A 57671-nucleotide genomic window follows, 5' to 3' on the forward strand; every position below is an offset into this window, starting at 1 on the left:
TAAGGGAAATCCAACTTAAAAACAACGATTTTTTTGTCTTAATTTATGGGTTCATTATACTTCATTGTACTGACGCTAATTTACTTAATGATTATTTCATTAGATTAGATCAACTTTATCTGTTTTTATACCAAACAAAATGGTCAAACTTTCTCTTTCTATGGTTCACGGTTATACCACACTCATCGAGCTTTTTCGTAATATAATCATTATATGCTTTGTAATTGAAACTATCCTGCCATTTCTGAATTTGCCCTTTTGTAATGTCATCAAAATAGCGTGGCAGATATTCTTTAAGAACTGTATCTAAAATCGAATAATCGTCTCTTCCATAAAGATTTCTATTATGATAACAGCAATACTTTGAGGCAAATGAAAAAAGATTTATTTTTCCATTACTTCTTGCAATTTCATTTACAACCTCAGGATCTCCATCAGCTATCCTCTCATCAATATACGGAATTGCAGCTATAATATTCGAAAGCTCCACCATGCTGATTTTACTCTTATGCTGTGACAAATGAGTTGAATTTGTGATATCTATCAGCCCCACTTTCATGGCTACAATATCAGGATCCGTATTCTTAGGAAACTTCCGGAGACATCTGGTGATTAGTTCATTCTCCGGACCATAATTATCTGTACCTTGAACCAACGTTTCAGCTTCTTCCATTGCCTCGTTTGTAATAATATCACCAGAAACATCTCGATACCCCTTTGTGCTTTTTTGAGATTTTTCAGGAATTATTATTTCGGTTCCAGATAAAGAATAATATGATGGATTACTTCCTGTTCTTAGCACAGCCCCATTTTTCACAAGACCTATCAACGTAGCATATATATTCGGTCCATGATTTTTGTCTCCATATATAGCTTCCGCTAAAGCACCTTGAGTCATTGTCCCATTTGTTTTCAGCATATTTACAATCGTTTCTTTTTGACTCATACCCTATTTCCTTTTTCTATCCCACTTTTCATTATACACCCAGTATCTCATTCGTATATTTGAACAGCGTCACATTCAGCTGCATGATATCATACTGCTTATCAATAATTGCTTTCTGCACAATCAGATCCCCCTTGCTGCTCGGACTGAAAGCCCAGTCTGCTCTTGCAAGCAGGTCCTTTGACTGCTCCAGGTCAAGTTCCAGTGCAATGCAGAGAGCCATTACTGTCTTCTTTTTGGGGTGATAATTCATGTCGCACTGAATCTTTGAAAAATGCTTTCTGTCAAGATTTGCTCTCTTCCAGACATCCTTATTATCCAAATGTGAAGCATCTATCAGCTCAAATAATTTGTCATGAAAAGAAGCTCCCATATTCGCAAGCTGATCTTCCAGAGACATATCAGCAGACAGCATACATGGTTCTGCCACCGCTTGGCTTTCATCATCAAAAGGATACGTGTCTTCTATCTGGTTCTTTTGGAGCATTTCTTCATAGAAATCTTCTTCTGACAGTTCCCTGACTTGGGCACTTCTTATACTTCGTACCGGATACTCCCTTTTATGACTATCTCTAACATAATTTGCATCTATGTACGAATCAATTTCTCCTACGATCTGACCGGAAAGTTGAAAAGATTTTTTGTCAAACACCACAAGAATAATCTGCATATCATTTTCCAAAAGAAACTCGCTGAAAACAGATACAGCTACCTGCAATGCCTTGTCTTTTGGAAAACCATATACTCCGGTTGATATCAAAGGAAATGCAATGCTCTCACATTTTAACTCCAATGCTTTCTGTAAGGATTTCTTGTAGCAGCTCTCCAGAATATCAAATTCGTGATGATCACCGTCCTCCCATACCGGACCAACTGTATGTATAATGTACTTCGCATTCAGGTTATAAGCTCCGGTAACAGCAACATCTCCCCTTGCAATTTTTCCAATCCTGATTCTCTCCGCAAGAAGCTGCTCCTTCCCGGCCGCTTCATAGATAGCCAGATCTGTGCCACTGGCACATATTGGATTTGGATTTGCTGTATTTACAATGGCATCCGCTTTTACCTTTGTTATGTCATTACGGACAATCTTAAATGGCATCGTGGCACCTCCCTCTCTGTCTATGCATTCCTTGTACTATTACTTTCTTATTCGCATCCAATCTTTTTCAACATTGCTACTGCCGCGGTTTCGGGTGCCCCAATAACCCGGGTGCGCCACCGGGTATATATACGTATCACCATATTGATAAGGAGATCCATCTCCTATCAGCTCAGAAAAATTATTACAGCTAAATTTGGCATCCATCAATGTTCGTATCATTACAACAGACGTATCCAGGCCTAAGCATATGATATTCTCCGGTTGAAGGATATCTACCAGTTCCTTCATTTCCTGAGAGTCATTTTCCAAAACTCTCCTTGTCATATTTCCCGAATAATTGCCTTTCCGATAACCCAAGTTACAATTACAGAAAAATAAACCTGAATAACGATTTTTATGGATATCCGGCTTTCCAATTAGTGAAAAGTACTTTATTAGGTTGAAATCTGTTTGCGAATCCTTTGCTGAAAGATCCACATGCTTATGAAACATCACATCATTACCCTTGTTCATTTCACGTACATTGGCAATCGTTCCCTTAGCCTCCTCTTTCTCTGGCGGCCCAAAATCCTGTCCTATCAACATATATTTAATATGTGGAGTATGCTTTGCATATCCCCAACCCTGCCAATATGTCCATAAATTGATTTCTTGGCATAAATCTTCTCCGGGAAGTAAATCACACCATCCCAGTTCCAACTTATCTGTGCATACCGGATGATTGCGATATTTCTGTTTTACCCTTTCCACCAATTCCGCATATTTTCTTGATTTGTATTCATCCATCACCAATACCTTTATTTCGTAATTCCCTTATAAAATTCAACTGCTGCCGTCAAATCCTTTTCATCCGGGTGTCCCTTTGCAATTCCTCCAACAAGCTTAAAAGGACCGTATGTATCATATCCTTTACAAGAAAACTTTCCAATGAGATCAGCATGTTTACCCTCAAGAATCGTCTCTATAGACTGAAATGCTGCACTTCCACCATGTGTGCAAATTAAGAATACCTTCTTTTCCTGTGGCAGATTAACAGCTGCGAAATTAAGCACTGCCTGATGAAATTTGCCATAATAAATTCCTGATGCAAATCCTATCGCATCGTATTCGGTAAGATCCTTTTCTTTCACCTGCGTGGCATCAACCAGATCAACGTTTTGGTCTTTGGCTATCTCATCCACAATTTTCTTCGTATTTCCATGATGCACAGATGCATACACTATAGCTGTTTTCAAATAATTTGTCCTCCGATTTCTACCTCGTGTGTGTTAATCTAAGTATTCTTCGTATGGTTCTAATGCTCTGGACGCATATTCCAGAGTTCGCGGAATACTGTCTGCTTTCTTCAGGACTTCAAAGTCTTATAACAGTTTCTGAAGTTCACGCCGAATATTCTCCACCTGCTTAATCGCTCTTGCAATTCTTTTTTGTGCTTTATCAATCTGTAAATGCGTTAGTGCATCAAACATTCCGTCATCTACCCACATATCAATCGCAGTCGCCAAACGGCCGTATTTTAATTGCACGCTTCTTTTCTTCTGCAATACTCGTAGCTCCGTATTCAAACTATCCAATGCATTCTGCGCTTGCTGCATATCCACATCCGATTCAGAAAGTGCGGAATACTTCATTAAGGATGTGAAAAATCCCTTGGTCATCATATCCAAAACACTGGCAGTACTGCTGTCATTCATTGATCTTTGTGCCTGCACTAAGCAATCCAAAGCGTAGTCTGCAGCATCTATCGCACTTTGTATTTCATATTCCAAGTCTTGTTGTTCTGTCGCTTCTTCGTCTTCATCCTCTTCTTCCCGCAAATCCTCCGGAAGTCTCAGATTCTGCTCTTTTGCAACCTGTATAATAATATCGTCGCTGACATTGCCATACAGTTCTTCCAGCGATTCCTCCGTCAGCAATAATTTGGATAAAAGCACAGCCTGTTTGACCGTATCTTCATTACAAATCCCGGCCAGTTCCACCAAATTCTCATCTCTAAACCGCACACCTGCATCCAATACCCTTGTAACAAATCGGCTTGCCTCATATTCGTCATCCCAGAATAATTCCTGCACAACTTCCAAGACTTCATCATCACTTCCAAAATCCGTAACTGCTTGCAAACGTGCCTTTGCATATTCCGGTTTCCAATCATAAAAAGCATCGTAAAATCTGCTCCATGAAATCGGCGTACCGGCATCAGGACATAGCTCCTCTTCATACTCATCAGCTATATCCGCCGGAGCAGATATCTTATATCGCTTCGCCAATTCAATAATGAGTTCATCATCAATACTACCGTACAGGTCCTCTAAATCCTGCGCAGTAAACGCATCCGCAGATTGATACAATGCTTTCTTAAAACTATCCACTGCACACAGTCCGTCGATATCTGCGAGATTCTCTCCGGAAAACTTCACACCATGCTGCAAGGCTCTGTTTAAGAGTCTGGTAGCCCCTTTCTCGTCCTCAAAGGCGATGATATTAAGTGCGTCGACAATCTCATCCGGGTCCCCCATATCCTCCAAAGATGATATCTTGCTTACGGCAGTGCTTACAGACCAGTCATTTATTTTTTCATAATAGTCGGACCAACGCAAGTAAACACCTGCCTTTCAGAAGCCCCTGGTACATCTATTAGCCCCTTCTATTTAAGTCTCTGCATAATCTGACTACCTTCTTCTTTTAACCACTTAACCATATCTCTATAATCTGGAAGCACCTTCTCAACCTCAATCCAAAATGCTTTAGAATGATTCATTTCTTTTCTATGGCACAATTCATGCACTACAACATAATCCAGTACTTCCGAAGGCACCAACATTAAAAGACAATTAAAGTTCAAATTACCTTTACTACTACAACTGCCCCACCTGGTCTTCTGATTCCGGATTGTTATTCGTCCATACGTGACTCCGATTCGTTTTGCAAAGTATTCTACTCTCCTCGGTATAATGTCAAGTGCCTTGTCTGCAAGTGTCGTAAGTTCCTCATGCGTCAATTTTTCCGAGGTTTCCGCTTCGTACTTTTCCTTTTTCTTCTTTATTTCTTCAACATGCTTACATATCCAAGCTTCCTTCTCTTCGATAAATCGATCAATGTCTTTCTTTGAAGCAAGTCGAGGAGCTCTTACTGTAACACTCAGATCCGAATTCACCTGGATAGCCACAGTTTTTCTATTTGACCTAATTACCGTAACCTCCATGAGAAACCTCCCTATAATTTCATTCTTATTTTTTCAATCAAGGCCACATCTGCTGGTAGCCATTCCACGCTATAAAGTGATTCTTTATCAAGCCACCTTGCAGACTCATGTTCTTTTAGCACAAGATCACCCCTAACAACATCACACCAAAAGCAATCCATGGAAAGATGAAACGCAGGATAGTCATACTCTATTGTGTCAATCAATTCTCCCACAGCTATTTCTGTTTCCAATTCTTCTAATATCTCTCTTTTCAAAGCGTTCTCTGGTGTCTCTCCCTCTTCTATCTTTCCTCCAGGGAATTCCCAGCCACCTTTGAAGTCACCATATCCACGCTGCGTAGCAAATACTTTGCCATCTGCATATATTACCGCAGCCACCACTCTGATTGTTTTCATGTTCTATTCCTTTGTTAATCTAAAATCGTATTGCAGATACTCCGGTAATGCGTTTTCCATATAAATATCAAACAGGTAAGTTCCGTTTCCACTATTTGTCTTGCGTGGATTGGTTAACTTTCCCTTACCAACATAAGTAAATGGTAGAACAAGTCCATTCTCCGTGGTAACCTTTCGGATGAATACATGTGTAAAACTACTTTCATTAAGTTTCTTCAAATCTGCTTCTGGCAAATCTACCATAGATTCCCATTGGAAAATATTTTCTTCCAAGAACTTGTTCTTATAATTTAACCTATCTTCCTCATCAAGATCTTTTTTTAGAGACGCAAATATCACAACATAATTATCATAATAGTAAGTACCTTTCTGATTATTTCCTGGATTCTTTAATAACTTTAGCTGCACCTGATCCATTCGGTAGTTCTGCCAAAGCTTAAAGCCTGTCTCGTCCCCGTTATCTATCACATAGCGAACCAAACCGTACTCGATCAAATCCAAAATATATTCTACGAACTGATCGTCCGGTTCCACATCAAGGCGTAGCATCTCCCCATCCTGCTTCACAATCTTAAGATAAGTAAGTACATGCTCCAACTCTTCCTGCTTAAAAGCAGCTATTACCTCTTCCAGATGATCTCTTACTTCACTATAGGTCCTCGCTCCATCAAGTAAGAACTTCACAATATGATACTCATGCGTCCTGACAAGAGGCAAAAATCCGGACAAATAATTTGCAAACTCTACCTGTCTCTCAGTGAAAATCGGAAGGTTCTCCTCCCCGATACTTTTTAGGAAATTGTAATAACTGCAATTCTTCTTGCCCTGAGTCTTAACGCTCATAAATCGGATCAGATCCGGAGCACAATCATTATTGATATAATCTACGTGTCGTGGATAGAATTCTGCTCCAATATATTTCTTAAAGTTAAAATAATCCTGTTTCAAATACTTAATCGCATTGAAGTTCTCTTTATCGATATATTCCAGAATCTCTTCTTTACTGAGATCATCTATATGTATTTCTATACCATATTCAGCAAGGCCAAGTGCAGTAAAATCATCCTTCACCAAAGATGCCATCAATCGCTTTTCCATAACAAAGTTTTCTGACAAAGAACCAAGCGCAAAGGCAATCTGCACACTTCTTTTGTAACTGTTTCCAATGAAATCAAGTACAGTAACATAGTCCTTATTTGTATATTTACGCAGACCACGCCCTAACTGCTGGATAAAAATAGTTGTGGATTCAGTAGGTCTTAAAAACAAAACCATATTTACACCGGGAATATCCACACCTTCATTCAGAATATCAACCGTAAATAAAATCTCTAATGAGTGTGAGTCATTTTGCAAATCATTATAAGCACGCACGCGCTCTCCAATATCATTACGCCCGGTGAGATAAGCGGTCTTGTATCTCTCGCCAAGTGCTTCACACATCATTCGTGCGTGTGTAACATTCCGGCAAAATGCAAGTGCTTTTAGTTTCCCTTGCGGACGATGTTTTTCTATCTGTTCTGCTATAAAATCGCAATGGTCTTCCTTTGCCATCTGCGCAATCATTCTGCGTTCTTCATTACCAGACAATCCATAATCAACAAGTTGATCTCTAATGCCATAGTATTTAAATGGGACAACCAAATCATTCGCAATTGCATCACGAAGTCGAAGCTCATAAGGAACGTTATGGTCAAACAGTTCAAATACGTCCTGGTTGTCAAGACGCTCCGGTGTTGCCGTCAGTCCGAGCAGAAACTCCGGCTCAAAATATCCAATAATCTTTTTATAGGTTTCGGCTGTAGCATGATGGCATTCATCAATAATAATGTAGTCGAACTCACTCTTGGAGAACAACTCCAACGTATTGCTCATAGTAATATTGGTCGCAAACACAAAATCAGCATCAGATTCTTTACTGGTACCACTATAGATTCCATATGTCACATTTTTGCCGAATATCTCCTGAAAAGTCTCCAGGGATTTTTTCAAAATAGATCCTTCATGAACAATATATAGCAATCTTTTTGGATTAAAATTCAGTGCATCGAATGCAGCGAGATAGGTTTTTCCACTACCTGCTGAAGCAATTGTAAGCGCCCGGTTTACACCGATTGCACGATATCTGTTAAGTTCCTTAAGAGCCTTTTTTTGCATGTAATTAGGTTTGATTTTAGAAGCAGATAAGTCATAATCCATATCCCAACGCTCTATAGCAAAATTAAGCTTTGTTGAATACTTATTAATTAATTCAGCATCCAGACGTTCCGTTGCATCCCACTTTTCTTCAAATTCTCTCTTTGCGTCATCATACACTCCCGGTTCAAAACTATCTGACACAGATACATCCCATTCGATATTTTTTAAAAGCGCATACCTCGTAATGTTTGACGAACCAACTACCAGTTCCCTATGATCTTCAAATTCAAATAGGTAACCCTTTGAATGATAGCCAAGAGTAGCATAACCTGTATCATGAAAATTTTCATAATCAAGATGACACTGAAAGTTAGGGCAACGTCCCATTAATGCAGAAAAACTTTTAAGTGATTCAATATCTGTAAAATTTTGATATGTAGAGGTAATAATTCTGCCTTTGCATCCTCGCTCCACTGCTGCCTCAATATCTTTGAATAGCAAAACTAAGCCTGCCTTCTTGATAAAGCTAACCGAAAAATCGAAGGACTTGCAATGTCTCAAATCATCTTTTATTTTTTCAAGAAACGTGGTTTCTGTATAATTTGTCAAAAACTGATTTGGCATGGATTATCCCTCCTTAAATTCCACCCATTTCAGAATAGTAATTCTTCAGATCTTCTTGAAGCTGGGTTCTTACTCTGTTCCAATCTTCTGCCTCCATCTGACTATACAAAGCATGATTCATTGAAATCACACTTAAATCCTTTGAATAATAGAGGAATCTTTTTCGTTCGAACTTCTCAAATGGATTTGTAAGCATATTTCTACAAATGGCTTTACGATCCTTAAGCATCTCTTCATTATATGGGCAGGAACTTCGATCCACCTGAAGTCCTCGTCTTAATCTGTCCTGATAAAATGCAATATAATCATCTAAGACATCATCTATTTTTGCATCACCAATAGAATCAATATATTTAACAACGGCGAGCATAAAGGGCATTTTATAAGAAAGAGAATAGTCTCTCTCCTCCAAGAAATCAAAGAAATCTTGTTTAATGGTATTATCATTGTGTTCTTTAATATCAAGGTCTTTCCGATATTTCTCTACATCATCCGGACTAAAAAGATACAACGACTTACTCCCAAATTTGTATTCTACACTTGGTGTAATCTTTCCCTTCTTAATCCAGCTTGTTACAGTTCCTGTGCTGACAAAATATTCTCGGGCAACCTGTTCCTGACTTAAGTAATTGCCATACTTGTCCTCAAAAGAATTGATATCAACCTCTGTAATACGCTCGATTCTCTCTTCTATTCCATCAATGATTACCATATCTCCTGGCTCATAATCCGTCTTTGTAATGTCACCAAATGGCACATAATATGGATTAGCAAATATGGAATGCATATTACATGCCTTAACCATGGCACCATATTCATCCACTACATCAATTACAATGACATTTTTCTTAACGTCAGTTTTCCGTAGTCCTCTTCCTATCTGTTGCAAATATAGAACCTTTGACAGCGTAGGTCTGGCCATAACTAAAATGCCAAGTTCAGGATAATCCCATCCTTCGGAGATCATGTTGCACGCACACAAGAAGCGAATTCTTTTTTGCTTAAAATCCTCCATCAACTCCGTCGAATTCTTTGTCTGCCCTGTGTAACTTGCTGCTGTCATCCCGGCATTGTTAAGCAATTTAGCCATCTCATTAGCATGATTCACATTTACACAAAATATAACGCCTTGACGCAAACCAGCTTCTCCTGATGTAAAATATTCTTCAAGGACATTGACTATTAATTCATTTCTTGAAGTAACTCTTACTCTCTTTTCAAGATCAGCATTTACATAATCCTTACCATTAAAACGCACTTGCGAAAGATCTATATTGGTTTCTATTCTATATACGTTAGCCTTTGCAACCACTTCCTTCTCCATTGCCTCTTTTAAAGACAACGAAGTAGAATATGTTCCAAATACAGTTTCCAGTTTTTTCTTGTCCGGTCTTTGATCTGTAGCTGTAAGCCCAATCGTAAACTCGGTATTAAAATATTGAATAACTCTTTTTAGTACTGGAGCTACTGCGTGATGCGCTTCGTCAACTACAAGGTAATTATAATAATCAGGCTGAACATCGGCGTAATGTCTCGCCATATATGCGTAAGTCTTTATCTCTATTTTATCTTTTAGCTCTGGTAAAGACGTTCTTATTCTATCCTCCCAATCCGCAAGAATGTTTACCCCCGGAACCAAAATTAATACCTTAATATCTTGTCTACTCTTAGCAAATTCTCGTAAATCTTCCTCAACTATTTTTGATTTACCGGCTGCAGTAGGCAACACAATCAAAAAGGCTTTTATTCCGGCTTCTCTTCGTTTCTGTATTTCCTGCAAACTTACTGTCTGGTGTTCATACAGTTCGACCTTTCTATCTATTTTTAACCCATCATCTACAAATTCAGAGGTATCTTTTCCAAAATACTGCTTAATGTCATCTTCAATACGATTCTCAAATGCACAATCCTCTGTAGAAAATCGAAATAGCTTTATCCCCCACAACGCACAGGTGTTTTGCTTTCTTAGCTGATGCTTATATTTTTCTTCTCCAATGATTTGTGGGTGATGATAAGTAACGCCATTTTCTTCGACTGCATATTTCCCATTTCGTGTTCTTACTAAATAGTCAAGGAAATAATTCTTCCCATTTTCATCACAGATGCCATATTCTCGTGATAAAAATTTTAGCGCATTAATTCCATATGCATTTGTAAAACTTTGCTCAAAATGAAGTTCTAACGGAGAAGCATCCGCCAGTTCACCTCTGTCACCGACTGTTATCATATAATCCATCGGCATTGTAATTTCATCTTTTGAAAGATATTTTTCAACTTCTGCTTGGACATACCCCAAAAACCGAAAAACTCTTTTAAATCGATGCATATAGTTATTTTGCTTGTCCGTGATTAACATATATGAAAAAACTGGTTCCTCTGGATCATGAACACAAATATCTTCATCAATAATGACCATGTCTGTACCATTATCATAGAAACTTGACACTCCTCCATTAGGATATTTCACCTGTTCTCTTAGAGAAAAATCTGTGTGTTGAACTAAGAAGCTATCTTTCGAAGTATTAGATTCAACCACTTTTCATCCTCCCTTCCAGGTCTAACATCTCCAGTAATCCAATATTCCTCAATTACAATATCCTTCACATCACTAATAAAATCTTTGAATAATTCTAAAGTGAAATCGGTAAAAAATCTTCCATTTCTCTCTCCTTCAAAGTTTCCATATTTGAATGAGGTATATATGATCCCATTTGAACTTAATGCATTACTCATCTTAGAAAAAACAATTCTTAATTCATCCTTAGGCAAATGAAGAATGGATGAACATGCCCAAACACCGTCATACCGTTCCATTTCATCCAGGTCTTGAAACAGCATATGCTTTACTTGAATTCCCGTGTATGCACTGGCGCTTTTACAGAGTTCTTCAGACCCGTCAATTGCAACAACCTCAAAACCAGCATTAATAAAATATTTAGTATCCCTTCCAGATCCACATCCAAAATCCAATACTCTCTTTCCAGGCAATACTTTCAGAAATTTATCTTGTGTTTTCTTAAAATCTACGAAAATAGTTCCTTTAACAAAGGAATCTGCATTCTGATTATAATAATCTATTGTCTTATTATCCATATCATCCTCTACAACTGATCGTATTTCGCAGCACTAGCCAGTTTTGTCATCTTACCATTCCAGCTAATTCTCTATGTTCTTTTTCTTTATATCCCGATCAAATAATAACTCAAACTCCCCAGTTTATGGTGTCAGGCACCAACGGTTTTGTATTCCCATCAAGTTCAGGCTCCACCAATGCCGGGCTTTCCTTCGGCGGTGTTGAAACCTCTTCTCTTGACTTAAACTCTGCACGTGTATCCTCGCGTTCATCATCGCGACCAAAATCCAACACACTATAGTTCTTACCAGCAAGAAAAACGCGGAAACCGACATCTTGTCCCATCATTTTTTCTTCAATCCCATACCATGCTCTGGAATGATCATCCTTTAGTGGGATGTGATAAATGATTTCCCTGTTATTCTTCTCTTCAATGACCCTAACCCAGCAGCCATAAGTTATGTAATCAGGCCCGGGAAGTTGATCTTCCTCTGCTTCTTCCTCGAACCAGTTAAGTGGTCCTGACATTACAGGCTCCTCTTTTCGGATTGCCAACCTAACCGGGGCGACACTTTCTTTTGGCTGTTCTACTCTATTCGTTGCCTCTGGACGAACTGGATTATTTATGCGTCCTACTGGTTCCTCATCATCGTCTATATAATCCTCATATTTAGACTCATCAATTTTCTCTGATTCATCAGTCGTTTCATCGGCTTCTTCGTAATAATCCTCTTCTTCTAAAACTTCCTCTAAAAGTTGATCTTCGTCTTCTTCATCAAAAGATATATCTGCAGACTGTCCCTTAAGAATTGCTATAATCCTCGACGTCATTATCTTGCATATCTCTTCGCGAGATAATACGTCAAGAAGCGTAGCTCCTCCTACAGCATTTAAATACTGCATAGCTACTCGTACATGTTTCTTTTCATCTAAAGCCTGACCATGATCGCTAAAATATTTCAATGCGTCACAAATACCAGCAAGAATTGTAGGATTAGACGCAAATGTATTGCTATAAAAGATGTCACTGACCTTTGTCGTCAAATCGTTCGGACCGATTACATCAAGCCTTGCAAAATGATTTTCATTATCCTTGTCAAAAGTCGCACGCCCTACCCACCAGCATTTTGCTAAACCGTTACGGAAGAAACCAGAACGTGTACCACCACTAAAGAAGAATCTACTGATTACTGCACTGGCATCTGTTTCTTTCTTTTTTAATTGCTTTGACGGATACTGGTATCTATGTCTCATATAGCCGTAAAACGTGCTATTACAGAGCCCTGCCCACAGCCTCTCATCAGAACACTGAGATTCACTCAATGATCTAAGATTGTTATATAGAATCTTACAGTTTTCAAAATCGACTTCACCAATGGACATCGCATCTATTTCAGCAAGTTCAAAATCCGGCACTTCCATAAATTCGGAAAACGGATCACTTCCGTATTCTCTTGCCATCCACTCATTCGTTTCATCCTGAAAATAATGGGTATAGAGCCTTTCCATATTATGTTTCATGAAGTCCACAGCATCCTGCTTCATAAAATACAACTTCATCGCTATTCTCCTAACATTTCCTGCATATTCAAGAAGGTCTTGCCAATCGGAAGTTGCAATAATTCCTGTACAATCTCCGTTATCGTCATATCACCTTCAATAACGTCATCAACAAAATCCTTCCCCTGTTGCTGATAGAACTTAGAAAACTTCAAAAACCATCGGCAACTTTCGTATGTTTCATATCCTTCTCTAAGTGCCTCCATCATATAGGTAAGCGCAGGCATAACAAGAACTGATAAAATCAATGGACGCATCGTTAGATTGTTCTGATACTGGATGTATGCGCTATATACATCTTCATCAACAAATATCTTGATTCGTTCCGAGTCTAGTGCGAAGTGAACAGGACGTTCTTCGTTTTGATCCAATCTCATCTCTCGAACAACACTAAATAGCGATTCTTCCTGCGCTAATTCTTCATAGTTTTTGAGCACATTGATTTTGGGCATATTGTAATATGCCATAATAGCAGCTCGCGGTATCATAAGATCAATGTCATCATAATCCGGATTCAACGTATTATTCCTGTAAAATGGTATATCTGTCTTAGATACCACCATTCCAAGAAATGCCATTTCTCCATTAACCTTACTATTATTGATTCTATAGACTTCTTCATCCGAAAAGGTACGAATAACTGTTCTGAACGCAGTATTTGAGCATTCCATATGAATGATATATTCTGCACGTCCTTGAGAAATCTGGGTCTTTAATCCAGGATTATCAAGGTTCATGTGAAATTTCAGCACAAGGCTATGCATGTCCTGGCTTACTATTTCCGTATCTACAGTAAAGCCTCCGGATGTGTAATCATCGGTATCCTCACACAATACTGGGTAAGGAAATAATCTATTCCTGATTTCCACTTACTTCCACCCCCATTGCGTAGTTTTGTCTTCCGGACACCTGAAAATCGACCACAACTTTCTCGCCCTGGCTAATGCCTTTTAGAACAATCTTTCCATCTTTTATCGACGCCTGATTTGTTCCATTAACGATGTTGTTAATCCTGATAGGCATAGACTTTCCATTTTCGCCCGTTGCCAAAACCTGTACTTCTCCATAGGAAAGATTCTTCTCAGGAATACAGATAAGTCGGTTTACGCCACCACCCACACTTATAACGCGCGCCGAAACATTGATGTATGTCATTCCAGAAAATACTGAGTCCTGACCGCCTTGATCTTCTCTTCCTTTTCTTCCTGTAGGTTTTTGAGGACATTCTCCATCGCGATGCCTATGGCCTGAAAGATTTCCAACATCATCAATTGTTCCTGATACTTTCCTGCTTCCAGTTCCGCCTGCACCACGTACTGAAGTAGTCTTCTTTGGATTGATTACAACCTCAACATTCTTTGTTGTGTCAATGACATTCTCTTTCTTTGGTGCATCACTATCATCACTTCTTGGCGGTTCATTCTTACCAGCGGTATTAAAAAGATTTCCTGTATCAATCAATACTTCCGCACCGGACATTTCCTCGACTTTCTGCCGGATAACTGACTTAACCCAATCTTCCACTTCGGTCTTATACATCTTTGCAAGAGAGGGATTTGAATGTCTGTTAGGCTCCCACTTATCATGAGTAGGATTCTCCATCTCTCTGAAGAACGCATTCAGCCGCTCTCCTTGCAGTTCAAGAATTCCTGTATAAGATATTCCTTTCGGCAAGCCTTTAATTTCGGATATTTTCATTCCCGATTTTCGAACAACCAGGATTTTTTTGTTCAGATCATTTGCATACAGCAATCTAAGACGGAGCTGACCCATCCCATGGAAATTATAGTCTTCATCCACAATCTTATCCGGTTCAGCCATAAGGATTTTATTGAAGTAATATGCATCTTTTGCATATTTCTGATTACGCGCGATAGCATAGCGAACGGTATCTCTGGTAATTTCCTGACCTTCGATGGAAACAACAAGATTCTTGTATTCGATCGCCATCAGAAAGTTTTCCAGAATTTCGCCTATCATCTGGTTTACCCAGTCATTTTTACCATCGACAACAAAGTTAAAGCCAGGGACAAATAGATCTGTTCCAACCTCGCTTCTGGCATATAGTCTGTCCAACTCAGCCATATGAGGTACGGCAATATTTCCATTTGTTTCGCCAAAATAACCGACGGAGCGTCTGATCGGATCCACATCACCATAGCTTTCATCAGAAAAGGACATAAGATGTGCAATGCCCTGCACCGCTGTTTCTCCTGCAATATTCTTTGTTCGATAAAACACCGTCTGATACTTTGAGTTAATGAATGGAGCTGCTTTACCTATACCATAACTGCCCGCCGCAGTCTTGCCGGATGACTTAACAGAGAAAGCCGTTCCTTTTACAAGGCTCACCCACGGAGTTATTCCATGAGAACTGTAAGGGCCTTCCAGCCCCTTTGTATTAAAGTCACTAACTCTTAATAAACAGATTTTTCCCTCTCGAAGGTCACGCAATGCTGTGTTTATAAATGTATGAGTCTTCTCATTACCTTCTTCCGGCCAAAAACTCTTACATTTCAAAAGAATATTCTGTAACCCAGTCATACCCGGAAATGAGCTTATACTTACGAATTCCTTCTTAAATTCAATTCGTACTGGTTCATCCTCCTCATATTGCGCATCAAGAGAGTTCTGGCAGACTTCACGTGCCAGAGCTCTGAGAGGACTTCCTTTGAACCATTCCAATGCAGGATTCGAAAAACCCTCAATATCTCCGTTGTTTCTCGATGGAAAACTCCAACCAATCATTGCTGTTTCTTCCCTTCAAATACCTTATAAGATCTAAATGGCCTACTTCATTACCTTTTCCATAAGAGAGGTATAACTATCTACCACATCATAAACAACATTATCCCCACTGATTGCTCTAAAGTGTTCTCTAGCACAATGAATCTTGGCATCCTCTATAAGCCTTAGCTGCATGGATGACATAGGTCCCTTCAATTCGCTTTTAAGATCTTCTCGCAAGATCTCACTTACATTGTCAATAAGCTTCATAATTCACTCTTTAATGAAATGCTGTAATAATAGTATCCTCACCTTTACGTCCATCACCCTTACAGTTAACAGCTCTACGAACTTGAACGACTCTAATATCAAACCTGCTATAAAGGTCATATATTCTAGGATGGTTCGAATTCGTCATCATCACTTCGCATCCCATGTCATATAAATCATTAACAATCTCTGCCAGTTCTTCCTGATCCGGTTCGTAAAACCGATCACTTGTATATCGTAGAAATATCTCTCGCTCCGTCACCTGAAAATATGGAGGATCCAAGAAAATAAAATCTCCTGGTTCTGCATACTTCTTTAGAATTTTCTTGTAATCACCACAAAGAAGCTTTTTCTTTTTTAGCACCTTAGCTGCCTTAAGGATCTGCTCTTCGTTACAGAACTGCGTCCTCTTGTTTTTCCCATACGGCACATTAAATCCACCTTGTCTATTTACTCTGTATAAACCATTAAATCCGGTCTTGTTAAGAAAAATCATTCTTGCAGCAGCTTCTACTTCACTAAGACTTTTCCAATCCAAAGCTCTGATTCTGTAATACTCTTTCTCCGTATTCTTATACTTTTTTAATTCTTCTATGACTTGATCCGGATGTTTAGAAACTGTCTTATATAACGCAATCAGTTCCTCATTACAGTCAGATAAAACCGCAGTCTCCGGAGAAAGAGCGAAAAACATTGCCCCTCCTCCCATAAATGGCTCTATGTATTTTCCTTTGTATTCCGGAACCAAAGGCAGCAATTCGCCCAATAATTGCCTCTTACCTCCGGCCCATTTTAAAATAGGCTCTACATTTTCATTCACTAGCTGTTACCACTTCCGTTTTACTGCACCACAAGTTCAATTAAATAGTACTTTGCCCTTGTATATGCGATATAGTTTATATTCTGCGATACGTCATTCTTGTGAATATAAATGATCATATCCGATTCCAATCCCTTAAATGCCTCAACGGTAGAAACCCTAATCTCCTCTTCAGTCTTACAAGGGTGGTCTACAAAATTCCACTTAGCGATTCCATCCGGGAAAAGACCGTTAAACTCATCCAAATCATCCACCAAGATAACCATGGAAGATGTTTGCAATTTTTCATCCACCAAATACTCTTTCAAAAGATTATTCAGTCGCTGTGCAAGTTTCTTATTTCCAGCTATGTTCTCACTCTTAGGAGTCGGACCTTCTACCGGATTAGTAATCACATCCTGCCCTAATTCGGTTTCACTGGTTGCATATTTATATATATTGGCAGTGTTTCTAATGTTCTCGTGAAGCAAGAAAGGCGGGATCTCAATCATAAAGGCATCCCCAAAGGTTTCTGCCCTCACCTTTTGAACATCATCATAAAAGACTCCTAAACGGGATTGCTTTTCATCTTTAAGGAAGAGTTTTAGATTAAAAGCATCTTCCTCAGAAAAATCCTGTGCTTCATCCACGAATATGGCATCATACTGCCCTTTTACACCTTTGCTCTTCAGCGCATCCAAATCCACCACATCTACGCCCTCTCCCGCCATACCTTTTAAAGTACTGGCAAGAGCTACCGATTTACAGGTAAGAAGCACCTTCCCGCCGTTCTCAGCCTCACTATTGGCCAATTTAAGAGCAATCCATGTCTTTCCGGTTCCTGCGCCTCCGCGGACGTAAAACTGCCGAATATTCGACAAAAAATAAATGTAATTATCCTGTACGCGATTTACTTCATCTAGCTGCTTCTCCTTAAACTTGACTAAAGCTCCAGCTGCAGCTGCCATAGCAGTTCTTTTACGAACCATATCCAAAAAGAATTCATGTTCCTGCTGGCTATATCTGTTCCTGCCAAATCGCGCTCCGCCCCAGGCTTTGAACATTCCTTTAAGCTTCTCCGCCAGATTATTCATCTCTGGAGATTCTATGGTACATATACTATCTCTGTTACTTATGCTTTCAGAGTGCGGGAGTACATAAAACGGAAATACAGCACCTGCGCCAAATAATCCGGAATAATCTATGTTGTATTCCTTCTTGTATTTATCCTTAAAAAAATACATGCTATCTTCGGCCTGCTTATACGGGCTTCTGTCCAGATCTCGCGGCCCATACTTGATCGTATAAAGTGTCCAGACTCCTTCCGGCGATATTTCCATATGACTACCGCCTTTTACTTCCAGGCATAAGAATCCATACTTTGGATTCTCAATAATGAAATCGGCTTCTGATTTCTCCAACGATCCGTCTTTTCTTTTGCGATTCCACTCCACCGAATAAAAAACCGTATAGGAATCATCAAGTTGATCTCTTAGCTGGTTATATACTTCCAGTTCTGAGTCTTCTGGATCCAGCACATGAATATTCTTTGGATACATTACTGCCATAGCTACATCTCCCAAAATCCAACAAATGGTTTCTTTGGGTCAGGGTTTTCCTTTAATGTATACATGTACTTTCTGCCCAGATCATGATTGAAAAATTCACAGCAAATCTCAGGCAATACCATACAAGCACTACAGGATGTGTCATCGCGTTCTTCGCAAATAGGATCAAAAATACAATTCTTCGTCTCCGTAATTGCCTTTTGCAGGAAGTTATAGTAGTTAGTCTCTATCATTCCTGATAACGCACCTAGAGGCGTTCCTTGGGAAGTCTGCGCATAGATAAAGATGCTTGTAGTTTCTAGAATGATAACTTCTGTGAGGGATGTATCCTCCAACCCGCTTATTTCTCCAGCTGTCTTCATAAACGCGTGAGAAATCGAATGAAGTAGTCCAAATACATTCTTCGTAATCTTTTCACCTTCATCTACGCCACTGAAGATATTTACCAATTCGCTGTGTACATTCTCTGCAAACCATTCTTTTACAGCGACCTCATCTTCAACATCTGGCATCTCCGCTTCCGTAATCACTTCGTTGATAAGAAGCCAATTAAGGATCTTCACCCTGTCGATTTCAAAGAGAATTCCTTCCGTCTCCAGTTTTGCCCCATAAACCAAAGATGAATTGTCTTTGTATTTGTCGAAAGCTACAAGTTTAAGATTCTTCTTAGCCTGAGCCGGATCCGAAACTCTTCTCGTATATCCATAAGTGCAGTTTATAATTTCAATATCACAGGAAACCTGCATTGAAGAGATTCCCATCTTACGATTCAGATCAAGGATATCATCCTCAGAATCGATGAAATCCATTGATAACTGCTTGCTGATAGAATCCTCAAGTGTAAGAACCTTGGGAGCATACTTCAACGTGTTATACTGCATTAACTTAAATGCAAAGCTTTCTATCAATCTTCCATAGGATGTCTCGTCCTGCTTTTTAAGTTTTGCAAAAAGCTGAGCGCAGGCATTTACAAAAGGTTCTACGGAAAGAGCACTCTCAGTTGTTACAGATACCATGCTGTTAATCATTGCTTCACGCATGGATTCCGGTAGTGCTCCGCTATCAATCATCTTCTGAATGGTTAACTCTGCTTCTTTTCTCTTGGCATCATTAGTATTATGATCGCTGAAAGCAAGTGCCAAATTATCAAGTATTTCTACGAACTTGTCTTGCGTAAGTTTATTAAACCACTTAGCAACCAATACCTTTTGCGCTGTCAGGCCCTTTTCAAAGAACTCACCATTCCGCTTATCAGCTATATTAATAATCTTCAGCGAAAAAGGCTTATAATTTCTTGTAGATTCCGCGTTGTCGGGAACAAGTCTCGCTTTGCAGTTTGGACATGATATGGCAAGTTCTGCTTTTCGCTCTCCAGAATCTGTGACAGCAATCATCCTGTATGGGTTTTCATTCGGAAGATATTTCATCTTCTTATAACCACCGGCCACATATGGAATCTTTACCGCTTCAGCATGCCCGCACTCACAGGCATATACCATTTGCAGCTGCTTAAGAATAGAACCGCAAGTAGGGCATTTCCATTTCATGTGATCAATGTCATCGGCATTTCTTTTCTGAATAACCTCGTGACAAGAGTTGCAGTAAAACACCAAAGGTGATTTCACTCCTACGATGTCCTCTGCAGTTTCATTCATCGCAGGCTCCACAATTGTATAGCTATGTACATGATCATCTGTGCTAAAAGAAGAAATATCCCCGCCTCGATTACCAAACAATCGAATCTGACGTTTGATCTCACCCTCTATAAAATTCTGGTAAACATCATCCATCCTGCGATAGTTCCAACCGCTAATCTCAGCAGTAATACTTGAGCCATCTCCTCGGCTTGCTACCCACATATGCGGGAGGAAGCTGTATACAGCCTGGCTTTTACTTCTTGACATATTTGTACTCATAAAAGTTTTCCTCTCTTAATCGATTCGTATAGTAACCTGTTCCTCGGTATCTCTCAGGCTTCGCATAGGTTTCTTGTTTCCGCGCGAGTATCTGGAAATACCATCAGATAAAAATTCATTCGGCCCCGGTGTATATGTCTTTAATCCATTACAAATCCTTAGAACTTCATCTATTATTGCTTCACGATATGCATCGGACATCTTCTCCCCATCATTGCATCCGTATGCTCCAATAAGTATCTGCGCAACTTCCTTTGGATCTATGTCCTCATTTTCAAACGCTTTCTTCCATGTGCTCGCAGAATAAACATTCTCTATATTCAATGCCGGCGCATAGTACTGATATAACGTAGCCACCAACAAGCCTGGCAATGTACAGTAGACTGCATTCTTGGCCCAGCGGTTGATCGGCACCGGTTCTACCAGATCATCTTTGTTCTGATGGAAGATAACAAAGTTCTTCAAATACGATCTGTCTCTTACTCGCGTCAATCGAATCAGGTCCATTACGATACCAGTGTACCTACGACCTGTTCTTGAATATGCCTGAATGTACTCCGCATTGTTATTTGGAATACCAAAGAAATACATAACGTTAAATGAATCTTCATCCACGCCGTGAGAAATTGTACTTGTTGCAAGCAATAAGTTTTTGCTTTCCAGATTCTTACGATTCTCTTGGATCTCAAAGAGCGTCTTTCTTACACTCTGGAAATCCGTATCGCTCGTCATGGATTCCGGATAGTACTTTGGAATGCCTTTATCCTCTAAATAGTTGTTAGCCTGGTTCTGGAATGCGTTGTAAAGATTATTTACATCATTCTTGACCTTGTTATATACAAGCTCTATCCAGTAGTCATAGAGTTTCTCTTTAAGTTCCTCTACAGTTCCCTGATATCCATATTCATTCTTAAGAAGATCATGGTAATCTTCAGCATGTGTCATCATGTCATATACAATCACTCTCATGGCAAGAACCGACTGCCATACGCTATCCGTAATTGATCTTCCATACGGCACATAGCCAAGAATAATACGAGTAATATCATTCTCATCCGTCTTGGAATAGAAGTTCCGATTGTTCTGCATCAACGGGTATTCGCAAGGAAATCTTCTGCCGTTCATATGATACAGATTATTAAGATGCTCCTCATACATGGAAATCGTTGCAGTCGCACCTACATATCTAATCTTTTTACGTTGAGGTTCCGGAACTAATTTTTCAGCATAATACTTCAGGAACGATTCATAATGAGAGTCAAATGTTCCCAGGCTTTCCTTGACCAAATGAAGCTCATCCTGAATAAACAGTGTCGGAATCGGATCCTTGAGTAGCTTGACCGTCTCAAGTGGGTTCTTACATCCTGCTTTGGCACATAAGCATTTCGAACCACTGGTAAATCCATGTATCTTACATCTGTTCTTTACCTGACCAAAGAGCATCTTAAACTCATCGGTAGTTCCTACCATAGCCATCTTATCGATCGTACTTACAATTACAGACGGCAAGTATCTATAGATTTCACTATCGACAATGTACAGCGGAAGCGCGTGAATCTCGCAGTCAGGATTATCACAAACATGCTCTAATCTCCATCCCTCCTGATTGAATTTCACGTTAATCATCTTCTTACCACATACAGGACAGGTATCAATAAAACGATAGTATTCATTTAATGTTTCTTGATCACTTTCAAGTATCAGCTGCTTACTTGCATTCTGATTTCCTCGATTACTCAACTGTTCATACGGATCAATTCTGTTCGGCGTATTAGCCTGCCCCACAAAGAAGCCTAAAAAAAACGCATTTGTATCCCGAAGTTGTGCCTCCTGTTTTCTTACGATATTAGCTTTCATGACAACAGTAAGAACACGTTCCAACTGCTGAACGGCAAGTAACCTAAGTGGATACTTCAGAATTGCGGTTACGCCTTCATCCTTCCCTCGAACTCGATCAAAGAACATCGAGAAAACAGTTATTCCAAGGAATGCTTCTGTCTTACCACCACCGGTAGGGAAGTAAAGCAAATTCGCTATATCGTTATCTGCTTTCTTTAACGCAGGATCTGGATCATCCTTGTATTCGCCTCGGATTACTTCGCAGATCATAGACACAATAAACACAATCTGGAACAGTCTCCATCCCTCAATAGGATGCGTATTGGAATCCAGCTTTGTTTGGAACGTTTTGTTCATAAGAACAAAAGCACGTTTCACCCAATCCGTGTATTCAATCTGTTGAATGCCATCTTCAAATCGAGCTATCTCTGTTTCATAATCAGATAATGCATCGCGATAGTTTTCTCTAGCTACATCGGATAAACCTTCGGCATTGTTAAACTCCTCATGACAGTTCTGATAATCCTTCTTTAATTCCGACAGAATGAATTTCAGATTTTTTACCGGATCTTCAATTAGAACATTGAACTTGGTATACGCACTATACTTATCAATGGTGATGGTACGCATCTGGTAGTATCTCGGAATATTTACAGTTCTAAGTGCGTTCTTGTCCACATCAAACTCAACAGAGGCATTTTCTGCTACCGCGTAAACTGGGTCTTTTTTCTTAAATCCGGTCTTGAAATACCTCATCGGTATTTCCTTGAACTTGATGCCTTCATCAGCAACAACTGTCATTCCGGCATCATAAATCTTCGGAAGATATCCGAGATTCTGTCTATCCGGCTTTGCAGTCTTATTAACCATCTGGAATGTGAAATAATAGTCTCCGTCTTCCTCGGAAATGATCTGATAGATATCAACGCTCCAATGAGCATTGACTCTATCCGGTTTGGCAACACACTTTAGTTCAAATCGATCCTTGTCGATCAAATCACTAAAGAATAAGTCCGCATCAGGAACGATTCGTATCTCGTCCACAATCTGATCCGCAATAAGGTTTAATTGATCATTGATTACTGATTCCAGATGTGTTTTTCCGCAAGTAATATCCGCAAGAGAAACCTCTATTCCATCTTTAAGGACTTCTTCAATGGCAACCTTCTTATACACCTGTGGAAGCTGATAATGGGCGTCTGGATACTTTTCCTTTAGTTCTTCAATAGATTCATAAATACAATGATCTCTTTCTGATTGAATACGAATAATATAATCTTTGACCTCTTCATACGTAGGCAGCACGGTATAGAAAAGTAATCCTCGGGGAATGATACGTAAGCTTCCCGCGGAATTCTTGTCTATATGAAACGACAGACTGATGGACGGGATGCTTTCAAATTGTTTAGAAAGCTCTTCCCTATAACCGCCTTCAAAAGTTTCTTCATTTCGATCCTCCGCCATGGTACCCGCCATGACAACCTTCTCAGGATCTTCTCCAACAATCCTTTCCGGAAAATCTCTTCCCGAAACACGATCTATGTACTTGTCTGTAAGAAACTTTGCCACTACATTGTAATCGTTCATTTCTTTTCCCCGTTTCTGATAATGTCGTCTATTACCGTACCTGTTTCTGCATCACTCAACACATATAAAACTTCTCTTGCTCTCGAACACGCTGTGTACAGCTTTCTCATCTGAACCTGAGCGGCCTCTTTTGCGTCATCCTCAAGATCCTTAATAGATTCCCACTTGCTCAATCTGTGTCGATGACCACTTTCGTCGAATACATAGGTGTACGGATATAACCCTGTTAAAACTACCGCTCTAAAATCCAGCCCCAATGACGAATCAATTGATGAGACAACAACGCCGTTTGAGTTACTATATGTAGCACGCTGCCCATCATCCGTAGTCGAAATAAACGAGTACGGAATGCTATTATCTTCAAACGCTTTTCGTATCCAATATTGGATATGATAGTTAAGCGCCTTATTATCTTTCACCGGATACAGAACCGCTATTTCAGAGTAACCGATGTGATACTTCTCAACGATTTCCTTTATAGCGTTTACTGTCTCCGTTTGAATATTGACTCTGCTTATACCTGTTTTGACTTTGAGAGCAACGTTCTCACTCACACCTTTTTCAAAGAGGTCATATTCAAACTCATCTATATTGATCATCTTAAATCTGCTCAAAAAGCCATTCATGTAGACCAGCATACGATTTAAGAATCCACTTATCTCAGGACTATTTCTGTAATTCTTTTCGATGTATTTTACGCGTCCTGTAAAATCCAATCTACCGTCATTTATCTTTTTCCACGGTGCATCACCTCTTCGGCTTTGATTTCTAACCGTTTGATTTAGATCTCCAGCCATCAAGAATAATGCATCATCCGTTTTTTCGAGAAGCAAGTAACAGAGTTCCAAGTACAAAGGTGTAAAGATCTGCACCTCATCTATAAAGATTGCCTTGAATCGGATTTTAATCTGATTGCTTTTTACCAGTTCAATGCATTCCTGAATCTGTTCATCGGTTGCAAAGCCTTCTATTGTTTTTCCCAAGCATTCCTTAAAAAGCTTGGCCACAAGTTTATGCAAAGTCAGAATATATAACTTTCTATGTTTATCACTGTTAAGGCCCGCACAGTTTTTTTTAAACCGATACGAATCAGCCAGGTTATTGTTATAGCAAGTCAGCAGTATGTTCTTATCCTTGTACATACTGGCATACTTAAATGCCTTCGAGAGCAGCAAGACACTTTTACCGGCGCCTGCATTGGCAAGCATCACTCTGTGACCTCGGCCCATATCATTTATCTGGGCCACCTGATAATCATCCAAGTAAAATGTCCTATATTCTACTTCATTACCGTTTATCTCTTCACTCTCAGCTGGAAGCTCATCGGATGTTTCCACGACTTCAACTTCATCTTTTTCTTTGAGCACCACCGTGTACTCCGGTGCTAATCTTTCAAAAATCGCCAAGCACTCTTCATCAGATAACCTGGCAAAGTTGGAGTCATACGGCATTCGTATATCATCAAACATCCTAAGATCCTTTAAGAATTTAGGACGATTCTTTGCAGTTGTCGGAATAAAAAACCTAACCGCGGAATATGGTGCAAATGACAGCAACGTGTCAGCATCGCATGAAGCAACTGGTATTTCTACATCTGGGAAGATAAAAATATGTTTATATGGGAACTTTAAAATCTTTTTATCCCCACTTCTCGCAATCAAGAGTCTGGAATTCAAAAGTCTCTCATATATAGCAGGTTCAATCACTTTTTCCATTGCAAGGTATCCTGCCACAGAAGCCGGATCCAAGTTGCCCTGGACAATTGAAAAAGTAATCAATCCTTCGTTCGGGCTTATATACATTCCCATGTGTACTTTGTCTGTAGCGAATCCTACCGGGTCGATTCCAATCGCAAAGCATCCTTCTTTTAAATTTCGTATTGCATTGCGAAGCAAGAATCTTTCCGCAGCATTGATGTGCTCTTTTTTCTCAAATTCGCGTGGCCAAATCTTGACTGGCATCGTGTGTCACCTCATCCCAATAGTTTGCTATACCTACTGATCCTTTTCTCCATCCTCAGGAATCATTTCCATAATATCCCCGACATCGCATTGCAAATGAGCGCAAATCCTTTTAGGCACATCCATTGAGACATCTTCATTTCTGCCTAGCTTAGCTAGTGTATTCGGACTCATCTCGATAGCTTCCAGTAAGTCCATCTTCTTCATGCCTTTGTCTATCAACAATTTCCACAGCTTGTTATAACTTACTCTCATTCTCTATTTTCCTTATGTGCAAATCGCATAAACTGGCCATTTGACCATACAATAGTACAGGGTAAATTATAACATAACAGCCTTCAGTTCTCAATAATATAGTTATAGAAATCTATAATTGTCTGAAATCTCTTTTCTGAGAACCTCCAATATTGAAAGGTACTCCTTATCAAAAACACATTAAAACATGCCTAACATGCAACTTTATATGCACCTGCTTTTGACCCACAAGAAACAAACACGACAGGAAGGCAGGAAAATCAAATCCCCTGCCCCTCATCAAAATTCATCATAATCATCCGGATCAACCCCTGCATCTTCCAGAGCTTCTCGTCGTTCATCCTCATCCATATCAGCTAACTCTTCTATATCAATTCCAGCCATTTCAAGTTCATCTATCAACTCGTCATCCTCTTCTAAATCATCACTTCCGGTATAGAAAGCATCATCTCCCGTCAAAGCAATCGCTTCCTGTCGACTACCTGCCATCATCTGCAATCCTACATATGTTTCAAATCCATCTGTTTTTCCATCTCCATTAAAATCAAATAAAGGTCTATCAAAGAATCCCATAATATCCGCCTCCGTTTCTTTTTCCTTTTTGCTTGATATATAAACCCATTTACCAATCCTCATCTTCCATGGCGTCATCCACACCGGAAGCATAATCATCATCGCTCCAGTAGCGATCCCAGTCATAATCATCATCCTCATAAATCGCATTGTAGCCATCATCATAAGAATCCATAGAACTCTGATTCTTCTTTGAAGAACTACTGCCGGATGAATAAGTTTTCTTGCTGTTTGAAGTCGTGCTACTGCTCTTTTCGCCGGAAGAAGTATTGCTACTCTTAGTGGTTGAGGAACTACCGGAGCTTTTAGAGCTTCCGCTATACGAGGTGCTGCTCTTATACCTGTAAGTGCTGTTATCATGTAAGTAGCAGTAACTGCATCCATCCTTAGCATCATTATCACACCCGCTCTTAATACATTTCGGTGTACCCAGATCTATCATCCAACCAATAAAAAGTAAAATTCCAAGTGTGCACAGAATTGCCATTCCTGTACTCATTCCATTTGCATTGCTATTCATAATCGTTTCCTCCTTCGATACCATCTTGTCCTTATTTACATATGATAAGCCAGAATATCATTCCGATTAACAAGATTGCTCCTAGTAGCTCATTGATACCATAACCAATAATGAGAGCAATGATATAGAAGAGCCAGACCTTTCCGCCTGAACCACTTGAACCGCCTCTTGAACCGGAGTAATAACCTCTTGGTCCATCAGTTCCATCGTAAATACAATCGCTATAATGAAACCCATCACTTCCGCCACAATCCGGACAATGTCCTCTGTCTTCGCTCATATTTTTTCCCTCCCTTAATGGTTATTCCTTTATTAGTGATGCCTATAATTCTCCATCTTCCCGGCACTCCCGATAGAACGGGCACATCAGGCAACACCTGCCACATTTTCTCATTTTCATTCTTTTCTTTAGCCAGAAAATGATTCGTTCCATTGTATTCTCCCTTGTTCTTTATTTCCCCTTTATTGCACTTACCACGCCGCCAATGACCGAGGTAATGACAATGATTAGAATCACCAATACAAACGCCGGGACATCATCAACCTCAATATTCAGAATCATAAGAAGAAAGGCAACTCCGACAAAGCCTCCAATGACACATAGGATTGCTCCGAATGTTGACATTCCATTCCCTGAACCCGATGAATATCTATAATTTCCTTCCGTTCCCTCATACGTACATCCCGGATAGTGGTGACCTCCTGTTGCATCACATTCATGGCATCGATTTTCATGATTATATTCACTCATACGAACTCCTTCCTGCTCAAACAGAGCTCCTGCAAAAATCATTTCCTCTTTGATAATGTTTTGCTTTGGTTTGTTGTTGACTTTATCTTATTCCAAGAGCTGTCCGTTACAAAGGCCAGCTTACTTTCGCTACAAAGCTATTTTTCTTTAAAGATCTTTAAAGATATGAAAAATAGAATGAAAAATAGAAAAAGGACAACCGCCACAGCATAACACCGAAGCAATTGCCCGTTTTCCTTTATTCATGATTCAGATTTTCTAAAAACTCTTCCGTCTTTGCGCGCAGCTCCTCCACAACTTCCTCCGGTCCTACTACCTTCACATCCTTGCCAAGACTGAATATCCAGCCAAAGAACTGTGGTCTGACATTCACATCCACATGCAGTTCGCTGTGTTCGTCATCAATTGGTCGAAAGGAAATGTCCTTGCCGAATCTGTCAATGAAGACGCCGCACATATAATTGGCAAATTGTATTTTAACCCTTGCTTTCTGTCCCTGATACATTCCGAAGGTTGCTTTGGAATATTCGGCCATATCAAAATTTTGGAACACTTCCTTACCGGCACGTTTATCTTCTTCGATGGAGATATGCATCATCTTATCTACACGATAGTGCTTAATCTTATGATCCAAATTGTCGAATGCCACCATGTAATAGTTCTCGTCATCCCAGGTAAGAGCCCAGGGGCTGACAACGAACCAGTCTCCGTTATGTCTTGGAACAAGTTTTTTATTAATGTCCCATTTATAATATTTGAACCGGATTTTCTTGTTCTGATTGATTGCGGTATGAATATCATCGACATTGTAATACACAGACTCATTCATTGTCTTTACCCGATCATTGATATACACCTGACGCTGCAACTGCTTCGCCTGATGCTCACTGACAAAACTCTTAATTTTTGTAATCAGCTCACGGGATTTTGTCTGCGTGATAAACTTCGACGACTGAATTGCATCGATGAGAAGTTTCACTTCTGCAAGCTCAAATTCTCTGGCTCCCACATGGTAATAGGTTTCTCTGCCAATCTGTTCCTTGATAATCTCCACGCCAAACTTATCCGTCATATCTTGAAAGTCAGCATAGATACTTTTTCTTTCTGCTGTCACATCATATTTTTCTAATTCTTTCATGATCTGCGGCATAGTAAGACTATGCTCGTCATCTGTCTTTTCCTGCATGATTTTCATGAGATATGTAAATTTGAACTTCTGATTGGTTCCTCTTGACATGGGGGCTACCTCCGAATAAACTTCATCATCTTAATTATCGTCTTCCCACGTCATTAAGTTCACCATTTTGGATTAAATTATGGAAATTTATCGGACATCATCTTTCTTCTCGTCCTTAAATAGCGGCGCATTAAGGCCGCAATCGTTGTTGCTTCGCAAGTTAGCAAGCAGTGCCTTCGTGATCACACGAATGCTGTTTGCTTGTTGGAGGCACATCCCCAATCCCCTTAGAATGACATCCCTGATGTCAAGCTGCGCCCTCACTTTGTGAGTGCTGATTGATTCCCGCAATGCCGGAATTGCAAAAAAGAGGGCAACCACCAAATCACTTTTTGATAATTGCCCCCATAGCTATCTTTGCTGCTGCCTTTTCTTTTTCAAATCTTCCTCCTGGTCCCAGGTCTTCTGAGCCGCATAGAAGGATTCCACATTTTGCTTCGCTATCTGATAATCCCGCATCTCTTTTTTTATTTTTTTGTATTCGCTGTAAGCAGCTTTTTTCTCCGAAAGCAGTCTGGCAAACTCTTCATTCAGATCCTTTACTTTCGGAATCTTGCCATCCGGCAGATTGGAAAATGCTTCCTTTGCCGCTTTGTGAAGTGTGATTTCTTCTCGATGTGCTTCAAAGAATTTTTTGCTGTATCCGGATTTGCGATATGCCACATAAGTATCCCTGGTCTTGGAATAGTTGATGATGTGCGTTTTCAAAACTTTGTTCTCTGCCATTTTGGTTTCTGCATCCTTGATGATTTTCATCAGCTCATGATATCTGGCAGCGCTTCCTTCTACCAAAGCATCCAGCGTTTCCTTATCGTGAATATCGTGCTGCTGTAAAAACAAAATGGACTCCGCAAACTGTTTCACATTATATTTCTTCGCCCATCGAATGTACCCGCCGTTCTTTCCCTGCGCCATCTTTTCCTGAATATCAACCACAAGATCAAACTTCCGTTTTTCTCTTGGAGGCTGTTTTGGTTCCCTGCTCTCCGTCTTATTCTCAGGCAGCTCCGCTTCACCAGCGATCACCTTTTTCAGATGCTCCTCAGAAAAATCCTCTCCCAAAGAGCGGAACCGGATAAACCGCTTTTGCTCTTTTCCACAGATTGCAGTGTGTTTCCCTCGCTTAATCTCATATCCTTCTGCCTGTAATAATTTGAGAAGTTCTTCAAAATCTGCGGGCTTCTGATCCAGGCATTTCAGGATATCTTCCCGGATAATATCCCTCATGCTTACTCGTTCCGGGTACTTGGTACGTCTCTGTCTCTCACTCGGTTTTGTCTTTGGAATGATGGATAAACCATGCTCCAGGCAGATAATATCGCTGAGTCTCTGCAGGGCAATTCCTGAAAACCAAAAGTCCCTGAACTTCCGGTCACAATCCAGATTGGTGGAATTGAAAATGATATGATTGTGGATATGAGCCCGGTCCACATGTGTTGCCACAATAAACGCATGCTTCCCTTTGGTGAATCTCATACCGGTTTCATATCCAACTTCATTTGCTTCCTCCGGCGTAATCTCTCCGGGCTTAAAGGACTGGCGGATCTGATAGGCAATGACATCACCCTTGGGCTGTCTCCACGTTTTTTTCAGATAATCTATTTTTGACTGTGCAAATTCCCAATCAACAAAATCCGGTTGGCACTTATAAGAAGAGATATATTTTCCGTCTTCTGTTTTCTCTCCATTCTTTGCATAATCGGTTCTGTCTTTCAGACACTGCATTACGGAACGTCCCTTGTTCTGATGCATTGCTATCAGTTTTGTCGCCGCCATTTTCTCACCTGCCTTACATAATTGCAGTCAGCTTATCAAGCATCTTTCGCATTTCCTGCAAAATCTCTTTCTGGTTGTTTTTCAGTTCCTCGATGTCTTCCCGGTAGATGCTTCTGGTTTCATTCGCTCTCTTTGCGTACTGATTCAGATTATTCCCGGATATCTGCAACAGTCTGAGAATCTCCTTCAGGTCAGAAAGATCCATCACGATCACAAAACCATTGAGTGCCATCCGTAACAGATATGCGGTCATGCTCCTGATACCGGCTTCCTCCATCCGCTCCTTAATCCGGTCAACTTCCTCCGGTGTGACACGGATATGAATGTACTTAGATCTCTCTACCATCCGGTGATCTCCCTTTCAAAGCAGCAGACCGGTACCGGCTTTCTTTCCGGAACAGGTATCAGAGGCGTTACCTGTTTGCTCTGTTCCTTCAATTTTTCCAAAACCGATTTCTTATCATCCGGGATGATTTCAAGAGTGCCGACTGCCGGCTCTGCCTTCATATTGTTGATCACGCCGTCAAGATTGTTATCATTCTGTTCCACCATATCCTCAATGCCCTTCATCGGATTTCTGCTGATGGACGGTCCTGCCCCGGCGGCTTCCTCCGGACTGCCGCCGTCCATATCCTCTGATACTTCCACCTCATACTCTCCATGGATCTCATCCCATTTCTTAATCTTTCTTGTTTTTGCTTTTTCCATTCTTGCCTTCTCCCTTCTCAAAACTTAGCTGGAACACTGCTCTTTTGTTCTCATCAACCGACATCACAACCGTGGTATCATAAGTCTTTCCTGTCTTCTGTGACTTGCATCCTTTCAGCTCCGCCTTTCCATCATGCAAAAGCTTTGATGCTGTCTGCTTTGTCATTTTCTTTCCAAGTGCTTCAAAGAAACGGTTCTGTTTCCAGAGAACAAAACTGCATGGTAATCATAGATACAGACTTCACAGTCCTCATTGATGCGATCCTCCGTACATTTTTCCTCACAGATACACTCCGCTTCTTTTCCCTGTGCAAACACAGTAAGTGGTGTAAATCCCACTAATGCGGCCATTCCAACAAGCACTCCTGATACGAATTTCTTCATCATCTTAGTTATCTTCATCCTGATCATCCTCCTCATTCTCATCAAACAGATTTTCCTCATCCTCCGCCGGCTTATCCCCGGCATGATTCATGGTTACAGGTTCAGGCATTTTTACCTGACCGTTTAACAATTCCTGCAATTTTCCGCTGCCTGCCAGCTGTAAAAACTGTGCCAGCTGTTCAGGAGATAAATTGTAGGATGCAACATCACTCACAATCTGCTGGTTTTCCTCTTCTTTGAGCTTCGCCTGCAGCTGCTTCACCTTTTTCTCCGCTTCATCTCTCTTTGCGATTGCCTTTTGCAGATCTTCGCGGAGCTTGTCTAATCTTGCGTACATTTCCTTTCCTCCATTCAAAAAGCGCCCCCGGAAGGAGCGCTGAAATTATTGTTACTGAATCCTGCCATAGCAGTACGCGTGTGCCCTCCAGTATGCCGTGTCATAGGATGCATACTGAATAGGGTTTCCACAATATCCGTCTCAATATGAATGAGCCTCGGCTTTGCAGTTTTCATGGATTCAGCATGAATTCCGAAGGTTAAGTATTTTGTCTTGGTAAGACCGTTATTTCCTGCCTCCATCTGATGCAGGAGCACTTCTGAATACTCATCCCGGACATCATCAAATCCATCTTTCTTATGTGCAATGGCAATGCTCTTCTCAAAATCAGAAACATCCGTTGCCATGTTATTGAAGGATAACTGAAAGTTGATGGAACTGTCGAAAAAGTTTAAGAAAGAACACCATTCCTCAAAGATCTCCGTCTTGTCCTCCTGCTGTGCCAGCTGATAGTTGATATCCTGGAACTGTATTGTCTTTGTATAATAATCAAGCCCTTCTCTGCAAATGCCATCTGGAAACATCCGGTCAAAAGGGATACTCTGTTGGGCAGTTCTTGGAATACCATCATTTTTCTGGGCATTTCTTACGATTTCCTTTACAGCTCTCTGCTCGTCCCTTGTTAATCCCTCCGGCATGGTGAACTTTCTTTTTTCCTGATTCTTCTTTTTGCGAATGTCGAACAATGTTTTCTACCTCCTTCTCTGCTTTTGCCTGCCTCATTAGTGCGGCATAATAGTTGTCCGTCATATATGGACGTATCTTCGGCCTCTTGAAGATTGCCTGTATCATGTGACTCAATATGACCTCTAAGTGCTGACCATTTTTCTCATACATAGCCAGAAAGAAGAATGGCATCATGATTGCCATCATCCCCATGACCGCTGTATTGACTTTTACTACGGTTTTGAGCAAAAAGAATGATGGTACTCCTATGAGTGCCGCCATACCAAAACAGATCAGCTGTCTTTTTGTCAGATTGAACATCACCTTGCTTTTTACTTTTGTCAGGTCCCTCGGGACACTGATATAAGATGCTGCCATAATCTTCCTCCTTAATGAGCATGAAGTATGCTCTTTGCTACTGCTCCCGTCTTAAACAGGGTAAAGGCTAACAAAACGGTGAAGCCCATAACCCTCCATAGCGAGCCAATGATATCTGCGTTAAATGCTACCGACTGAATCAGAACTGCGTAGATTCCCACACATACCATGATCAGAAATCCCTGGAATCCAAGTGCAAACAGGCTTCTTACATAATTCTGTCCCATCATGCTCTGCTCCCTGTTTCCAAAGGTCGCAAACGGAATCGGTGCAAGGCTGACCATAAGATAGATCTCCACCATTCGTCCGTTGATGATGACGAAAATGATTGCTGCCAGTATATACATAAGGAACTGCACAACAAACGACTGTAAGAATATCCCAAGCAGTGGTCCCAAATCCATTGCTTCCAGTGTGGTCTGCATTGTCGCAAGGGTGCTTGCATCAATTGCCGTGCTACCCTGAATAATACCTCCGGCCCGGCTTACCACGCTCTGCGATACATCAAATACCGCCATCGTGATATCAAAGGTGTGTGTGATCAGCTCTACTGCCACAAAAGTCTTAAAGATCCACTTAAAGATAAACCATGTCTCAAAGCTTGCCAGATTGTTATAACTGATTATCAGCTGTATCAGCTCATAGCAGGCTATGAAGGTCAAAAGAATACCCGCGATCGGCATGATTACCGTTTCTGACAGGTTCCTGACCATATTGAATACCGCCGGCAGAAAACTGCTGGGAGTCTGTCCTACCTCTGTTGCAATCTGCCCCACCTGGTTATTCACAGAGGAAAATGTGTTGGTGAGATTATTCATGATACCTGATACAAGCAGTCCTTTCAGCCAGTCAGTAATCTGCTGAATTATGCTGTTCAATTATTTCCTCCTTTCCTCCGGGACAGGGTTTCTCCCTGCCCCAAAACCAGAATCTGATTTAGAACAAACCGGAAAGCAAAGGTACAAGAGTGGTACCGATAAGGGCAACACCGCCACCGGCCATAAGCTGCTTCATTCCCTGGGACTTTGCACCCGGGTTATCGTTACCGTATCCTTCCATAAGATTGATTGCACCCCAGATTCCAAGACCTGCTCCAAGTGCGATTACAAGTGTCTGCAATGTTCCTACTGCGCTCTGAAAAAATGCCATAATATAAATCCTCCATATTCTCTACAAATTTGGGCATAAGAAAAGACCGAGCACAGATTATCTTCCATGTTCGGCCTTATGCCAGTTACACTATTTAGTTTTGATGATCCAGAACCCATTGCAATAGGCCTTCATATTCTATGTTTCCCGCTGCAACATCAAGAATTGTTTCGTATAATTCTTTTTGCGTATACTTAAGTTCTATTCCGTTCAAAGCAAGAAAAACCAACATTGCATGAGTTCCAATCCTTTTATTACCATCTATCATACAATGGTTTTTAATAAGCCCATATCCTAGTCTCGCGGCTTTCGCCTGTATTGTAGGATACAATTCGTCTCCTCCAAAGGACTGAAAAGGAGTTTCTAAAGCTGAATCCAATAAATTATAATCTCTGACTCCATCGCTTCCACCAGTCTGCTGAATCAATTGAGTATGAAGCATAAGAATCTGCTCTTTGCTCAATTTTTTCATTTAGCCAGTACCTCATACGCTTCCTTATTCTGTTCCATAAGTTGCTTTGAAATACTTAACACATCTTCATCAGATGCTGTAAAATCCTTATCTGCTTTGCTAAAGTCTATAACAAGATATCTTGGTACATTATTCTTCAAAATTACTGCTGAACCGCATTCGTCTACCAGTCTTGCTACTTTAGAAAAATTCTGGTTAGCTTCTGAAATCGAAACCATTGTTTTTGTATCTATAGTCATATGAGCACCTCCGTGATCTATTTACTATAGTATACACAAATTTTAGGATAAATACAACCTAATTAGAACAAACCGGAAAGTAAAGGCACAAGAGTAGTACCGATAAGAGCCTCACCGCCGCCGGCCATGAGCTGCTTCATTCCCTGGGACTTTGCACCCGGGTTATCGTTACCGTATCCTTCCATAAGGTTGATTGCACCCCAGATTCCAAGACCTGCTCCAAGTGCGATTACGAGTGTCTGTAATGTTCCTACTGCGCTCTGAAAAAATGCCATGTTTCAATTCCTCCAAAATATTTTTTCGTGATATATTCATTCCTTTGCCCCGACCAGGGAGGCAGTTTACAGTTACGTGCCGGATCCCCTGCAGTGGCATCCGGCTATGCGCGCATAATAAAAAGCCCCTATCTTCCGGCCTTTATCGCCGGATGGTAAGAGCTGATTACTCTGTTAAGTCGATGACTTCATATTCATCATCTGCTTTCAGTTTCAGTGTGTGGCTCAAGAATTTCACCACATCAAAATAGTTTTTCTTGTCATAATCTGCCGTCAGCCGGTAATTCGGGTGCTGCGTCAGATCATACTTGTCGGACAGAAATGGTCTTATACCTCGGACCTGCACAATACATTTCGAGCCGTCCATGACCGCCAGTTCATCCATTGTCATCAAATCTTTGCCACAATGTCAAGTGATGAATTGGTGTCAAATTATCTATCTTGAAGCTATAAGGGCAATTCAATATAATAAATAGGGATAAGCAATCTATCTGGAAAAAATTTTTATAAAAAATGAAGCCACACTATCTTTTTACAGTGTTCATTCGTTATACATGGTAGAAAGAGAAATGCGCATTGACTTTCAATAACGGGAAAGGAGGATTTCGTGGATATAGATTTTTTGTTGCTACAAAGAATGAAGCGTGGAGACGAAAATGCTTTTGATGTATTTGTTCGCAAATACTATAAGGAAATATTGAACTATTGTAACTATCATTGCCCTGATACATCAACCGCAGAAGATTTAACACAGGAAACTTTTTTGCGCTTCTTCGAGAAATTGTCTGACTACCGTTATATGGGAAAAACCAAAAATTATTTGTATACGATTGCTGGAAATCTTTGCAGGGATTCCTATAAAAAAATCCGAGAAAGTTTGTTAGAGGAACAGTCTTTAGAAATTCAAGATTGTTTACATCCCCCTGAAACAGACGAGCTTCTTAACAGGCTGACGATTAAGGCAGCTCTGGATAGATTACCCGCTGAATTAAGGGAAGTTATTATCTTGTATTACTTTCAGGAACTGAAACTTACAGAAATATCCAGCACCTTACAAATAGGTTTGCCATTAGTAAAATACCGGGTAAAACAGGCAAAAACACATTTAGAAAGACTGCTAAGGGAGGAGTGATTTTGTGAATATTGAAGAACAACTCAAAAGGTATCGGGAAAATCAGAATATTATTCCTGATGAACAGCACATAAAAGAAACCGTAAGAAAATCAATAGAAAGTTATTGCTCCGTTGAGCAGGAAAAGCAACTAACGTATTGGGAATTTTTATGGACAGAGTTACATCTTATACGCAAGCGGTGGTGGCTGCTGCAAATGCTTTTGTTATGGACTGCTGCAACCCTTTTGCCAGATCTTTTAGACAATAGGTATGTGATAAGAATGTTAGGTATGATAGGGGTACTCTTTATTGTTCTGATGATACCGGAATTTTGGAAAAACAAATCTTGTGACTGTATGCAGATAGAAGCGACCTGCCTTTATTCATTGCGACAGATATATGCAGCCAGAATCTTTCTATTTGGAATTGTCGATTTATTTATGATAAGCCTGTTTTGTATCACACTTAGAGGAAGTGTCAATCTCGCGCTATCAGAAATTGTCATCCAGTTTTTGTTTCCAGCCGTGGTGACTGCTTGCATTTGCTTTGGTACGTTGTGCAGCAATAGTCGTGTAAATGAGGGAACTTCTATTATTCTCTGCCTGTTATGGAGCGGAATATGGTGGTTCATTATCAATAACGAAACCATTTACGTTCTCATTACACTTCCGGTTTGGTATGCTTTGTTTGGAACTGCTGTTGTTTTTCTGATTGGTGCAATTTATAAAACCATATTTGATTGTAATAAATTCTGGGAGGTGGATTTAAGTGGAACTACAATTAGTTAATCTGACAAAAGAGTTTGGAAATTTTCGAGCAGTAAACAACCTGAATCTTACGATTTCAAATGGTGTGTATGGTCTTTTAGGTGTCAATGGTGCTGGAAAAACCACTTTAATGAAAATGATATGCTCACTGCTGACCCCTACAAGTGGAAAGATATTATGTGACGGGCAGGATATTGGGGGAATGGGCGGCGAGTACCGGAATCTTTTAGGATATTTGCCGCAGGAATTTGGATTTTATCCGGAATTTACGGTAAAGGATTATCTTTTATACATTGCAGCCTTAAAAGGGATTCGCCCGATTGTGGCAAAGAAAAAAGTAAACAAACTACTTGCACAGGTAGGACTTTCCAAAGCTGCTAATAAAAAAATGCGGAAATTATCCGGAGGCATGAAACGTCGGGCTGGCATTGCACAAGCGATACTGAATGACCCTAAAATTTTGATTTTGGATGAACCAACTGCCGGACTTGACCCCGCAGAAAGAATACGTTTTCGCAATCTAATCAGTGAACTGTCAGAAAACCGTATTGTTATATTATCTACTCACATTGTTTCGGATGTGGAGTATATTGCAAAGGATATTTGGCTTATGAAAGACGGTAAGATTTTGCAGCAAGGGAATTTAGATGAAATCGTATCTTCCATGCCGCAAAAAGTATGGGCTTGTCAGACTTCCCATGAAAAAGCAGCAAAGTTGATGAAACAATATAAAGTATCTAATATGAAATCAGAAAATGGTACTGTTGAATTACGAATTATTTCTGCCAGGCAGCCGCTTGAACATGCAAGACTTGTGCGCCCTAATTTAGAAGACGTCTTTTTGTATTATTTTGGAGAAAAGGGTGGTGACATGGAATGATTCGATTTGAAATAAAAAAGATATTTTCAAAAACTGCAAATAAAATCGGTCTGATCGTATTGCTGGCAGCCATCGCTGTTACTTGCTATTTTGCAATATCTTCCATGGACTATGTGGATGAGGAGGGGGATACACACACAGGAATTGCGGCAGCAAGGTACTTGCGTGATACAAAAGCGGAATGGGAAGGCCTGATCACAGAAGATGTGCTTCGAGAGGTCATTCGGCAAAATCGGCTAATCAACGAAACCTATCCTGACAGCCCGACAGATATTAAAACCAGCAACATTGGCTATTCCAAAAAACAGGGATTTTCTGATATTAGGGATTTAATTAACTCTGGATTTTCCGAGTTCCGAGAACATAATTACTATCGGGCAGACAGCTTATCAGAGGATGAGGTTGGAAAGCTTTATGATAACCGCATCTTAAATCTGGAGAAATGGCTTAATTCTGATGAAGCAAAAGACCAATTCAGTGAAAAGGAAAAAGCATTTCTGGTTAGTCAATATCAAAAACTGGAGACTCCTTTTTATTATGAATATGCAGGCGGTTTTACTGCTGCTTTGGGCTATGCACCCACAATCATTATGCTGACCGTTTTGATTATGAGTTTCTTTGTAGCAGGTATCTTTTCAAACGAATTTGGGTGGAAAGCGGATTCTGTTTTCTTTTCCTCAAGGTATGGCAGAAATAGGGGGACTTTTTCTAAAATAGCGGCTGGGTTGATTGTTATTACCGGAGTTTACTGGTTGGTAATTCTGATATATTCCGCAGTAGTATTTAGTGTTGCAGGTATTGGCGGTGCAAATTGTGTTATTCAGACAAGCTGGGCTTTCTGGAAAAGTTTTTACAATATTACCTATTTGCAGGCATACCTCTTAACCGTGATTGGTGGATATGTGGGAGCATTATTCATTTTAGCTGTTTCCATGCTGGTATCTGCCAAGACACATACAACTGTTTTAGCTGTTACAATTCCATTTGTACTGTTATTCATTCAATCCTTTTTGGGTGGATTTTCAGTATTATCAGATGTATTAGGACTTTTGCCGGACCAGCTCTTGCAGATAAATATGGCAATTAAAACCTTTACTCTTTATGAAATTGGTGGGAAAGTGATAGGATCAGTTCCGATTATTTTAACAATTTATTCCGTTCTATTCCTTATTATTTTACCTGTTCTGTATCAGGTATATCGAAAAACAGAAATAAAGTAAAAAGCGAGTGAAAAGCTAACTTGAAACTCTAAGCAATTTATGAGGTATTGATAAGGAAAAGAAAATCAAACAAATATAATAAGCCCGTCTGAAAGATAATCTTATACCTTTCAGACGGGCTGCTTTGTTATGGTTTTGCGGTGCTTATTCCGGTATCTCACCCACAAAGTTGTAGATGATTTTCACTTCCTGCTGTTTCTGTCCATCCACTTTCTTCATTTCGCCGACTACAATCCGGCTGATCAGACGGTGCAGCATGGCTTCGTCCAGTTCCTGAATGGCAGCATACTGGCGGATTTCATGGATAAAGGTCTGTACATCGCTTTCCTGGGATTCTGTACGGCGTATCAGCAGAGACAGGTCTTGCAGGCGTTTCCGGTTCGCTTCCTGTTCCTGCTCCATAGCGGAGGTCAGCTTCAGAAAGCGCTGTTCCGATAAAATCCCCTTTGCCTTATCGGTGTACAGATTCAAAAACAAATCGTCGATTTCCTGGTTCCGGACTTCCAGTTTTTCACATTCCCTCTGTACCTCGGAAGCGTCTGTCTGGTACTGGCGCTCCATTCGGCGGCACAACCGGCTATAAAACGCATCCGCATCCTGTAAAGCCATTGCCGCCAGCTCCTGAATGTCTTTCAATACCAGGTCATACAAATCCCTTGCCTCAATCTTGTGGCTGGTGCAGGCGTTCTTTCCCAGCCGGTTGTAGGTCTGGCAGATGTAGTATGCCTTGTCGATAGGCTCCCTCATTTTGCCGGTAAAGCGGTTTTTTCCGGTGCGTCCTACCTTTTCATACCGTACCTGCATGGACTTCCCGCAGGTAGCACAGTAGATAATGCCGTGGAAGATGTTGTAAAAGGGGCAGGCATTGCCCTCCATGATGGCAGGTCTGCCGTCAATCAGCTCCTGAACCTTGTCCCATTCCTCCGGCGTGACAATCGCTTCGTGGCAGTTTTCAATGATTTCCCAATCTTCACGGGGGATAATGTCCACCGTACCGGAGCGGATTCCTTTCTGGTGTGTCCGGCAGACCAGGTGCGCCCCTTTATAAAAGGGATTGCGTAAGATGTGGCTGATCCTGCTGGCGCTCCAGTAGTAGTAATTCACATCACATTCCGTCTGTGTTTTCACATGGGTAATGGGGGCTTTATCCTCCATCAGCCGTTTGGCAATCCGCATACAGCCCCAGCCGTCCAGCGCCATATCATAGATTTTGCGGATGACCGGCGCAGTCTCCGGGTCAATCAGTAAATGCCCCTTTTCCTCCGGGTCACGCTTCAAGCCATAGGGCGGCGTCCCTCCGCAGAACTTCCCCTGGCGGGAGCGGGTCATACGTCCAGCCAGCACCTTTTTGGAAATATCCCGGCTGTACATATCGTTCAGGATGTTCTTAAACGGCGTGATGTCCAGTTCCGGGCTGGTCAGGCTGTCTACGCCGTCTGTCACAGCGATATATCTTACATTGTGTTTTGGGAAAAAGATTTCGATATAAGTGCCTGCTTCAATGTAGTTACGTCCCAGTCTGGAGAGGTCTTTGGTAATGACGCAGCCCACTTTCCCCGCCTCAATATCAGCGATCATCCGCCGGAAAGAGGGGCGGTTGAAGTTGCGTCCTGTGTACCCATCGTCCACATAGTATTCGTACTGGAACATACCTAATTTTTCGGCATGGTCTTTGAGCAGCAGCTTCTGGTTGCTGATACTCATGCTTTCATTATCGCCGCCATCGTCGAGAGAGATTCGGCAATAGAGGGCGGTGATCTTCTGATTTGTTTGTTTTTTCCTGCTCATAGTAGTCTCCTTCTACGAACAGGGACACGATACCATTATAGTACCATGCCCCCGTCCAAATAGCAATCGGTTTTCGTGTGGTTAACTGGCTTTTTGTCCCATCCATTCCTCGAAATGCTCGCAGGTCTGCCGCTCAATGAGCTGCTCGAACGCCTGCCGCATGGTCTGCTGTCCGGAAAACTCCCGGCTCACGATGAACAGCACCTTTTTGTTCTTCCCGGTATCCGGGGACTTCTTTGTTCCTTTATTTTCTGCCATAAGCAATACCTCCATATAAAAATAGCCGGGCAGGGAGAGGCGGCAACAAACTGCGGCAACTTACCGCTAAAAACCTCTGAACCTGTTTCCGGCTGTGATTGGTTACTTTTTATTTTTTCTTCCTGATTCTTAGTTGCTTTGGTTGTCAGGGGATGGGAAATTCATGGGAACGCCTGATTCTGTAAGGCTTTTACCTTTGACGGGCGTTTCTTTTCCGGCAACCAACCGGGCAACAAACCCGGCAATCATCCCTGCAACCAACACTGTTTTTTAGGCGGTCTTTTGGAAAACCAACTCGATCTGCTCTGCCTCCGCCTCGGTCAGCGCCTGAAATCCATCCTGGTTGCCGGACAGTTGGTTGTCAGGGATTCGTTCCCAGCCTTTCTGCCTGCCATATTCGCCCCCGAATGACCGGGGATTTTCAAAATAGCGCCAGCCTTTGGCATAGGTACGCATGATCTCGCTGATGTCATGGAGCTTCCATTTCTTCGGCTCGTCATAAAGCCGCAGGGCTTCCCGGTACAGCAGCTTGCAGCATACCTTGTCTCCCTTGTAGCGCTCCAGAAAATCCAGGATGATACCGGCATCCGTGTCCTCCTGCATGAAGTTCTGCTGAACCAGCTTCAATTCTTTCTGCATCTGGACGCTGAATTTCATGGAGTAGTCCCCTCGGCGGTAAATCTCCATTGCCTCCGCCCATACCTGCAACAGATAGGCTCTGGACTCGGCTTCATTGTCCAGGATGTGAACCTCCGCTTCGTTTGGGTCTGTCATAACCGGCAGGAAACGCCGGTTGCCCGCCCGGTCAAGGGGAAGAAAGTCCACGGTATTCGATGTGCCTCCAAAGACACACTGCCGGAGCCGGTCTTTGGGCTGGCTTTCGTAACGGGTACGGTAGGTTTCTTTCTGGCGGCTGATGAAAGAGCGGATTTCCTCAATGCTTTTCGCATTGCTGGTTGCCAGCATTTCCGACATTTCGATAATCCAATGACCTTGCAGCTTCTCAAACACATCATTGTCGCTTAACTGCTTCAAATCATCCGAAAACCATTCGTCCCGGATGGCAAGCAGTCGGAAGAACGTGGACTTACCGGCTCCCTGACCGTTACCGAAAACTTATAAAAAGTTATAAAATTTTATGTTTCATTCCTACTTCATTGTGTATGCTTTTGTACTGAATAAATTCAGATACTACTCACAAGTTCTTGTACACTCCATAGGCGTAAATTCCTGACTAACGTGCCAGTACACATCTGTATTAACTTGAAAGTGTTATGCTACAGATTGTTGTTTTAAAACCATTTCTCCATAACTTTTAAGATTTAAAGCAGCTTGATAATCTCTATCAATTACATTTCCACATTCACATTTATAAATACGGTCTGATAACTTCAAATCTTTCTTAATAGCACCACAACAACTACATAATTTAGAACTTGGAAAGAATCTGTCTGCTATAATAACTGGAATATTGTTCCATGCTGATTTATATTCAATTTGTCTTCTAAATTCGTAAAATCCTTGTTGCTGAACAGCTTTAGATAAATGTTTATTTTTCATCATACCTTTTACATTCAAATCTTCTAACACTATATAAGACGGTTTGGTTTTCACTATCTCAGTAGTAGTTTGATGTAAATAGTTCTGACGAATATTTGCTAGTCTGTGATTTAACTTTAAAAGCTCATTTTCCCTTTTTATAATGTTACTTGTTTTACAGTAACTTACTCCTTTCTTATTATTTTCATATTTTCTTGATATGGAACGTTGTAACCTGCGTTTTCTTTTTTCTAACTTTTTAATTCTTTGTGTCTTATTGATATTTTGATATTTATGTTCATCAGAACATATTGCCAAAGCTTTAATTCCTAAATCAATCCCAACACCTTCATTTGATGGAAGAGTGATAGAATCTTCATATTCAATACCAACTGTGATATACCAATTAATTCCATCATACTTTATACGAGGATTCATATATTTTACGTTTTCAGCAGGTATACGACTATGCTCTGCAAGTCTTATCCAGTTTAGTTTTTGCTTGTTCTTCTTTTTAGAAGTAGCAAATCCTTCAACCTTTACATGTGTATCTGTAAACTGTATTTTTACATTGTCCTGGTAAAACTTTGGGACTGAATGTTTCTTACTTTTGAATCGTGGAAACTTTGTATATCCTTTAAAGAAATCTCTATATGCTTCACAAGCATCTTTAATTGCTTGCTTTGTTACATTATTTGAAACATTATTCAACCAAGAATATTCATCAGTTTTCTTTAACTGTGTAAATTCTTTTCTTAAATCTCCATCAGATATAAACTTACCACCATTCTTATAATTTTCTTTTTCTCTTCCTAATGCCCAATTATAAGCAAATCGAGCAATATTAGCATATTGGAATAATTTAGTCTTTTGTTTGTTATTTGGGAGTAACATTACTCTGATTGTTTTTATCATTTTCTTCACCACCTTCCTCAATTAATTCTTTTATAAGTTTTCTTGCTTTATTGGCACATTTGCCTTGCAACTTGCAACTGAATACAGTTATTATTTGAACCAAATCTTCAACAAGTTCTTGTTGTTCGGATTTTTCAGTATTATCAATTATTTCTATATCGCAATTATATAAACTTGCAATATATTCAACTAACTCAAAACCAAATCTTAATAGTCTGTCTTTGTATAAAACTACAACTTTTTCAACTTTATTTTGAGATATTCGTTTAATAAGTTCTTTTAAACCTTTTTTCTTATAATTGATTCCAGAACCTATATCACTTATAATCTCAAAAGTTTTACCTTGTGCAGTTAAATACAATCTCATGTTTTCTATTTGTTGTTCTAAATCATCTTTTTGTTTATTGCTTGAAACTCTACAATATCCGATAGTAATTCTATCAAGATTTGGTTTTATATTCATAACTTGATTTAATTGTTCATGAGAATAATATCTGTATCCATTACTAGAAGTATGATGTGGATGAAGTTTTCCATTATTGTCCCAATTTCGTAATGTTTGTGCTGACACTCCTAAAATTTTTGAAAATTCATTGATAGAATAGTATTTACTCATGGTTAAAATCTCCTTATAATGTTTATACTTTATTCTATCAATAAAAGTTATAAAAATCAACAACTATTTATAATTTTTTATAAGTTTTATTCAGCAGTTATTCTCCGCCCACCAGGCAGAGCATTTCCTCGTATTTGCAGCCGGGATGAAATACCCGGTTGATTGCCCCTAAGAGGAAGTGGGTCAGGCAGGTCTCCACATAATCGCTCTGCTCTGCACCCAGGAAATGGTGCAGGCAGCCCCGAATCCGTGGGACTTTATCCCAGACAAGGGAAGCCAGGCAGTCCTGAATGGGGTGGTAGCGGTTTTCATTGGCGATAATCGCCAGGGCGTCCTCAATTTTCGGGTTGCTGGTAATCCCATAGTTTTCTTCAAAATACAGCCGCAGGTATTTCATATCCGTGTCCGTCAGGGCGGCAGTCATCCGGCGCCAGCCCAGATCCCGTACAATGTCCACCCGCTCTGTCAGCAGGTTCAGCCGGATTACGCCCCTTAACATGGAGTCTGCCCGGAACACGATCATGCAGTTGCCGATGGTGTTGGCGGTCTGCCCCTTTTGGGTGGTAGCCAGGTGTTCCCTGATCTCATCTGCCATCGGTGCCGGTGGGAAGAAGTTCCCTGCCCCGGTCATGGACTGGACTTCGGTTCCGGTCTGTGCTTCGCCGATACTCGGATATTCTCCGTTCAAGCCCCGTCACCTCCTTTCCCTGGGCGAAAGCAAGCTCCGCCCGTTCTTCTTCGGTGCCGGACAGGTAGCTATCCAGCAGGTATTCCACATAGTCCTGATTCTGCAATGCCTCCACAAACAGCGGGTGCCAGTTTTCTTCTGGTGTCCTGCGCGCATACAGGCTGCGCCAGTCTTTCATCAAGTGCAGGTAGTCTGCATACACCCGGAAAAAGCGCTGCTCTGCCTGATATTGTTTCAGCTTTTCAGAAATTTTTGGCTTGACCGGACGGGGAGAAGCCCGTCCCTGCCCGTCATAGTGGATTCCAAAGTCTGCCGCCAGCCGCTTTGCCGCTTCCTTTGCGTCCAGACCATGCAGACGGGATGCGAAATCAATCACATCCCCGTCTGCCTGGCAGGCAAAGCAATGGAACCGCTTGTCCACTTTCATGCTGGGGTGCTTATCTTCGTGAAAAGGGCAAAGGCACATCCCATTCCGGTTTACCCGGATTCCATAATACTCAGCAGCCTGCCTTGTGGTCACAGACTGCTTGACTGCTTCAAATAATGTCATACGCATCCCTCCATTCCGTCAAAGCTCTGTTTCCTGGCTTCTTGCGTTCTGCCTTGCCTGTTTCCTTGCGGCGTTTTCCTGGTCGACTTTCCTCTGGTTCCGTTTGAGTTTTTCCAAAATAGTTTCCCTTGCCTGTTCCTTAACCTGCTGTTTTCCGGCATTTCTCATATCTGGCTGCATGAGTTTCTGCTGAATCCGGTGCAGTACAGTTTTCATGGCATTGCCGATTTTACCCATAACAGAATCCAGATATTTCACCGCAAATTCACGCTGCTTTAACGGCGCTTTCCGTTCCAGGGAGAGCAGCCACCGTTTCGTTTCATCCACCAGACGCATATCTTCTTGATGGGTTTCGATGCGGACAGTATCGGTCACGACTTCTACCGCCTTGTCATAGGCAATGTCCGAAACATCATCAATGAGCTGTTCTACATCCTCCAGTTTGAGCGTGAGTTTTTCCAGCTTTTCCCCCTGCATTGCAATCTCTTTTGCATTTTCACTGAGAGCCTGATTCTGGTGCAGGATTGCCCCAAGCTGCTCGGAAATCACGGTCTGCTGCTGTTCAATGATTTCGCCCTGGGCAGCCATCCGTTCCTTTTGTTTTGCAAGAATAAAGTCCTGCTTCTCCAGATATTTCCGTCCCCCGTACTCCGGTTCTTCCTCCAGGTGCAAGCCATGCTTTTTCGCCACTTCAAAGAGAAGCACCCGGCAGGCGGAATCAAAAACCATCTTCCGGTTGTTGTATCGGCTGGGCTTTTTCTCCGGCTCCGGCAGTTCAAATCCCAACGCCTCCAGTGCCTTTTCCTGCTGTGGGAAAAGCTCCCCATATTTGTTCTCACAATCGAATACATGACGTTCATGGATGTGAGGTGTCGATTCATCCAGATGGAGCGCCCAGTCCAGCGTGTGGATATGGGAACCGAAGCGCCGGTTCAGCTCTGCTATAAATTCTGTAACTACTTGCAAAAGCACTTCCGGGGAAACGTATTCCTCCATATTTCCAATCTGGTAAACTGTTTCTTCCGGGCAGGTCTTTTTGTTCATCCGGATTTCTTCAATGGAGCGGTTACGTTCGGTATGCCTGGTTTGAGCATTCCGGGCATTTTGCCCCTCCACAAATGGGCTGTATTTCTGGACATAATAAAGCTGCTCCACTTCTTCAAAGGTAGCAGCTAACTCCGGTTCTTCCTCTCGGTCTGCAAACGTGCGGTAGCCGTTGAAGCAGTCCCAGTAAATATTTTGTTTGGCTCGTTCTGTGTCGATATGGTCACTGTTTTCCACATCGAAGCGGCGGTCATTGTGCTTTGGATTATAGGTTCCGTTTTTCCCGGCTCGCCCGTTGTGGCGTGTCAGTTTCAAATAGCATTTTCCTCCATTTCTCAAGATTTCCCCCAGAGGGGATTCGGCAGCGAAGCTGCAAAAACCTGCGATTCTGCGACAGGTAATACTCAGTATAAAGTGACGCAGGCATCACTTTTCCTGGGCAAAGGCTGCGCCCTTGACCTGCCAAGGCGTTTCACCCTTGACCCGATGGGGACTGCCATCCCTCAACCCAGCACAAAGGGTTGCACCCTCTGTACTCCCGCCCGGCAAAAGCCGCACCCTATCAAAGTAAGGGTGCCAGCTTTCCCCGGTGTAGTGCCGGTCTGAACATCCTGCGCTACAATCCCTGCGGCATGGTGCCATCAAAAAGGATGATTGACAGCCGTCTGCCGGGTCTTGTAACGCACAAAACGCTGTTTCCGGCGTTCCCTAACCGTTGATACCTCTGCCCGGAAACGAAAGCAAAACAGCGTGTCCAGACCCGTCTTTTTCAGCGAAAACGCCCCGAAATCATGCGGCTTCTTCCTCCCTTGACAGAACCTGAAAGCCATGCTCTTTCGCATAGGCTCTGGCAGCTTCCTTGCGTTCCTCACTGTAAGGCGGGAGGAACCGGATAGAGATACGGGACTTGTCAATCTCATAGGTCACACTTCCGTCTGGAGTGCTGTGCTTCATCTGGCACAGGACAGGGTACTTCCGGCTAAACTCTGCCAGCCGCCGTTTTAGGCTGGCATTATAGGTGTAGATCGTGGCGGTTGCCTCCGCCTCATTAAAATTCAGAATGGTTTCTTTTTCGTATTTAGACCGCTTCGTCATACATATCCTCCTCATAGTCGGTGCCTGCCTCTACCAAATGCAGATACTGCTTCGCCTGCTGATAACGCTCCATCTCCGAACGCAGACAGCGGTAAAAGCAGGGATAGCACTGTTCCATTTCTTCCGTGTCAATCTTCCTTGCCAGCGCCAGCATCCGGTGCTTCCTTTCCGGGTCAACCGTCAGGGCAGTGACCCACTTTAACCTTGTCACGGTGTTACAGTGATTCGGGCAGGCGTAATCATACAAAGCCTGCTTTTCTTCCATACTCAATCTCATAGCGTTTGAACCTCCTTAAAATAGATTGTTGTTAATGTGTGGTGGAGGGCACGTTGTCCGCCGCCGGGTTTCCTTTTGCCATCCAGTCAAAGAACGCTTTCTTACTGACCTTAATCAGCCGCCCGCTCCGAAATGCCGGGAAGCCCGGCGTGCGAACCAGCTCATAAGCGCTCGTCCTTGAAATTCCCATAATCCGGCGGACATCGTCCACATCCAGAACCAATGGGAGATCATCATAGTTTTTCAGTTTCTTCTTATCATTCATTTTGTTTTCCTCCAATGTGAGTTTTACTGGGATTGTTTTGCCGTTCTACCCATCCCGTTTCCATCATGCTGCCTTGCCTGGCATACATAAGTCACCGTTTTTCGGTGCGCTCGCACTCTTTTATGGAGAGTGGTCATGGCGGTTTATCTCGGTCTGGACGGTCATGCACTTGTCAATGTGCTGCGTGATACGGAATTACCACTTGACAAAAAATTATCGCACTTGTTTTGACAAATCAATACTTCTATGGTACTATAGATGTAACAGATTGAACCGAATTATATAATTACCATAAACCATTCAGGAGGCTTCAGATGGATTTTGAATTTGTGAGGCATGAACCGGTATATGACCGGATGATTTTTGTCCTAACGCTGGACAGGCAGAAGATGAAAGAGCGGATTCTGGTCGGGGAAGAACAGGAAATCCGCTTCCGGCTCCAGGGAGACGGGGAAGCGGACGTCCTTTGCGATGTGACCCGCCCCCTCGGTAGCCTCCTTGCGGAATTTGAACATGACCCGGACAGGGAGTGGAACTTAAACGGGCTTTCCCCTCTTAGGGAAGCCTTGCATACAAACCGCTGGAGCCAGCCTGCCCTGGAACAGAAAGCCGGGGACTTCCTGGCAAAAAAATATCTCACCGGCGATCCGGTGAGAATGTTTGCGGCGTTCCGTATCTGGAACGGATATTTGCAGGCAAGGCTCCCACGGGAAAGGGAGGAAGCCTGTGAACGGTTTATGAAAAAAATGGGTTCCCTGACGGCTGTTTTCATGGGCGACCCTGTTTTGAAATTTGACCCGGACAACGGAAAGCCAAGACTGCTTGAACTGTCCCACCGGATTTACGGCATGATACCGGCAGAAGATACCCGGCTTGACCTCTGGTATCCGGATTCCCGGAGGGATATGGAATGTGTCGCTGCCTATGCGTCCTTTTATCCTCTGATTACTTATTACTTAAACCGCCTGAACGACTGGGGGCTGTGCTTCCGGAAATGCAAAATCTGCGGCAAAGTGTTTCTTGCCCGCAGTCTGCGGTATGAACTTTGCAGTGAGAAATGCCGGAAGAAACAATCCCTCCAGAACAAGCGGGACTTCGATGAACGGGCAAGGGAAAACAACTATGACCTGCTCTATAAAAATGAGTGCCAGAGCTGGCGCAACCAGATCAACCGTGCAAAGAAGCTGCCGGATTTTCCCGCCGACAGGCTGGCAGCTATGCAGTCTGCCTTTGAAGCATTCAAAAAGGAAGCCCTGAAACGGAAACAGGAGGTAAAAACGGGAAAAGCCAGCCCCAAAAACTTTATGAACTGGCTTTATTCGCAACGCAATGTTATTATGGAATTGGCAGAACGGTAAGCCGGGGCTGCCCGGTGGCACTTTATCAACAAAAAATCATTTCAGTACAGATGATTTCTTCTGCCCGGCTGCGGATGTTGTTCATGGACTGCACCCATAAGAGCCAGTCCCGGCGCTTTAATTCTTCGGTGATTCCCTCCGCGGCTTTCATCTGCTCGGTGATTACCTCCAGCCGGTTCTGTGCCTGTTCGTTTAAGTCTGCAAGGTACGTCCAGAACCTGCCGGACAAAAGCAGGTCATTGTACAAGACCGGACGCCATTCTTTCAGATAATCCCGGTGCATCCGTCCCCAGCGTCCGATAGGACGGGATTCCTCCGGCAGCCGCAGGTCAGGGATATAGTAGTCACCGACCAGTATATAGTCAATGCCGTTCTCGGTGATTCGTTTCGGTAAATGTTCCATAATCGACCTCCTGTATTCATTTTTCAGAATCCAGTTGATCGTGTCCCTGTTCGTGATAGATTCAAGGCAACTGAACTCTTCACGAAGTATTATGGCATATCTTTGCCAAGCTCCTGATAATTCATGCTGTAGCTTTCCTGGGAACCCTTTGACTGTCCGGTGTTGTACATATCAATGGTCTCTTTTCCAAGAATTGCATTCAGGTCCTTTAAAGTCGTCTGCTCGGTACCACCAAGGAAAATCTGGGAATCCATATTGCCGATGATGGTATCTGCATTATCCTTATAGATTGCCTTAAGCTGTGACTTTGCCTGTAATACCAGACATGCCGAGATTTCCCTGCTTCGGATGGTTGCCACCAGCTTTTCCAGATTCGGGATCTGCCCGATATTGGCCGCCTCATCAATCAGGCACCTCACATGTACCGGAAGTCTTCCACCATAAACATCATCTGCTTTCTCACAAAGGAGATTGAACATCTGCGTATAAATCATGGAAATTAGGAAATTGAAAGTGCCATCCGTATCCGACATAATCAGAAACAGGGCAGTCTTCTCATCTCCCAGAGTATCCAGTTCCAGTTCATCATATGCTGTCAGATCCCTGAGTTCCTTGATATCAAAGGGTGCCAGTCTTGCACCACAGGAAACCAGAATGGACTTGGCTGTTTTTCCGGCTGCCAGCTTATACTTGGCATACTGCCTTACTGCGAAATGGTCCGGGTTCTGCTCTGCAAGTTCCTCAAACATCAGATCCACCGGATTCTTGAACTCTTCATCATCCTCCCGGACTTCCATTGCGTTGATCATTTCAAGCAGGGTAGAAAAATTCTGTTCCTCCTCCGGAGCCTCATAATGGATGTACCCAATCAATGCGGTGTAAAGCAGTGTTTCCGCTTTCAGCCAGAAATCATCTCCACCTTTGCTCTCCCCTTTTGTGTTGGCAATCAGTGTTGTTACCAGTTTCAGAATATCCTTCTCAGAATGGAGATAGGCAAATGGATTATAATGCATTGATTTTGTAAAATTGATGGTATTAAACACCTTCATCCGGTACCCGTTCTTATACAGGGCATTTCCTACTTCATTGACCAGACCACCCTTTGGATCAGTCACCACGTAGGATGAATGCATCTGCAAAAGATTTGGCTTGATAAAAAACCTCGTCTTACCGGAACCTGAACCACCAACCACCAGAACATTCTTATTTCTGGCGTATTTCGGAATTTTCGGTCTGCTGCTCATGGTGATCCGCTCTGTCTGGGACAGAATTATATTGTTTGCAAACACCGGATCCTCAAAAGGCTCGATATCTGCATGCTTTCCCCATCTGGCAGAACCGTACTCCTCATTATGCCGGAACTTTTTTGCGTTTTTCCCTTTCAGATACACTGCCAGCCTGAGCGCTGCACCACAGGCGATGCCTACCAGCAGGTCAGTCGGATAAAAACTTTGCAACGGATTGGAAAATGCCTTTGCAATCAGTCCATCCAGTACAATGCTCTGTACTTTCTCAGACGCATTGGCACCCACCGCCAGTCGCCACATCTCTCCCAGATTGGTAGCAGCCAGTCCCAGAACAATATAGGGAATGTTCAGGATCAGCTGCTTTTTTATCTGTTTCATATTCATCGCACCTTCTCCTTCTTTTTCTCTGCCACTTTCCTTGGAATCGCTGCCACAATCTCCTTGAATTTCTTCAGTTTCTCAAGAACACTTGGGCGCTCCTTTGACCCCTTCTTCACCTGCTTATCTGCATAATCCTGCAAGATTTTTGTAATCACATCCATATCCTTTGCTTTGAAGAATATGGTATATACCGGAGGATCCGCTTTCTTGTCCTTTACGACTGCGAAATCAACTCCATACTTTTTGGCGATCTTCTGAAAATCCTTAAGCCCTTCATCAGCAAGCGGAATGGACGAGACTCCCTGGCCCTGACGAACCAGAGTCTTGATTGACTGCTTTCCTTTTGTCGGATGGATTTTTTCACCCACTGCCTTCCCGACCGCCTTTGTTGGCTTTCCAACCACTGTACTTAATGCTTTCATAAACAATTTCAGCGTAGGTTTGGATACTCTGACAGCAATGCGGATGGACTTGTCCGCTGCCTCCTTACTTACTTCTTCATGTACCAGCTTTCTCACTTCCTTCCACAAATCTACTCTTCTTTTCTGCTCTTATCCACACCAAGGACTCCCCTCATGGTGGATGATGCCACGTGAAAGCGATTTGCAATCGCAATATCCGTAAGCACCGTTTCATTTACGGCGGCTCCACAAACCACAAGAATTCTGGAACGTCTCAGCATATCCTCTGACATATCCAGATATCCTTATATTCATCCGCATTACTTACGTCAATTACCTCCGGCAATGACAGTAACGGACAGATCGGTGTGTAGCCTGCTTCATACAGTTTCCTGCAATATCTTTTTGCAGATCTTTTGGCTTTGGTTCGATCCGCGCTCCATGCAGATGTAACATAAGCCCATGGTTTGTTATTCATAGAAACCTCCTATCCCAGCCTGTAGCTCTGGATCCGGTACTGTCCGACTGCAAGCGTACAGATTCTGCTTCTAAGCTCTGACATGACTGCACTGATATCACTCTCGTTAAGCCCCTGTAATCCATAATCCGATTTCATCACAAGATATCCGGCCGGCACATATGCCTCTCCGTCAATGAGCAGCTTCTTTCTTGTATCATAGACAAGAATATAATCCGTCTTCCCTATCATCTCGGAAGCACTGTTCTTTCCAAAGCCGTCCAGAATTGCCATTGCATCTTCCATCCCGATGAAATTCACCTGCTGCGATGCATCCACATAGATTGCCGACTGCTCCGGTGCCAGAATACTGACAATCTCTTCCAGATTTGCCGCTATCTTTTCCAAACGGCCCAAAATATATTCTGTATCATTCAATTTAACCAATCCCTCCTGGTCTATATTTTTCCTGTGGCCATATCATGATTAACTTCCGCACGATAATAGCCGTCCATGGTAGCCGGTGCGTTATACAATGCAGCCAGCAGATACTGCTTAATACTGCGGACTTTCGTGGTATTCTCCCGGACACAGTCCATCACATACTCAATATGTCCCATGTTTAACTTCATGAATCTTCCCTTTACCACATTGGCCGGTTTGTCATCTCCGGCAATTCGGATCATCTTTCTTCTGGAACACAAAATGTCCAGCATAAGCTCCAGAATGCCTTCAATCATATCGGAATCATAAGGATACCTGCTCTTTAAGACTGATATTTCCAGCTGTTCCCTAAGGTAAGCTTCATATCCCATCCGCTCCTCATCCCCGGATAGGATAGGATAAGTATCACTATATTCAGTATTATTGTTATTAGTATTATTAGGCTGTAGATTATACAGGTCCTGACCTGTAACTTTTACAGTACCAGACCTGTAATCTTTACAGGCCTTGACCTGTAAATTCTGCTGGTCTAAGAAATTCTTCACATAGATCAGTGCCGGCTTTCCCAGTCCCTGCTTAATGCGCTCTATCAGCCCAAACTCTTCCAACTCCGAAAGATACTTGATTGCTGATTTTTCGGAACAGTTCATAGCTTCCCGGATGGAAGTCAGAGTGAAAATGATATATACCCGCCCCTCCTCATCAATCCAGCCATTATCCCTGGAAAGTGATACACGGTCCAGTAGCAGTCCGTACAATACCTTTCCTTCCGTGGATATTCCCTGAAACCTTGCATCAGTAAAAAGGACCTTTGGTATCCGGTAAAAAGCAAACTGCTGGGACTGATCTTCATAAAAGTAATCAAATCCCATGGCTATCCCTTTCTTTTGCCTCGCATCTCTTCCATCAGCTTTTTATAGCACGGAAAACAAAATGCTTTGTCATACCCATATGGACATTCCTCTTTACAGTTTTGCGGATGGCTGACCGGTGGCTTAGCCCCTGTTCTGTTCTTCTCAATATATGCTCCTGACATTGTATTACCTTGCCTTTCCATCAAAAAAGTGCCAGACCTATGGCAATCGCCATAAGCTGACACTTTACGATATTCTTAGAGGGCTTCCCCGCCCTTAGCCTTTGCTGCCTTCTCTGCTGCATCCTTTACGGGAGGCTTTGCTACAACTTCCTTCTGCTTATCCTTCAGATCCTTTAACACAGAACCATGCTCCTCCGATTTCTCATCAATCTGGGTCTCGGCTTTTTCCTGCTGTCTTGCTTCAAATTTCTCCGCAAGTTCAAAGATATGCTCCTTGGAATCATAATGGTACACGTTGTCAGTAAGCTTTTCCTCAGGACTTACCTGGGTAGCATTGACTTCCCTTACCATATCTCTCAGATCATCTGCAGCCTTGTCTCCGTTATCAGGTACTAACAGAATTTCATGAATCGATGAGGGGAGAATATAGAAGTCTCCACCAAGCTTCTCAGCTGCCTGGTCCATAAAATCCTGATAAGCAAGCACCCCCGCCCCGGAGTTCTTATCCGGAACCGTTGCAACATACATCATTTCCTCCTGCTCCTCAGGAAGACCAAACATCTCAAATGCTTCCGGCCCCATCATCTCTCTCATGACCTCGCTCATACCCTGGATAACCGCCGGTCTGATTTCCGGTGCGTTCTCAAGCGCATCCGCTTTCAGCTGCTCATGGGTCACTCCCATGTGATTAATCATGTCATTGGTTACCAGAATGGATGCTCTGCCGGCATCATTGCTCTCAAGCACAAAACGATATACAACCGCCATGTCCTCCATGCTTTCATGAGGAATCTTTGTAAGCAGCTCTGCATTTGTTTCAGCAGAAATCACTTCAATGGAGAGTTTTTCCTTCATCGCTTCATAATTGGTAAGCTCCGATGTATCAACAGAAGGGATATATACGCCTTTATTATCATAGAGGCCGTGAGTCTCCAATGCATTGATAAATCCACTGATCACTCTATCAATTTTCTCAGGGGCAAAAATAAGTAATACCGGCTTTACACCAGTCTTGCCCGCAAATGTAACGATGTTTTTGTTGTCTTTCTTTAGTTTGCAAATCACATCAGCAATTTCCTGGCTGTATCTACAAGAGGTCATGATAGGCAACTCTTTCACATCAGAATACTTGATTGTCACCAATCTCTTTCTGCCAAAGGTATCCCTAACGAAATGATCATAGCAATACTTATAATTATTTCTAGTAGATGGTTTCAAACCATACTTCTGAGACATATATTTATCATACATCTCATTTACTGTAATTCTTGCTGCATTTGCAGGATTAAGTCCGTCCTCCATATCTCGGCGAACAGCCTTTTCAATATCCCTAAGTGCAACTAATGTCTTCGCATATCTATAGTGTCGCTTTCCTCTCTTGTCCTGATAAGAAAAGCAATATCTTCCGTCTTTTCTCTGTGACTCACCGGTGCGAAGAGCATACCCTTTTGAATCTTTTCTTGATGCCATTTTCTTCCTCCTGATTCTACAGAGGAATAGCTTAAATCATATGCGTTCACTTATAATATATGCATGTTATATTACAAATTCAAGAGCAATTTTTCGCTGAATTTAAGCCACCTCTACGTGATAATACAAGCTTCTCCACATCGCTACTCTTCTGCCTTAAAATATTCCATATGAGATAGATTTCTATCATTCGTGCGTAAACAATAACAAAGATAAGTGCTGATAAGATATACACCAGGAACTGAACAATAAAGGACATCAGGAAGATGCCAAGCAGTTCTCCCACATCCTTCGCTTCCAAGGTGCTTTGCATCGTTGCAAGTGTACTTGCGTCAATGGCTGTACTTCCGGTGATAATACCACCTGCCTGACTTACCACATGATGAGCAACGTCAAACACCGCCATGGTTATATTCATGGTATTCGTAATCAGTGTTACTGCTACAAAGGTCTTAAATACCCATTTAAAAAAGATCCAGGTCTCAAAGTTTGCCAGATTGTTATGGCTTATGACTAACTGAATCAGCTCATAACAGGCAATAAATGTTAATAGCAATCCCGCTATCGGCATAATTACATTTTCAGAAAGATTCTTAATCATGTTAAATATTGCCGGTGAGAATGCGCTTGGTGTCATACCAACTTCTGTTGCAATCTGTCCTACCTGTGCGTTCACCGAATCAAAGGTAGAGGTAAGATTACTCATAATGCCTGTAACAAGCAGTTCCTTAAGCCATTCCACAATAGAATCTATAATGCTTTGCACTTGTTACCTCCTCTTCTTTCCAAAGGACCAGCGAGTGCTGGCCCTGCTTCTTAGTTACATCTCTTTCTTAGAACAAGCCGGAAAGTAAAGGTACAAGAGTCGTTCCGATTAAGGCTACACCGCCACCAGCCATGAGCTGCTTCATTCCCTGTGACTTTGCACCAGGGTTATCATTACCATAACCTTCCATAAGGTTTACTACACCCCAGATTCCAAGACCTGCTCCAAGTGCGATAACTAATGTCTGTAATACGCCTACTGCGCTCTGAAAAAATGCCATTTTGTTTTCCTCCTAAAATTCATTATTTGTAATTTGGACATAATAAAAGACCGGTCAGATTATCTCTGATCGGCCTTATCTGCCATGTTTCATATTTAGTTTTTAATTTAGGTCTGACAAAGCTACTCTGTCATAAGCCCCATTCTTAGCATCTTCCGGATGTGGCTCTAATCCAATAATTGTAATATCACTCTTATCTGGACCATAAACCCAATACATCCTTCTAGCTCCGCTTTTCTTATTTTCCAAATAGGACTGCCACACTTTCATTCCATACCTCTTAGATAGCGGTTCAATCTCGTGTGACTGTAGACTAGGATAAAACGGATCCATTGCCAATTTTTTAAGTGCAGCTCCCCATTTCTTATAAAGTTCTGCATCCTTTTTACTTATTGTTCCTTCTCGATAGCTCGTTTGTAGTCTATTCCATAATTCAGCCATCTCAGGAATACCCATTCGTATATTATATGTCATTCGTATCTCCTGCTCTTATCTCAAAAATCAGATAAATCAACGGCCGGAGATACCTCGCCCATTTTGAAATTACTGATTGCTCTATCCATATCCTCTAAGGTTCGAGCAGAAATGCTCTCTGGAACTGTCAATTCTCTAGGCTCCAACATAATACATCCATTATCGTATTCCTTAACATTGTAATACTGAAATAATGCGCCTCTGAGTGTAATTCTCTTTTTGCTATCAATATGAACTGTGTAATCTTTTACTGCTGTCATGATTCTCACCTCCATAATATCAAGTGGGATATCCCACCTGATATTATAATATACTATGCATTAGTATTTGTCAATGCGAATCATTTATTCCTGAGCTTCATGCCCGCATGATCCTGCCATGCTCTTTCTTAGAAAAGACCAGATAGAAGTGGAACAAGAGTTGTTCCGATAAGGGCTACACCACCACCTGCCATAAGCTGCTTCATTCCCTGTGACTTTACTCATGTGAGATAAAGAAGTAAAAG

Annotated in this window: 61 protein-coding genes and 8 pseudogenes; 5 read left to right on the forward strand and 64 right to left on the reverse strand. The window is 41.8% G+C overall.

All coding sequences use genetic code 11. The annotated features are described in order from the left end of the window. Nucleotides 1-115 precede the first annotated feature (115 nt). The 39 genes and pseudogenes from ASU35_RS00765 to ASU35_RS00960 all read right to left on the reverse strand — a co-directional run. Nucleotides 116-946 carry a hypothetical protein gene (locus ASU35_RS00765; RefSeq protein WP_058351223.1) on the reverse strand — a complete coding sequence of 277 codons (831 nt, stop codon included), beginning with the start codon at nt 944-946 and terminating at the stop codon, nt 116-118. A 31-nt stretch (nt 947-977) separates the two neighbouring features. Beyond that, nucleotides 978-2048 carry a macro domain-containing protein gene (locus tag ASU35_RS00770; protein WP_058351224.1) on the reverse strand — a complete coding sequence of 357 codons (1071 nt, stop codon included), beginning with the start codon at nt 2046-2048 and terminating at the stop codon, nt 978-980. A 39-nt stretch (nt 2049-2087) separates the two neighbouring features. Further along, a complete protein-coding gene (locus ASU35_RS00775) occupies nt 2088-2837 on the reverse strand; it encodes a hypothetical protein (protein ID WP_058351225.1) in 750 nt (249 codons plus the stop codon). A gap of 11 nt (nt 2838-2848) precedes the next feature. Next, a complete protein-coding gene (locus ASU35_RS00780; protein ID WP_058351226.1) occupies nt 2849-3286 on the reverse strand; it encodes a flavodoxin family protein in 438 nt (145 codons plus the stop codon). Nucleotides 3287-3412: 126 nt separating this feature from the next. Continuing rightward, nucleotides 3413-4648 carry a hypothetical protein gene (locus ASU35_RS00785; RefSeq protein ID WP_147525320.1) on the reverse strand — a complete coding sequence of 412 codons (1236 nt, stop codon included), beginning with the start codon at nt 4646-4648 and terminating at the stop codon, nt 3413-3415. 47 nt (nt 4649-4695) lie between these two features. Further along, the gene (locus ASU35_RS00790; protein ID WP_058351228.1) at nt 4696-5253 is read right to left on the reverse strand and encodes a M48 family metallopeptidase; all 558 of its coding nucleotides are present in this window, start codon (nt 5251-5253) and stop codon (nt 4696-4698) included. Nucleotides 5254-5264: 11 nt separating this feature from the next. Next, the gene (locus tag ASU35_RS00795; protein ID WP_058351229.1) at nt 5265-5651 is read right to left on the reverse strand and encodes a (deoxy)nucleoside triphosphate pyrophosphohydrolase; all 387 of its coding nucleotides are present in this window, start codon (nt 5649-5651) and stop codon (nt 5265-5267) included. A gap of 3 nt (nt 5652-5654) precedes the next feature. Beyond that, entirely contained in the window at nt 5655-8414 is a 2760-nt protein-coding gene (locus ASU35_RS00800; protein ID WP_058351230.1) for a DUF3427 domain-containing protein, read from the reverse strand. Between the two features lie 13 nt (nt 8415-8427). Continuing rightward, the gene (locus tag ASU35_RS00805; RefSeq protein WP_058351231.1) at nt 8428-10950 is read right to left on the reverse strand and encodes a DEAD/DEAH box helicase; all 2523 of its coding nucleotides are present in this window, start codon (nt 10948-10950) and stop codon (nt 8428-8430) included. Next, nucleotides 10914-11507 (reverse strand): class I SAM-dependent methyltransferase, encoded by a 594-nt coding sequence (locus tag ASU35_RS00810; RefSeq protein WP_058351232.1) that lies wholly within the window; start codon nt 11505-11507, stop codon nt 10914-10916. The genes ASU35_RS00805 and ASU35_RS00810 overlap by 37 nt, the downstream gene beginning before the upstream one ends. Nucleotides 11508-11616: 109 nt before the next feature. After that, a complete protein-coding gene (locus tag ASU35_RS00815; protein ID WP_058351233.1) occupies nt 11617-13047 on the reverse strand; it encodes a DUF6339 family protein in 1431 nt (476 codons plus the stop codon). A gap of 2 nt (nt 13048-13049) precedes the next feature. After that, nucleotides 13050-13916 carry a hypothetical protein gene (locus ASU35_RS00820; RefSeq protein WP_058351234.1) on the reverse strand — a complete coding sequence of 289 codons (867 nt, stop codon included), beginning with the start codon at nt 13914-13916 and terminating at the stop codon, nt 13050-13052. Beyond that, nucleotides 13900-15795 (reverse strand): hypothetical protein, encoded by a 1896-nt coding sequence (locus tag ASU35_RS00825; RefSeq protein WP_058351235.1) that lies wholly within the window; start codon nt 15793-15795, stop codon nt 13900-13902. Before ASU35_RS00825 ends, ASU35_RS00820 begins: the two co-directional genes overlap by 17 nt. 42 nt (nt 15796-15837) lie before the next feature. Further along, a pseudogene (locus ASU35_RS00830) lies at nt 15838-15996 on the reverse strand (restriction endonuclease); the annotation flags it as partial. 58 nt (nt 15997-16054) lie between these two features. After that, a complete protein-coding gene (locus ASU35_RS00835; RefSeq protein WP_058351237.1) occupies nt 16055-16864 on the reverse strand; it encodes a DNA adenine methylase in 810 nt (269 codons plus the stop codon). 20 nt (nt 16865-16884) lie between these two features. Next, on the reverse strand, nt 16885-18411 hold the full coding sequence (locus tag ASU35_RS00840) for an NERD domain-containing protein (RefSeq protein ID WP_058351238.1): 1527 nt from the start codon (nt 18409-18411) through the stop codon (nt 16885-16887). A 2-nt stretch (nt 18412-18413) separates the two neighbouring features. Then, nucleotides 18414-20327, reverse strand: coding sequence for a hypothetical protein (locus ASU35_RS00845; protein WP_058351239.1), 1914 nt, complete (start codon nt 20325-20327; stop codon nt 18414-18416). Between the two features lie 15 nt (nt 20328-20342). Next, entirely contained in the window at nt 20343-23753 is a 3411-nt protein-coding gene (locus tag ASU35_RS00850; RefSeq protein ID WP_058351240.1) for a DEAD/DEAH box helicase, read from the reverse strand. After that, a complete protein-coding gene (locus tag ASU35_RS00855; protein WP_058351241.1) occupies nt 23750-25714 on the reverse strand; it encodes a DEAD/DEAH box helicase in 1965 nt (654 codons plus the stop codon). Before ASU35_RS00855 ends, ASU35_RS00850 begins: the two co-directional genes overlap by 4 nt. Before the next feature lie 33 nt (nt 25715-25747). Further along, a complete protein-coding gene (locus ASU35_RS00860; RefSeq protein ID WP_058351242.1) occupies nt 25748-25969 on the reverse strand; it encodes a helix-turn-helix domain-containing protein in 222 nt (73 codons plus the stop codon). 279 nt (nt 25970-26248) lie between these two features. Beyond that, nucleotides 26249-26668, reverse strand: coding sequence for a hypothetical protein (locus ASU35_RS00865; protein ID WP_147525321.1), 420 nt, complete (start codon nt 26666-26668; stop codon nt 26249-26251). Next, the gene (locus ASU35_RS00870) at nt 26592-27062 is read right to left on the reverse strand and encodes a hypothetical protein (RefSeq protein WP_242861170.1); all 471 of its coding nucleotides are present in this window, start codon (nt 27060-27062) and stop codon (nt 26592-26594) included. The genes ASU35_RS00865 and ASU35_RS00870 overlap by 77 nt, the downstream gene beginning before the upstream one ends. A 31-nt stretch (nt 27063-27093) precedes the next feature. Beyond that, a complete protein-coding gene (locus ASU35_RS00875; RefSeq protein ID WP_058351244.1) occupies nt 27094-27342 on the reverse strand; it encodes a hypothetical protein in 249 nt (82 codons plus the stop codon). Between the two features lie 171 nt (nt 27343-27513). Then, complete coding sequence (locus ASU35_RS00880) at nt 27514-27855, reverse strand: hypothetical protein (protein ID WP_058351245.1); 342 nt, start codon at nt 27853-27855, stop codon at nt 27514-27516. A gap of 196 nt (nt 27856-28051) precedes the next feature. After that, nucleotides 28052-29050 carry a helix-turn-helix transcriptional regulator gene (locus ASU35_RS00885; RefSeq protein ID WP_058351246.1) on the reverse strand — a complete coding sequence of 333 codons (999 nt, stop codon included), beginning with the start codon at nt 29048-29050 and terminating at the stop codon, nt 28052-28054. A 351-nt stretch (nt 29051-29401) separates the two neighbouring features. Then, the gene (locus ASU35_RS00895; RefSeq protein WP_058351248.1) at nt 29402-30826 is read right to left on the reverse strand and encodes a relaxase/mobilization nuclease domain-containing protein; all 1425 of its coding nucleotides are present in this window, start codon (nt 30824-30826) and stop codon (nt 29402-29404) included. A 13-nt stretch (nt 30827-30839) separates the two neighbouring features. Beyond that, the gene (locus ASU35_RS00900) at nt 30840-31172 is read right to left on the reverse strand and encodes a plasmid mobilization protein (protein ID WP_058351249.1); all 333 of its coding nucleotides are present in this window, start codon (nt 31170-31172) and stop codon (nt 30840-30842) included. Continuing rightward, nucleotides 31166-31534, reverse strand: a complete 369-nt coding sequence (locus ASU35_RS00905) for a DUF4316 domain-containing protein (RefSeq protein ID WP_058351250.1) — start codon at nt 31532-31534, stop codon at nt 31166-31168. The genes ASU35_RS00900 and ASU35_RS00905 overlap by 7 nt, the downstream gene beginning before the upstream one ends. After that, the gene (locus ASU35_RS00910; protein ID WP_058351251.1) at nt 31506-31700 is read right to left on the reverse strand and encodes a hypothetical protein; all 195 of its coding nucleotides are present in this window, start codon (nt 31698-31700) and stop codon (nt 31506-31508) included. Before ASU35_RS00910 ends, ASU35_RS00905 begins: the two co-directional genes overlap by 29 nt. After that, on the reverse strand, nt 31697-31936 hold the full coding sequence (locus ASU35_RS00915; RefSeq protein ID WP_058351252.1) for a hypothetical protein: 240 nt from the start codon (nt 31934-31936) through the stop codon (nt 31697-31699). Before ASU35_RS00915 ends, ASU35_RS00910 begins: the two co-directional genes overlap by 4 nt. Further along, nucleotides 31923-32255, reverse strand: a complete 333-nt coding sequence (locus ASU35_RS00920) for a DUF4315 family protein (protein ID WP_058351253.1) — start codon at nt 32253-32255, stop codon at nt 31923-31925. The genes ASU35_RS00915 and ASU35_RS00920 overlap by 14 nt, the downstream gene beginning before the upstream one ends. 17 nt (nt 32256-32272) lie before the next feature. After that, nucleotides 32273-32893, reverse strand: a pseudogene (locus tag ASU35_RS00925) (VirB4-like conjugal transfer ATPase, CD1110 family); the annotation flags it as partial. Beyond that, on the reverse strand, nt 32823-33299 hold the full coding sequence (locus ASU35_RS18300) for a PrgI family protein (protein ID WP_083504074.1): 477 nt from the start codon (nt 33297-33299) through the stop codon (nt 32823-32825). The gene ASU35_RS18300 and the pseudogene ASU35_RS00925, both read right to left, overlap by 71 nt. Before the next feature lie 11 nt (nt 33300-33310). Further along, nucleotides 33311-34177: a VirB6/TrbL-like conjugal transfer protein, CD1112 family gene (locus ASU35_RS00935; protein WP_058351256.1), complete on the reverse strand. Its 867-nt coding sequence runs from the start codon at nt 34175-34177 to the stop codon at nt 33311-33313. Nucleotides 34178-34235: 58 nt separating this feature from the next. Further along, nucleotides 34236-34448: a Maff2 family mobile element protein gene (locus ASU35_RS00940; protein WP_058351257.1), complete on the reverse strand. Its 213-nt coding sequence runs from the start codon at nt 34446-34448 to the stop codon at nt 34236-34238. Between the two features lie 94 nt (nt 34449-34542). Continuing rightward, on the reverse strand, nt 34543-34920 hold the full coding sequence (locus ASU35_RS00945; RefSeq protein ID WP_058351258.1) for a type II toxin-antitoxin system death-on-curing family toxin: 378 nt from the start codon (nt 34918-34920) through the stop codon (nt 34543-34545). After that, on the reverse strand, nt 34917-35159 hold the full coding sequence (locus tag ASU35_RS00950) for a prevent-host-death protein (protein WP_058351259.1): 243 nt from the start codon (nt 35157-35159) through the stop codon (nt 34917-34919). The genes ASU35_RS00945 and ASU35_RS00950 overlap by 4 nt, the downstream gene beginning before the upstream one ends. Before the next feature lie 62 nt (nt 35160-35221). Then, nucleotides 35222-35434: a Maff2 family mobile element protein gene (locus ASU35_RS00955; protein ID WP_058351260.1), complete on the reverse strand. Its 213-nt coding sequence runs from the start codon at nt 35432-35434 to the stop codon at nt 35222-35224. Nucleotides 35435-35600: 166 nt separating this feature from the next. Continuing rightward, nucleotides 35601-35837, reverse strand: a pseudogene (locus ASU35_RS00960) (VirD4-like conjugal transfer protein, CD1115 family); the annotation flags it as partial. Nucleotides 35838-36041: 204 nt separating this feature from the next. On the opposite strand from ASU35_RS00960, the gene ASU35_RS00965 reads away from it, so the two are divergent. The 4 genes from ASU35_RS00965 to ASU35_RS00980 are packed head-to-tail and all read left to right on the forward strand — an operon-like array spanning nt 36042 to nt 39414. Next, on the forward strand, nt 36042-36566 hold the full coding sequence (locus ASU35_RS00965; RefSeq protein ID WP_058351262.1) for an RNA polymerase sigma factor: 525 nt from the start codon (nt 36042-36044) through the stop codon (nt 36564-36566). A gap of 4 nt (nt 36567-36570) precedes the next feature. Continuing rightward, entirely contained in the window at nt 36571-37335 is a 765-nt protein-coding gene (locus ASU35_RS00970) for a hypothetical protein (protein WP_058351263.1), read from the forward strand. Beyond that, nucleotides 37316-38194 (forward strand): ABC transporter ATP-binding protein, encoded by an 879-nt coding sequence (locus ASU35_RS00975; RefSeq protein WP_058351264.1) that lies wholly within the window; start codon nt 37316-37318, stop codon nt 38192-38194. Before ASU35_RS00970 ends, ASU35_RS00975 begins: the two co-directional genes overlap by 20 nt. After that, nucleotides 38191-39414 (forward strand): ABC transporter permease, encoded by a 1224-nt coding sequence (locus ASU35_RS00980; RefSeq protein ID WP_058351265.1) that lies wholly within the window; start codon nt 38191-38193, stop codon nt 39412-39414. The genes ASU35_RS00975 and ASU35_RS00980 overlap by 4 nt, the downstream gene beginning before the upstream one ends. A 144-nt stretch (nt 39415-39558) precedes the next feature. Here the strand turns inward: ASU35_RS00980 and ASU35_RS00985 are convergent, their stop codons facing one another. The 11 genes and pseudogenes from ASU35_RS00985 to ASU35_RS01030 all read right to left on the reverse strand — a co-directional run bounded on the left by ASU35_RS00985 (nt 39559) and on the right by ASU35_RS01030 (nt 48449). Then, complete coding sequence (locus tag ASU35_RS00985; protein WP_058351266.1) at nt 39559-41202, reverse strand: recombinase family protein; 1644 nt, start codon at nt 41200-41202, stop codon at nt 39559-39561. A gap of 81 nt (nt 41203-41283) precedes the next feature. After that, nucleotides 41284-41460, reverse strand: coding sequence for a hypothetical protein (locus ASU35_RS19570; protein ID WP_172794573.1), 177 nt, complete (start codon nt 41458-41460; stop codon nt 41284-41286). Between the two features lie 270 nt (nt 41461-41730). Beyond that, a pseudogene (locus ASU35_RS00990) lies at nt 41731-42564 on the reverse strand (VapE domain-containing protein); the annotation flags it as partial. A 168-nt stretch (nt 42565-42732) separates the two neighbouring features. Next, nucleotides 42733-43914, reverse strand: coding sequence for an RNA-guided endonuclease InsQ/TnpB family protein (locus tag ASU35_RS00995; protein WP_058351267.1), 1182 nt, complete (start codon nt 43912-43914; stop codon nt 42733-42735). Further along, on the reverse strand, nt 43877-44530 hold the full coding sequence (locus ASU35_RS01000) for an IS607 family transposase (RefSeq protein WP_058351268.1): 654 nt from the start codon (nt 44528-44530) through the stop codon (nt 43877-43879). The genes ASU35_RS00995 and ASU35_RS01000 overlap by 38 nt, the downstream gene beginning before the upstream one ends. Nucleotides 44531-44630: 100 nt before the next feature. Next, nucleotides 44631-45125: pseudogene (locus tag ASU35_RS01005) on the reverse strand (VapE domain-containing protein); the annotation flags it as partial. After that, on the reverse strand, nt 45115-45768 hold the full coding sequence (locus ASU35_RS01010; protein ID WP_058351270.1) for a CHC2 zinc finger domain-containing protein: 654 nt from the start codon (nt 45766-45768) through the stop codon (nt 45115-45117). The pseudogene ASU35_RS01005 and the gene ASU35_RS01010, both read right to left, overlap by 11 nt. An 18-nt stretch (nt 45769-45786) precedes the next feature. Further along, nucleotides 45787-47127 carry a hypothetical protein gene (locus ASU35_RS01015; protein ID WP_058351271.1) on the reverse strand — a complete coding sequence of 447 codons (1341 nt, stop codon included), beginning with the start codon at nt 47125-47127 and terminating at the stop codon, nt 45787-45789. A 474-nt stretch (nt 47128-47601) separates the two neighbouring features. After that, nucleotides 47602-47907, reverse strand: coding sequence for a hypothetical protein (locus ASU35_RS01020; RefSeq protein WP_058351272.1), 306 nt, complete (start codon nt 47905-47907; stop codon nt 47602-47604). Then, the gene (locus tag ASU35_RS01025; protein WP_058351273.1) at nt 47891-48184 is read right to left on the reverse strand and encodes a hypothetical protein; all 294 of its coding nucleotides are present in this window, start codon (nt 48182-48184) and stop codon (nt 47891-47893) included. Before ASU35_RS01025 ends, ASU35_RS01020 begins: the two co-directional genes overlap by 17 nt. 31 nt (nt 48185-48215) lie before the next feature. Continuing rightward, nucleotides 48216-48449: a helix-turn-helix domain-containing protein gene (locus tag ASU35_RS01030; RefSeq protein ID WP_058351274.1), complete on the reverse strand. Its 234-nt coding sequence runs from the start codon at nt 48447-48449 to the stop codon at nt 48216-48218. A gap of 314 nt (nt 48450-48763) precedes the next feature. On the opposite strand from ASU35_RS01030, the gene ASU35_RS01035 reads away from it, so the two are divergent. Then, on the forward strand, nt 48764-49807 hold the full coding sequence (locus tag ASU35_RS01035) for a hypothetical protein (RefSeq protein ID WP_058351275.1): 1044 nt from the start codon (nt 48764-48766) through the stop codon (nt 49805-49807). A 25-nt stretch (nt 49808-49832) separates the two neighbouring features. Here the strand turns inward: ASU35_RS01035 and ASU35_RS01040 are convergent, their stop codons facing one another. From ASU35_RS01040 to ASU35_RS20660, 14 genes and pseudogenes are all read right to left on the reverse strand, one after another. Further along, nucleotides 49833-50210, reverse strand: a complete 378-nt coding sequence (locus ASU35_RS01040; RefSeq protein WP_058351276.1) for a TnpV protein — start codon at nt 50208-50210, stop codon at nt 49833-49835. Nucleotides 50211-50305: 95 nt separating this feature from the next. Beyond that, nucleotides 50306-51841: pseudogene (locus ASU35_RS01045) on the reverse strand (VirD4-like conjugal transfer protein, CD1115 family); the annotation flags it as partial. Then, nucleotides 51838-52368: a PcfB family protein gene (locus tag ASU35_RS01050; RefSeq protein WP_058351278.1), complete on the reverse strand. Its 531-nt coding sequence runs from the start codon at nt 52366-52368 to the stop codon at nt 51838-51840. The gene ASU35_RS01050 and the pseudogene ASU35_RS01045, both read right to left, overlap by 4 nt. A gap of 2 nt (nt 52369-52370) precedes the next feature. After that, on the reverse strand, nt 52371-52532 hold the full coding sequence (locus tag ASU35_RS19000) for a hypothetical protein (RefSeq protein WP_156059315.1): 162 nt from the start codon (nt 52530-52532) through the stop codon (nt 52371-52373). Then, complete coding sequence (locus tag ASU35_RS18305; RefSeq protein WP_083504076.1) at nt 52514-52717, reverse strand: DUF7768 domain-containing protein; 204 nt, start codon at nt 52715-52717, stop codon at nt 52514-52516. Before ASU35_RS18305 ends, ASU35_RS19000 begins: the two co-directional genes overlap by 19 nt. A gap of 9 nt (nt 52718-52726) precedes the next feature. Further along, nucleotides 52727-53134 (reverse strand): hypothetical protein, encoded by a 408-nt coding sequence (locus ASU35_RS01060; RefSeq protein WP_058351279.1) that lies wholly within the window; start codon nt 53132-53134, stop codon nt 52727-52729. 20 nt (nt 53135-53154) lie between these two features. Further along, complete coding sequence (locus ASU35_RS01065) at nt 53155-54012, reverse strand: DUF6017 domain-containing protein (protein ID WP_058351280.1); 858 nt, start codon at nt 54010-54012, stop codon at nt 53155-53157. 2 nt (nt 54013-54014) lie between these two features. Beyond that, a complete protein-coding gene (locus ASU35_RS19005) occupies nt 54015-54176 on the reverse strand; it encodes a hypothetical protein (protein WP_156059318.1) in 162 nt (53 codons plus the stop codon). Between the two features lie 75 nt (nt 54177-54251). Continuing rightward, nucleotides 54252-55646, reverse strand: a complete 1395-nt coding sequence (locus ASU35_RS20005) for a DUF5688 family protein (RefSeq protein WP_058351281.1) — start codon at nt 55644-55646, stop codon at nt 54252-54254. 169 nt (nt 55647-55815) lie between these two features. Continuing rightward, nucleotides 55816-56352, reverse strand: a pseudogene (locus ASU35_RS01075) (VirB6/TrbL-like conjugal transfer protein, CD1112 family); the annotation flags it as partial. 127 nt (nt 56353-56479) lie between these two features. Beyond that, nucleotides 56480-56692, reverse strand: coding sequence for a Maff2 family mobile element protein (locus ASU35_RS01080; RefSeq protein WP_058351282.1), 213 nt, complete (start codon nt 56690-56692; stop codon nt 56480-56482). 102 nt (nt 56693-56794) lie between these two features. Beyond that, nucleotides 56795-57166 (reverse strand): hypothetical protein, encoded by a 372-nt coding sequence (locus tag ASU35_RS01085; RefSeq protein WP_058351283.1) that lies wholly within the window; start codon nt 57164-57166, stop codon nt 56795-56797. Nucleotides 57167-57186: 20 nt separating this feature from the next. Then, on the reverse strand, nt 57187-57426 hold the full coding sequence (locus tag ASU35_RS01090; RefSeq protein ID WP_058351284.1) for a hypothetical protein: 240 nt from the start codon (nt 57424-57426) through the stop codon (nt 57187-57189). A gap of 128 nt (nt 57427-57554) precedes the next feature. Then, nucleotides 57555-57644 (reverse strand): annotated as a pseudogene (locus ASU35_RS20660) (Maff2 family mobile element protein); the annotation flags it as partial. Nucleotides 57645-57671: the final 27 nt, after the last annotated feature.

This window comes from Acetivibrio ethanolgignens, assembly GCF_001461035.1.
GTDB classification, from domain to species: Bacteria; Bacillota; Clostridia; order Lachnospirales; family Lachnospiraceae; genus Velocimicrobium; species Velocimicrobium ethanolgignens.

Excerpts from the sequence above, each read along its gene's own strand:
- ASU35_RS00765 (WP_058351223.1), bottom strand. The coding sequence starts at position 946 with ATGAGTCAAAAAGAAACGATTGTAAATATGCTGAAAACAAATGGGACA.
- ASU35_RS00770 (WP_058351224.1), bottom strand. The coding sequence starts at position 2,048 with ATGCCATTTAAGATTGTCCGTAATGACATAACAAAGGTAAAAGCGGAT.
- ASU35_RS00775 (WP_058351225.1), bottom strand. The coding sequence starts at position 2,837 with ATGGATGAATACAAATCAAGAAAATATGCGGAATTGGTGGAAAGGGTA.
- ASU35_RS00790 (WP_058351228.1), bottom strand. The coding sequence starts at position 5,253 with ATGGAGGTTACGGTAATTAGGTCAAATAGAAAAACTGTGGCTATCCAG.
- ASU35_RS00795 (WP_058351229.1), bottom strand. The coding sequence starts at position 5,651 with ATGAAAACAATCAGAGTGGTGGCTGCGGTAATATATGCAGATGGCAAA.
- ASU35_RS00800 (WP_058351230.1), bottom strand. The coding sequence starts at position 8,414 with ATGCCAAATCAGTTTTTGACAAATTATACAGAAACCACGTTTCTTGAA.
- ASU35_RS00810 (WP_058351232.1), bottom strand. The coding sequence starts at position 11,507 with ATGGATAATAAGACAATAGATTATTATAATCAGAATGCAGATTCCTTT.
- ASU35_RS00815 (WP_058351233.1), bottom strand. The coding sequence starts at position 13,047 with ATGAAGTTGTATTTTATGAAGCAGGATGCTGTGGACTTCATGAAACAT.
- ASU35_RS00825 (WP_058351235.1), bottom strand. The coding sequence starts at position 15,795 with ATGATTGGTTGGAGTTTTCCATCGAGAAACAACGGAGATATTGAGGGT.
- ASU35_RS00840 (WP_058351238.1), bottom strand. The coding sequence starts at position 18,411 with ATGGCAGTAATGTATCCAAAGAATATTCATGTGCTGGATCCAGAAGAC.
- ASU35_RS00845 (WP_058351239.1), bottom strand. The coding sequence starts at position 20,327 with ATGAGTACAAATATGTCAAGAAGTAAAAGCCAGGCTGTATACAGCTTC.
- ASU35_RS00850 (WP_058351240.1), bottom strand. The coding sequence starts at position 23,753 with ATGAACGATTACAATGTAGTGGCAAAGTTTCTTACAGACAAGTACATA.
- ASU35_RS00855 (WP_058351241.1), bottom strand. The coding sequence starts at position 25,714 with ATGCCAGTCAAGATTTGGCCACGCGAATTTGAGAAAAAAGAGCACATC.
- ASU35_RS00860 (WP_058351242.1), bottom strand. The coding sequence starts at position 25,969 with ATGAGAGTAAGTTATAACAAGCTGTGGAAATTGTTGATAGACAAAGGC.
- ASU35_RS00865 (WP_147525321.1), bottom strand. The coding sequence starts at position 26,668 with ATGACTGGGATCGCTACTGGAGCGATGATGATTATGCTTCCGGTGTGG.
- ASU35_RS00870 (WP_242861170.1), bottom strand. The coding sequence starts at position 27,062 with ATGAATAGCAATGCAAATGGAATGAGTACAGGAATGGCAATTCTGTGC.
- ASU35_RS00875 (WP_058351244.1), bottom strand. The coding sequence starts at position 27,342 with ATGAGCGAAGACAGAGGACATTGTCCGGATTGTGGCGGAAGTGATGGG.
- ASU35_RS00880 (WP_058351245.1), bottom strand. The coding sequence starts at position 27,855 with ATGATTTTTGCAGGAGCTCTGTTTGAGCAGGAAGGAGTTCGTATGAGT.
- ASU35_RS00885 (WP_058351246.1), bottom strand. The coding sequence starts at position 29,050 with ATGTCAAGAGGAACCAATCAGAAGTTCAAATTTACATATCTCATGAAA.
- ASU35_RS00895 (WP_058351248.1), bottom strand. The coding sequence starts at position 30,826 with ATGGCGGCGACAAAACTGATAGCAATGCATCAGAACAAGGGACGTTCC.
- ASU35_RS00900 (WP_058351249.1), bottom strand. The coding sequence starts at position 31,172 with ATGGTAGAGAGATCTAAGTACATTCATATCCGTGTCACACCGGAGGAA.
- ASU35_RS00905 (WP_058351250.1), bottom strand. The coding sequence starts at position 31,534 with ATGGAAAAAGCAAAAACAAGAAAGATTAAGAAATGGGATGAGATCCAT.
- ASU35_RS00910 (WP_058351251.1), bottom strand. The coding sequence starts at position 31,700 with ATGACAAAGCAGACAGCATCAAAGCTTTTGCATGATGGAAAGGCGGAG.
- ASU35_RS00915 (WP_058351252.1), bottom strand. The coding sequence starts at position 31,936 with ATGAAGATAACTAAGATGATGAAGAAATTCGTATCAGGAGTGCTTGTT.
- ASU35_RS00920 (WP_058351253.1), bottom strand. The coding sequence starts at position 32,255 with ATGTACGCAAGATTAGACAAGCTCCGCGAAGATCTGCAAAAGGCAATC.
- ASU35_RS18300 (WP_083504074.1), bottom strand. The coding sequence starts at position 33,299 with ATGGCAGCATCTTATATCAGTGTCCCGAGGGACCTGACAAAAGTAAAA.
- ASU35_RS00940 (WP_058351257.1), bottom strand. The coding sequence starts at position 34,448 with ATGGCATTTTTTCAGAGCGCAGTAGGAACATTGCAGACACTTGTAATC.
- ASU35_RS00945 (WP_058351258.1), bottom strand. The coding sequence starts at position 34,920 with ATGAAAAAATTGAGCAAAGAGCAGATTCTTATGCTTCATACTCAATTG.
- ASU35_RS00950 (WP_058351259.1), bottom strand. The coding sequence starts at position 35,159 with ATGACTATAGATACAAAAACAATGGTTTCGATTTCAGAAGCTAACCAG.
- ASU35_RS00955 (WP_058351260.1), bottom strand. The coding sequence starts at position 35,434 with ATGGCATTTTTTCAGAGCGCAGTAGGAACATTACAGACACTCGTAATC.
- ASU35_RS00980 (WP_058351265.1), top strand. The coding sequence starts at position 38,191 with ATGATTCGATTTGAAATAAAAAAGATATTTTCAAAAACTGCAAATAAA.
- ASU35_RS00985 (WP_058351266.1), bottom strand. The coding sequence starts at position 41,202 with ATGAGCAGGAAAAAACAAACAAATCAGAAGATCACCGCCCTCTATTGC.
- ASU35_RS19570 (WP_172794573.1), bottom strand. The coding sequence starts at position 41,460 with ATGGCAGAAAATAAAGGAACAAAGAAGTCCCCGGATACCGGGAAGAAC.
- ASU35_RS00995 (WP_058351267.1), bottom strand. The coding sequence starts at position 43,914 with ATGATAAAAACAATCAGAGTAATGTTACTCCCAAATAACAAACAAAAG.
- ASU35_RS01000 (WP_058351268.1), bottom strand. The coding sequence starts at position 44,530 with ATGAGTAAATACTATTCTATCAATGAATTTTCAAAAATTTTAGGAGTG.
- ASU35_RS01010 (WP_058351270.1), bottom strand. The coding sequence starts at position 45,768 with ATGACATTATTTGAAGCAGTCAAGCAGTCTGTGACCACAAGGCAGGCT.
- ASU35_RS01020 (WP_058351272.1), bottom strand. The coding sequence starts at position 47,907 with ATGACGAAGCGGTCTAAATACGAAAAAGAAACCATTCTGAATTTTAAT.
- ASU35_RS01025 (WP_058351273.1), bottom strand. The coding sequence starts at position 48,184 with ATGAGATTGAGTATGGAAGAAAAGCAGGCTTTGTATGATTACGCCTGC.
- ASU35_RS01030 (WP_058351274.1), bottom strand. The coding sequence starts at position 48,449 with ATGAATGATAAGAAGAAACTGAAAAACTATGATGATCTCCCATTGGTT.
- ASU35_RS01035 (WP_058351275.1), top strand. The coding sequence starts at position 48,764 with ATGGATTTTGAATTTGTGAGGCATGAACCGGTATATGACCGGATGATT.
- ASU35_RS01040 (WP_058351276.1), bottom strand. The coding sequence starts at position 50,210 with ATGGAACATTTACCGAAACGAATCACCGAGAACGGCATTGACTATATA.
- ASU35_RS19000 (WP_156059315.1), bottom strand. The coding sequence starts at position 52,532 with ATGTCAGAGGATATGCTGAGACGTTCCAGAATTCTTGTGGTTTGTGGA.
- ASU35_RS18305 (WP_083504076.1), bottom strand. The coding sequence starts at position 52,717 with ATGAATAACAAACCATGGGCTTATGTTACATCTGCATGGAGCGCGGAT.
- ASU35_RS01065 (WP_058351280.1), bottom strand. The coding sequence starts at position 54,012 with ATGGGATTTGATTACTTTTATGAAGATCAGTCCCAGCAGTTTGCTTTT.
- ASU35_RS19005 (WP_156059318.1), bottom strand. The coding sequence starts at position 54,176 with ATGTCAGGAGCATATATTGAGAAGAACAGAACAGGGGCTAAGCCACCG.
- ASU35_RS20005 (WP_058351281.1), bottom strand. The coding sequence starts at position 55,646 with ATGGCATCAAGAAAAGATTCAAAAGGGTATGCTCTTCGCACCGGTGAG.
- ASU35_RS01080 (WP_058351282.1), bottom strand. The coding sequence starts at position 56,692 with ATGGCATTTTTTCAGAGCGCAGTAGGCGTATTACAGACATTAGTTATC.
- ASU35_RS01085 (WP_058351283.1), bottom strand. The coding sequence starts at position 57,166 with ATGACATATAATATACGAATGGGTATTCCTGAGATGGCTGAATTATGG.
- ASU35_RS01090 (WP_058351284.1), bottom strand. The coding sequence starts at position 57,426 with ATGACAGCAGTAAAAGATTACACAGTTCATATTGATAGCAAAAAGAGA.